Raw genomic sequence first — 57,671 nt, forward strand, 5'->3', positions numbered from 1 at the left:
TCATGAGCGCGTTGCCGAGCTGCACTGGTGCAATCTTTTCGATTAATGCGTTCAGTGCGGGAGCGGTGAGCTGGCGTGCCCAGCCCAGCTCAGCCGATTCGGTCGGTTGATACGCCAGATGCGCGCGCAAGCTGGTGCCATCATCTTCCGTTGCGGCCAGTTGTTGCAGCCAGGCAAGGTAATCCGCCTGACGTTTGCCGCGCTTTTTGCTGTTAAGCAGCAGCACGCGCGCGCCGCCCAGGGTTTGCTGGGCGTTGCTGTCGCGGATAATCAGCCGATCGTTCTCCGCCAGCCACAGCGGCTCATTCAGCACCACTTCCGCTATGTCATCGGCCAGCAGCGTGACGCGTCCGGTGACATGGCTGGCGGCGTGATGGAGATGAATCGGCTGCGAGGTGTTTTTCAATGGCTGTAGCAAGCGCAGCGCCACGGTTAATCGCGTGGAGCCTGGCGGTGGTTGTTGCGCCAGCAGCCAGTCACCGCGCGCAATCTGCGCTTTCTCGACGTCACCGACGATATTCAGCGCGATGCGTTCACCGGCCTGCGCCCGCGTCACCGATTGGTTCTGCGCATGCAGCGCGCGCACGCGCAGCGGCAGATTCAGGCTGCTAAGCCACAGCGTGTCACCGACGTTGACTTCCCCCGACAGCGCGGTGCCGGTCACCACTAAACCGGTGCCTTTTAATGTGAAGGCGCGATCGATAGCGAGGCGAAAACGATAGCGGTCGTCGAACACAGGTTCAGCCAGCGTGCTGAGATGCTGGCGCAACGCGTCGATGCCCTGTTGCGTGTGGCTGCTGGTGACAAACTGCGGCACCGCGAGCCAGCCAAGCTGTTGCGTGAGCTGCGCCACCTGCTGCTGCACTTCGGCGATGCGCGCCTGATCCACGCGATCCGCTTTGGTCAGCGCCACGCTCAGCGGCGGCTGTCCAGCCAGGCTGAGCAGTTGCAGGTGTTCACGGGTTTGCGGCATCACGCCATCGTCGCAGGCCACCACTAATAGCGCGTGATGAATGCCGCCGATGCCCGCCAGCATATTGGCAAGGAATTTTTCATGGCCCGGCACATCAATAAAGCCGAGCACGCGCCCATCCGGCTGCGGCCAATAGGCGTAGCCGAGATCGATGGTCATACCACGCCGTTTCTCTTCTGGCAGACGATCGGCATCAACGCCGGTTAACGCCTGCAAGAGCGCGGTTTTGCCGTGATCGACATGTCCAGCGGTGGCAATAATCATGGTACTAAGGCCTGAATCAGGGCGGCTTCATCATCGAGACAACGCAAATCGAGCCACAGTTTGCCTTCCTGAATACGACCAATCACCGGACGCGGCAGGCTGCGCCAGCGTTGTGACAAATTGGTGAGTTGGCTGCCGCGTCCCTCGCGTGGCGTAAAGGTGATGGCGAAGCTGGGGATGCGCTCAACCGGCAACGATCCGCTACCGATTTGTGATGAACAGGGCGCTATTGCCAGTGAAAACTGCTGGTTATAAGCGTGTTCCAGTGCTGGCATCAGGCGCTCGGCCTGCTGCAGAATATCGTGCGCAGAACGCGTCAGCAGACGCAGCGTGGGTAACGCTTCACGCAAGGTTTCCGGCTGGCGATAGAGCTGTAATGTGGCTTCCAGCGCAGCGAGCGTCATTTTGTCGACGCGCAGCGCACGTTTCAGCGGATGCGACTGCAGCTGGTCAATCAGCGCCTGTTTGCCGACGATAATCCCGGCCTGTGGACCGCCCAGCAGCTTATCGCCGGAAAAACTCACCAAACTTACACCGGCAGCAATCAGTTGCTGTGGCATTGGCTCTGCGGGCAGGCCAAATTCGGTCATATCTATGAGCGAACCGCTGCCAAGATCGGTGATCACCGGCAATTGATAGGCATCTCCCAGTTCAGCTAATTCCGCTTCTGTTACCGCATGAGTAAAGCCCTGAATTTGATAGTTGCTAGTATGCACCTTCATCAACAGGCCGCTATTTTCGCCGATCGCGGCGCGATAATCCTTCAGATGGGTGCGATTGGTGGTGCCCACTTCGACTAATTTGCAGCCTGCCTGGCGCATCACGTCAGGAATACGGAAGGCGCCGCCAATCTCAACGAGTTCGCCGCGCGAGACAATCACTTCACGGCCCGGCGCTAAGGCCGCCAGCATCAATAAAACCGCCGCCGCGTTGTTATTGACGATGCATGCCGCTTCCGCGCCGGTTAACTCGCGCAGTAACGCGCTGACTGCACGATCGCGATGGCCGCGAGTGGCGTCATCCAGCGCATATTCCAGCGTCACCGGCTGGCGCAAGCAGTTAACCACCGCGTCGATGGCGCGATCGCTGAGTTGCGCCCGGCCGAGATTGGTGTGCAGCACGGTGCCGGTGAGATTGAACACCGGACGCAGCGCACTTTGCTGCTGGTGCTGAGAGCGCCGCAATGCTTCGTCCGGCCAGCTGGCGTGCCAGGCGGGTAACGTTTGCTGCTGCTGAATGTGTTCACGCGCTTCCTGCTGCATAGCACGCAGTTGACGGGTGGCAAAGGCAGTACCGAGATCGGCAACCAGCGGCTGCAATGCGGGATCGCGCAGCAGGCTATCAATAGCAGGTAATTGACTATAAAGGTTTTTCATCAAGTGACTTAGCGAGTGGGCGGAACGGTGCGGGCAAAACTCTCCCGTTCAAACAGGGTTTGCGCCAGCTTCACCAGCGCCGGGCGATTCACGCACCAGTTTGGCAGCACGCGGCGGAAGTTGAGGTAGCCAATCATGCAGCCGGTGGCGATATCCGCCAGATTTAACGTACCGCTATTAAGCAGTTCGCCCTGCGCGGCGGCGGTTTCCAGCGCATCAAGGCCGCGCTGGATTTTGTCACGATTGCGTAGCAGCACCTCTTCCGATTGCTGATCGCCAGGACGCATTTGCTCGCGCACGATCATCACCGCTGCGTCATTGATGCCGTCGGCCAATTTTTCCAGCTGACGGATTTGTAAGGCACGCAGGGCATCAGTAGGCAGTAACGCTGGCGCATCGCCACGCAGTTCAATCACCTGCGCAATGATGGAGGAGTCGAACCAGGTGAGCTGATTGTCATCAATCAACGCCGGGACTTTACCCAGCGGATTGTATTGCGGCACGTGACTGTCATCGGTCCACGGTGACTGGTTGATGAATTCGAAGACCAGACCTTTTTCCAGCAAAATCACTGAAATTTTGCGCACAAAAGGGCTGGTGTAGCTGCCAATCAGTTTCATCGTTCGCCTCCGTGTTGAATGAATTCATGAGAAGGCCGCCATGAATGACGACCCTACAAACGGAACGTTTAATCGCCGGGAAACATAAACGGATTCAAACTGCTGCGTGCGAATCCTTCCTGCTCCATGCGGGCATCCAGCACCAGCGACGCCAAATCATCAGCGACCGGCTCCACGGCGGGATCCTTCTCCTGATACAGCATCTTCAGGTAGGTGCCGCAGTCGCCGCAGCTTTCTGCTTTCACCGCCGCTTTTTCACTGTCCAGCGACCAGTAATGCAGATCGCCTGTTTGTTCGCAGTTGGAGCATTTGCTGCGCACCACATACCATTCGCTTTCACACAGATTGCAGTGCAAGTAGCGCAAGCCCTGCTGGCCCACGCTCATGTGCACCACGCTGGTGACCGGTACGCTGGCGCACACCGGGCAGAACTGGCGATGCTCGCCATACTCCGCACGCGCTTTGCCGGGAATCAACGCCGCCATCTGCGCCCAGTAAATCGATAATGCCGCCCAGATAAACGGCGATTTGTCGCTGCTGACCTGCGCAAAATCGCCCTCCAGCAGCGCGTGCGCCAGACTTTCCAGTTCGCTGGTGGAGGCTTTCTCCAGATTCTCCAGCACCGCCAGCGCCTGGCCGCTCATTTCAGGCTTTAGCTCGGCAATCAGTGAATGCAGCAGACGTTGCCAGTGCGCATCGCGCGGATAGGTGTGAATATCGAGTGGCGGTTTGCCCTGTTCGGCGCTCTGCACCAGCCGCTGCTGCAGATCAAGCTGCAGCGGATGGTCATACAGCACGATCTCCTGCGCTTCGGCGATCACCGCGGCAAAGCGCAGGTAATCACCCAGCGGATTCTTCGCGGCCAAATCGCGCAAACGCGCCGCTCGGCGGCTATACAGATTTTTCAGCCGGGGGAAAAGTAACGGCGGAACCTGCTCCGCCGTGTGCTTTTCGCCTTTCTCCAGCTGGTCCTGCGGGATGATGCGAATACTCATCAGGGACGTTTTTCCTGTTGTGTTTGGCGTTGGCGCTGCTCGCGATACCAGCGTGGATGATGTTTCTTCGCCCACGCGGCCGGAACCCAGCCCTCAACCATGGCGGTAATGGTGCCTTTCACCCACAACGCAGCGTAGATGTGCACCATAATCACCATGATCAGCGCCACAGCTGAGACCGAATGCACCACTAGCGCGATGCGAATCAGCGGAATGGTAAAGGCCCCGGCAAAGTACGGGCGCCAGATAACAATTCCGCTCACCAGCAGCAAGACTAAGCTGATGATAGCAGCCCAGAACACACACTTCTGCCCGAAGTTGTATTTGCCGGTATCGCCGACCTCTTCGTTTTGTACGATTTTGTGAATGTTTTTCGCCCACACCAGGTCTTCACGATTAATCAGATTATGTTTCCAATAACGTAAGAACATGATGATAAAGGCGGCAAACATCACCACACCGACAAACGGATGCAGGATGCGCGCCAGCTGCGGCGTGCCAAGGACGTGCATCAGCCAGTTAAACGAAGGGAAGAAGAAACCCAGTCCGCTTAACGCGGCGAGGACAAAACAGAACGCCACAATCCAGTGATTGATGCGTTCCGGTGCGCTGTAGCGCACCAGACGATCGCGTTTTTTCATTATTCGCGCTCCTCTTTTTCGTGCAGGTTCTCGTCTTCATCCTCTTCCACGCGGTTTGGACCTACGCCGACGTAGTGGAACACCGAGGCAGCGAAAGTGGCGGCGAAGCCGATGGCCGCCAGCGGTTTCCAGATACCTTTCCAGAAAGTCACCGCTGGGCTGATGCTCGGGTTCTCCGGCAAACCGTGATAGAGCTGCGGTTTATCGGCATGGTGCAGCACGTACATCACGTGCGTGCCGCCCACGCCTGCTGGATCGTACAAGCCCGCATTGGCATAACCGCGCGTATTAAGTTCGGCCACGCGTTCACCCGCCAGCGCCTGCATATCGCTTTTACTGCCGAAGTGAATCGCACCGGTCGGGCAGGTTTTCACGCATGCCGGTTCCTGGCCCACATTGACGCGATCGACGCACAGCGTGCATTTATACACGCGGTTGTCGTCTTTATTCATACGTGGCACGTCGAATGGACAGCCCGCAATGCAGTAGCCGCAGCCAATGCACTGTTCCGACTGAAAATCGACGATGCCGTTGGCGTACTGAATGATCGCACCTTCAGATGGACAGGCTTTCAGGCAGCCGGGATCGGCGCAGTGCATGCAGCCATCCTTGCGGATCAGCCACTCTAACTTGCCGTTCTCCTCCACTTCTGAGAAGCGCATCACCGTCCAGGATTTGGCGGTTAAATCGGCGGGGTTGTCGTACACCCCAACGTTATGTCCCACCTCGTCGCGGATGTCATTCCACTCCGAACACGCCACCTGACAGGCCTTGCAGCCGATGCAGGTGGTCACGTCGATCAGTTTCGCCACTTCCTGCTGATGGTTACGCGCCTGCGGGGCAGGCGTGAGTCCATTGGTCGCGGAGCGGCGGATAATGTCTTGAGATTGATAAGCCATATTCGTTCTCCTTACACCTTCTCGACGTTGACCAGGAACGCCTTAAATTCTGGCGTTTGCGTGTTGGCATCACCGACAAATGGCGTCAGGGTGTTGGCGATAAAGCCTTTTTTCGCCACGCCCTGATAACCCCAGTGAATCGGAATGCCGATGGTATCGACGATTTTGCCGTCGACGTTCAGTGGACGGATGCGTTTGGTGACCACCGCTTTGGCTTTGATATAGCCGCGATTGGAGCTCACTTTCACCGTATCGCCCTGCGCGATGCCGAGCTTGTTGGCCAGCTTCTCGCCGATCTCAATAAACTGTTCCGGCTGCGCGATGGCGTTGAGCCGCGCGTGTTTGGTCCAGTAATGGAAATGCTCGGTGAGACGATAGGTGGTGCCGACATACGGGAACTGTTCCGCCTGGCCCATCGACGCCAAATCGTCCTTGAACACGCGCGCCGCTGGATTGGACACCACGTTCGGGTGCAGCGGGTTGGTGCCAATCGGCGTTTCAAACGGCTCGTAGTGCTCCGGGAACGGACCTTCGGCCATTTTGTCGAGCGCAAACAGGCGGCCGAGACCTTCCGGCTGCATGATGAACGGCCCGACATCGCTGCCTGGCGCGGCGGCACTGTAATCCGGCACATCCATGCCGCCCCATTTGCTGCCATCCCACTTCAGGATCTGGCGTTTCGCATCCCACGGATTGCCTTGCGGGTCCGCCGAGGCGCGGTTGTAGAGGATGCGGCGATTGAGCGGCCACGCCCAGCTCCAGTTCAGCGTATTGCCAAGTCCGGTTGGGTCAGTGTTGTCACGGCGCGCCATTTGGTTGCCATCCGGCGTCCAGCTACCGGCGAAAATCCAGCAACCGCTGCTGGTGCTGCCGTCATCTTTCAGATGGGCAAAGGTGCTGAGCTGTTGGCCCTTCTTCACCAGCAGCGTGCCTTTGTCATCGAACACGTCGGCCAGCGCTTTACCGTTGTTCTCCATCGCCACTTCTTCCGGCGCAGGATTGTCTGGCGTTTTGTAGTTCCAGCTCATGTTCAGCACCTGCTCTGGCAGCGCACCGCCTTCGCGCGCATACATTTCACGCAGACGCAGGTAGATCCCCGAGAGGATTTCGCCATCATTCAGCGCTTCGCCCGGCGCATCCTGGCCTTTCCAGTGCCACTGCAGCCAGCGGCCGGAGTTAACGATCGACCCGTTCTCTTCGGCGAAGCAGGTGGACGGCAGGCGGAACACTTCAGTTTGAATCTGCGACGGATCGACATCGTTGAACTCGTCGTGATTCTCCCAGAAGGTGGCGGTTTCGGTGTTGAGCGGGTCGATGGTGACCAGGAACTTCAGCTTCGATAGCGAAGCGATCACTTTGCGCTTGTTCGGGAACGACGCCACCGGATTAAAGCCCTGACACAGATAGCCGTTGACCTTGCCTTGCGACATCATCTCGAAGTACTGCAGCACGTCGTAACCTTTATCCCACTTCGGCAACCAGTCAAAGCCCCAGCTGTTTTCCGCCTGGGCTTTATCGCCGAAGAAGGCTTTCATCTGGCTGACAAAGAATTTCGGGTAGTTGCTCCAGTAGTTCACCTGATCCGGCAGCAGCGCTTTTGGCGTATTGGCAGCCAGATAGGTTTGCAGGTCGGCTTGTTTCTCCGACGGCAAGGTCATGTAACCCGGCAGGCTTTGCGACAGCAGGCCAAGATCGGTCAGTCCCTGAATGTTGGAGTGGCCGCGCAGCGCATTGATGCCGCCGCCAATCATGCCCATGTTGCCGAGCAGCAGCTGAATCATCGCCATGGTGCGGATGTTCTGCGCACCTACCGAGTGTTGCGTCCAGCCGAGCGCATACAGGAACGAGGTGGTGCGGTCGCGCGCGCTGGTTTCGCCAATCAGTTCGCAAACGTGCAGGAAGTCCGCTTTTGGCGTACCGCAGATACGTTCGACGATCTCCGGCGTATAGCGGCTGACATGCTGCTTGAGCAGGTTCCACACGCAGCGTGGATGGGTGAGCGTGGTATCGCGTTTAGCGAAGCCGTCATCGCCCAGCTCGTAGTTCCAGCTGGTTTTGTCGTATTTGCGATTCTCTTCGTCGTAGCCGCTGAACAAGCCATCTTCAAAATGATAATCCTCACGCACGATCAGGCTGGCATTGGTATACGCCTGCACATATTCATGCTGGATTTTGTCATTTTGCAGCAGCCACAGCAGTACGCCCGACAGGAAGGTGATGTCGGTGCCCGAGCGAATCGGGGTATAGAAATCAGCGACCGATGCCGTACGCGTAAAGCGCGGATCGATAACGATCAGTTTGGCTTTGTTGTGAATCTTGGCTTCCATTGCCCAGCGGAAACCGACAGGATGCGCTTCAGCCGCGTTCCCGCCCATCACAACGATCAGATTGGCATTACGGATGTCGACCCAGTGATTGGTCATCGCACCGCGACCAAATGTTGGAGCAAGACTTGCTACCGTTGGTCCGTGTCAAACGCGTGCCTGGTTGTCGACCGCTAACATGCCGAGCGATCGGGTAAATTTCTGGGTTAAATAGCCGGTTTCATTGCTGGATGCCGAAGCACACAACATACCGGTTGAGAGCCAACGGTTTACCGTCACGCCCGCGGCGTTCTGCGCGACAAAGTTTGCATCGCGGTCGGCTTTCATCAGTTTTGCGATGCGATCAAACGCATCGTCCCAGCTAATGCGCTGCCATTTATTTGAGCCTGGCGCGCGATATTCCGGGAATTGCAGACGGCTGTCGCTGTGGACAAAGTCGAGCAGGCCAGCACCTTTTGGGCACAATGCGCCGCGACTCACCGGATGGTCCGGATCCCCTTCAATATGGAAAATGGTCTCTTTGGCGTTTTTCGCGCCGTCACCAAGGCTGTACATTAACAAGCCACAGCCGACTGAACAGTAAGTGCAGGTATTACGGGTTTCGCGGGCACGCAGCAGTTTGTACTGTCGTGTTTCCGCCAATGCCACTTCCGGCGCAAAGCCGAGCAGTGCTGCCGTTGTCCCTGCCATACCGCCAGCACATACTTTGAAGAATTTTCTTCGGCTGACATTCATGGATTATCATCCCTCTATATTCTTGCGATGTATGGGGCAAGAATGACCCGACTAAACTTGTGACAATAGCGGCCAAATATTACCACAGCTTTAATGTGGTTGTTGCGCGAGACGAAAAAAGTGAAAGCTAATCAGCCAGAATGTAACGAGAGTGTGAATAAGATCTCAGGTGCGGTGCAATCGCAGGTGTGGCAACGCCGTACTATCGACGACGCGGAAAGTGACTGGCTGGCGCAGGAAGTGCCGATCGCGCTGGTGTATAACGGTATCTCACACGTGGTGATGATGGCGACGCCCAACGATCTCGAAGCGTTTGCGCTGGGGTTTTCTTTATCTGAAGGGATAATCGATAAGCCCAACGAGATTTTCGGCATGGATGTGGTGCCAGGTTGCGATGGCATTGAAGTGCAGATTGAGCTCTCCAGCCGCCGCTTTATGGCGCTGAAAGAGCAGCGCCGTGCGATGGCCGGTCGTACCGGCTGCGGCGTGTGTGGCGTGGAGCAACTCGATCAAATCGGCAAGCCGCTGCAGCCGCTGCCGTTCACGCAAACTTTTGATTTGGGCAATCTTGATAAGGGCCTGGCGCAGCTGCGCGACTATCAACCGATCGGCAACCTCACCGGCTGTACGCACGCGGCGGCGTGGATGTCGCCGCAGGGTGAGCTGCAGGGCGGCTACGAAGATGTTGGCCGCCACGTGGCGCTGGATAAACTGCTCGGCAATCGTAGCCAACAACCGTGGCAGCAGGGCGCGGTGCTGGTTTCCAGCCGCGCTAGCTATGAGATGGTGCAGAAATCCGCCATGTGCGGCGTGGAGATTCTTTTTGCGGTTTCGGCTGCGACCCAACTCGCCGTTGAGGTGGCTGAGCGTTGCAATTTAACCTTGGTTGGCTTCAGTAAACCGGGACGCGCCACGGTGTATAGCCATCCGCAGCGTCTGCGTTAAACCACCTGCACCTGCGGCAGTACCTGTTGCAGCGCTGCCAGCGCGCCGGGTTTTGCCGGGCCGCCGTCGCAAATCAGCAGATCGACCTCTGCAATCGGTGCGTACACCGAACGGCTAATCACACCGAGCTTGCTGTGATCCGCCAGTAAAAAGGTGCGGTTCGCCTGCTGCACCATGGCGCGGGCAATCGCTGCTTCGTGGGGATGAAAACTACTGGCACCGTTTTTGGCATCGATGCCGACCGGCGAAAGCAGCGCTATATCGGCGCGATAGCGATAAATCTCGCCGATGGTCATTTCTCCGCGCGTTTGCTGTGCGCCCGCCATCATCATGCCACCCAGTAAAATAATCTGATTATTCAACGATTCATGTTCATCCGCTGCGCTGAGCGCCAGTGCAGCCTGCAGGCTGTTGGTGATGATGGTTAAACCCGACATGCTACGCAGTGCTTCCGCCAGCATGGTGGTAGTGGTGCCGGCATCCAGGAACAGCGTTTGGCCCGGTTGCAGATGTTGCGCCGCGGCGGCGGCAATCGCGCGTTTCTCTTTCGCCTGCGCGTTGCGACGTACCTGCAGCGGTGGCTCAGGCTGGCTATCGACCGCCACCAAACCGCCATGCACACGGCGGGCAAATCCTTGCGCTTCCAGCTCAATCATGTCGCGCCGTGCGGTTTCTCGCGAAATACCGAGCTCTTTGATGATGCGTTCAGTACTGACCTGATGTTGCGTGGTCAGCAGCGCGCGAATGCGGTGTAAGCGAGTTTCCTGCAGCATGACTTTTCCCTGTGGCGTGTTCAACCTGGGCCTAAGCTTACCTGAGTGTCATTACGCCGTCATGTGTATTTGGTTGTATTTGTGTATTTGGTTGCATTTGTTATTAAAGCAGGCATGATAGGGCCAAACGGCGATTTCGCATGCACCCCTTTCACCTTCGCAACGGGAGTTACCATGGCTACACGTTCTACCATCATGGACACCAACAGTTTTCGTGCTGAGCACGCCGACGGTCTGGATGCGGCGACCCGCAAGCTAACCGATAAGCGCAGTAAAGTGTTGGGCGAGTCTTATCGCCTGTTTTATCGCAAGCCGGTGCATTTAGTGCGTGGCGAAGGGCAATATTTGTGGGATGCCGCGGGCGACAAATACCTTGATGTGTACAACAACGTGGCCAGCATTGGTCACTGCCATCCGGCGGTGATTGAGGCGGTGAATCAGCAGATGAAGATGCTGAATACCCATACGCGCTATCTGCACGAACGCATTCTCGATTACTCCGAAGAGCTGCTGGCCACCACGCCAGAGGCTATCGACCGCGCGATGTACATGTGCACCGGTTCGGAAGCCAACGATTTGGCGATCCGCGTGGCGCGCGCCTTCAGCGGCGGTACCGGCATTATCGTGTCGCAAGAGGCCTATCACGGCACCAGCGATCTCACGTCGGGCGTTTCGCCGGCGCTGGGCAGCGGACAGCCATTAGCTGCGACCACGCGCCTGGTGTCGCCGCCGGATGCTTATCGCGTTAATGCACCGGATCTCGGCGAATGGTTTGCCAATGAAATCCAGCAGCAGATCGACGATATGAAAGCGCACGGCATCAAGTTTGCCGGCTTCCTCGCAGATTCCATCTTCTCTTCCGATGGCGTGCTGCCGAACCCGCGCGGTTTCCTGCAGAAAGCCGTCGATGTGGTACATGCCAATGGCGGGATTTTCATCGCCGATGAAGTGCAGCCCGGTTTTGGTCGTACTGGCGATGCGTTCTGGGGCTTTGCGCGTCACGGCGTGGTGCCCGATGTGATCACCACCGGCAAACCAATGGGCAACGGCATTCCGGTGTCGGGCCTGCTGGCGAAAAGTGATGTGCTGGCCGCGTTTAGCGATGAAATTCCTTACTTCAACACCTTTGGCGGTAATCCAGTAGCGATGGCCGCAGCGCAGGCGGTGTTAACGGTGATTAAAGAAGAGGGCTTGCAGGAGCACAGCCGCGTAGTCGGGGCTAAGCTGCTGAGCGAATTGCAGAAACTGATGGATCGTCATGAATCAATTGGCGACGTGCGCGGCGCCGGGCTGTTTATTGGTTTCGAACTGGTGCAAGACCGCGCCAGCAAAACGCCGGATAAAGCGCTGGCGCTGGATTTGATTGAGAAACTGCGTGAGCACCGCGTGCTGACGTCAGTTGCAGGCCCTTACGGCAACGTGCTGAAGCTGCGTCCGCCATTGGCGTTCCAGGAAGCCGATATCGATTGGCTGGTGGGTGCGCTGGATAAGTCGCTGAGTGAGCTGGGGCGATAGCTGAGCATAGATTGCGCACATTTTTGTAGCGACGCGATTTATCGCGCAATAAATTGCGCCGCTACGTTATGTGCTTGTATTTAAGCAGCGGTTTCTGCGGCGAAAATGCTCTCCATCTTCTGCCATGCCTGCGCTACATCGTCATCCAGATTAAATAATCCAGACGTCCCCACGATAAACACATCTACGCCCGATGCCGCAATCTGCCTGAAGGTGCGCGCATTGCATGAACCATCAATTTCAGTCAGATAGTGGTAACCGTGCTCTGCACGCATCGCGATCAGCTGGCGAATTTTATTTAAGGTTTCTGGAATAAATTTCTGCCCGGCAAAACCGGGGTCAACCGACATCACCGTCACTTTATCCAGCAGATGGGCATATTCACGAATACTTTCCGCCGGCGTGGCCGGATTTAAAACTACGCCGCAGCGACGACCGGCTTCTTTAATCTGCGTTAGCAGGCGAAATATTTTATTGTTGGCGGTTTCTGGATGGAAACTGATAATGTCTGCGCCCGCCTCAATGCACATCGGAATAATATCTTCCGGATGATTCACCATTAAATGTACGTCAATCGGCACATCGGTAATTTTACGCAGGTTCTCAATGAAGAAGGGCGACAGGGTAATATTCTTGACGTAGCTGCCATCCATAATATCGACATGATAAAACGCAGCGGTGCTATTCATCGATTCAATCTGTTCGCGGAAGCGGGTGAGATCCATACACATTAATGACGGCGAAAATTTTGCTCTCATAACTTTTCCTCATTACAAAAACAGCGCCCGCAGGCGCTGTTGATGACATCAATGGAAGAACGAAATAATGTGGCCGAGCACGATACCGACAATGCCGAAGTCCGCATCACCGAAGGTGGTAGAGGCGAAGCCGAGGTCGCCCATCAGCGGCAGCAGAATCGCTGGCAGGAAGGAGATCAGCAGGCCTTGCACAAAGGCGCCGATCACCGCACCACGACGTCCGCCGGTAATGTTGCCGTAGACGCCAGCGGTAGCACCGCAGAAGAAGTGCGGCACCAGGCCGGGAACGATCACGCTCAGACCAAACAGCGGGCACAGGAACATGCTGATCAAACCGGCAGAGAAGCTCGACAGGAATCCGATGATCACCGCGTTCGGTGCGAACGGGAACACGGTTGGGCAATCCAGCGCCGGTTTGGCGTTGGGCACCAGCTTATCGGCGATGCCTTTAAAGGCCGGCACGATTTCCGCAATCACCATGCGTACACCGGCCAGGATAATGTAAACGCCCGCCGCAAAGGTAATTGACTGGATAATGGCGAACACAATGTAGTTCTGGCCGCCACTGATGCTTTCGGTAAACGCTTTACCCGCCACCAACACCAGCGCGATGAACAGAATCATCATGGTCAGCGAAATCGCTACCGAGGAGTCGCGCAGGAAGTTGAGGGTTTTCGGCACCTTCAGCTCTTCAATCGACGGGCTGCCTTTACCGACCACTTTACCCACCAGCGCGGAGAGCAGATAACCGGTGGAGCCGAAGTGGCCAAGCGCCAGATCGTCAGAGTTGGTGATTTTGCGGGTGAACGGCTGCAGAATCGCCGGGCACACCACCATCATGGTGCCGAGAATCAGTGAACCGATCACCACCAGCCAGAAGCCGTGCACGCCGCCTACCGACAGAATCACCGCCAGCATCGCCGACATATACAGCGTGTGGTGGCCGGTGAGGAAGATGTATTTCAGCGGCGTGATACGCGCCAGCAGAATATTCACCAGCATGCCGAACACCATGATCATCGCAGTTTCGGTGCCGTAGCTTTTCTGCGCCAGCGCCGCCATCGCATCGGTATTGGGCACGACACCCTGAATATTAAACGAGTGCTCAAACAGCTGGCTGAAGATGGTCAGCGTGGCCGCAATTAAATTGGCCCCGGCGATGAGAATAACAAAACCCATGATGGTTTTAAGCGTGCCGGAAATAACATCAGAGACCGGTTTCTTTTGCAGTAATAAACCAAACAGGGAAAAAAGGCCGACAAGTATAGCGGGTGTTCCAAGAACATCCTTAATTATAAATTGCAGCATAACTTACTCCATGGTGAGCATACCCTTGATACTTCCAGCTACAGATGCGTTGGCTGCATATTCTCACCTCAGTCACTTACTTAAGTAAGCTCCCGAGGATTTACAGCGTTGCCACTTTCTGCGACTCGAATGACTTTGGGTTTTAAATATTGTCAGCCAGAATTTCTTTGATTTTTGCGTTATCCAGCAAATTAGTCAGGCCAACCACTTTCGCACTGTGCCCGGATAATTGATCGGCAATATCTTTCGCGGCAATAATTAAATCAGCATGTTCAGATTTAGCTGAGGTTAAATCGGTGTGGCCAACTTCAGCTTCTTTACCTAATTCCGCCACAATCTTCTTCACATTCATTTCAACAATGAAGCTGCTACCTAAACCATTGCCACACACAATCAGGACTTTTTTCATCGTAGGGTTCTCTGGTGATTAACTTTGAATGACAGCTTCAATCGCTGGCAGGGTAGAAGCCGACAGCAGTTGCTGCAGGCGGGATTCGTCACTGAATACGTCCGCTAATGCGGTGATCATCTGAATATGATCGTCGCCAGATACCGCACACAGCATGATGACGACATAAACCGGGTCGTTTTCATCTGCCTGAAAACTCACGCCATTTTTAACGTGCAGCAGCGACAGGCCGTTTTTGCGCGCACCCTGTTCCGGGCGAGCATGCGGCATTGCCAGACCCGGTGCCAGCACGTAATAAGGACCAAGCTCTGCGTGCGAGGTGAAGATGGCATCGAGGTAAGCCGGGCCAATCGCCCCTTCGGCCAGCAAGGGCTCTGCCGATAAACGCACGGCTTCCTGCCAGTCACTGACTTGCTCGACTACACGAATATGTTGTGGGGTTAGCCATTGGGTGAGCATCAGAAATTCCTGTTTATTCATCGATGGAGTGCAATGTAGGTTATTTTATCGCCCGTTTTCTGTGATGATTGTCGCAAAAGTTAGCGCTAACACGGTTATTGTTAAAAAACGTGTTATCGCTAACATTTCCTTGCTGTGCGTTTGTCTTGGTTGCAAGCAACTGACATGCTCAACCATTCTGAAAAGATCTATGGGTAAGGGATGCCCGAATCTGTGGCTTTACACATGGCGCGTTAACAGATTTGGTTTTAAGCTGCGTCCTGGCAAAAAGCATAAGTAATAAATAATGCCGTTCATACTTCGAGACGCAGCCAACGCACCTGCAGTTTGAATGATGAAGGGCAGACATAGGAGCAGGAATGGCAGAGAAGCGACGGCGCAGTACCGGCAAAAGTACCCTGGCCGATGTTGCCCGTTTGGTGGGCGTCAGCACCATGACCGCGTCGCGCGCGCTGCGCATGCCGGAGAAGGTTTCGCCTGAAATTCGCGCCAAAATTGATGCTGCGGTTATTGAGTTGTCGTATGTGCCAAACGTGCAGGCCAGTAATCTGGCGTCGGCGACATCACGCCTGATCACCATGGTGGTGCCTTCATTTGCCACGCCGGGCAGTGCGATTGTGTCGGAGACGCTGCAAGAGGTACTGCGACCGCAGGGTTACAATATGATGCTGGCGGAAGCCAATCATTCGGCCGCCGAAGAGAGCCAGCTGATCGAAATGCTGCTTTCTTATAATCCGGCGGCGATGGTGCATTTCAATTTCGATAACGCGGCGGAAGCGCATCGTCTGCTGAGCAATTCCGGCCTGCCGGTGATGGATATTGGCGGCGTACATCAGGATTCGGCAGGCATTAGCATTGGAGTCGATTACGCCAAAGCCATCCGCCAGCTGGTGCAAAGCCTGGTAGAGCGCGGCTATCGTAATCCTGGTTTGCTGTGCACCCAAAGTAACAACACCATCTTCCGTCAGCTGCTGAATGGTTGGCACAGCGGCATGTTGGCAATGAATCAGGCGCCGCACCGCGTGGTGACGTCACCGAAGATGCCGACTTTTGCCGCAGGGCATAATCTGCTGGCGGAGATTCGCCTGACCTGGCCGGAACTGGATGTGCTGATTTGCACCAGCGATGAAGTGGCCTGCGGCGCGATCATGGCGTGCCATGCGGCGGGGATCGCCATTCCTAGCCAGTTGGCGATTGCCAGCATCGGTGGCGGCCCATTAGCCGCAGTGTGTTCACCGCCGCTGACCAGCATTGTGCTGCCGTATGAAGAGATGGGGCGCATGGCGGGCAAACGTCTGCTGGCTGCGCTCAGGGGTGATGAACCGCCGGCCATCAATGAGCTACCGGTGCAGCTCAAACTGCGCGCCAGCACCCACAAGGTGTAGCGCGATGTGCGCACCTTTTCCCAGATTCATCAAATCCTTATCAATTCTAAGGCATTGATAACCCTTTTACGGATCATGTTTTTAACTATAATGATCCGACTGCTTACGCGGCACACCCAGTGAGGTGGTGCTGCAAAACACTAAATGGAGAAGATGAACATGAGTTATTCACTGCCATCCCTGCCGTATGCATACGACGCACTGGAACCGCACTTCGACAAGCAGACGATGGAAATCCATCACACTAAACACCACCAGACCTACGTTAACAACGCTAACGCCGCGCTGGAAGGTACCGAATTCGCAAACCTGCCGGTAGAAGAGCTGATCACCAAACTGGATCAGCTGCCAGCAGACAAAAAAGGTCCACTGCGTAACAACGCAGGCGGCCACGCCAACCACAGCTTCTTCTGGAAAGGCCTGAAGCTGGGCACCTCGCTGCAGGGCGACCTGAAAGCGGCCATCGAAAAAGATTTCGGTAGCGTTGAAGCTTTCCAGGCTGAGTTTGAGAAAGCTGCCACCACTCGTTTCGGCTCTGGCTGGGCGTGGCTGGTGAAAAAAGGCGACAAACTGGCTGTGGTTTCAACCGCAAACCAGGACAGCCCGCTGATGGGTGAAGCTGTTGCAGGCGTTTCAGGCTTCCCGATTATCGGTCTGGACGTTTGGGAACACGCTTACTACCTGAAGTATCAGAACAAACGTCCTGATTACATCAAAGCTTTCTGGAACGTGGTGAACTGGGACGAAGCAGCAGCGCGTTTCGCTTCTGCTAAGTAAGCTCAGGCAAAAGTCCACAACCTGGCTAACCGGTGACTTGCTCACCGGTTTTTTTTCGCCTTTATAAACCCTGGCTAAACGACCAGAATATTTTTGGGCATGATGATTACGCAGCGAAAGCTATTAACTTTCCGTTGATAATTTGGGGCATATAGTAGCGCTAATTTGTCTCGCATAGCCTAAATAACCATGTCTACTATCACGACTTCTGTGACGAATAATGATTCGTCTGCGCCACTGTTTTTGCCATTAATAAGCGGAAAGTTCAGGCCAAATAAGTTATGGAATAGCGGGAGATTTCGCGCGAAATTTGCCTTAAGGTCGCTGGTATTTCCGGTTACTACCTTTAATTATCTGCAGCAGTTAGCGCAATTGTCTGCGCTGCCGCAGCTGTTAACCATTCAGGGTTTGCTGCCAGCAAAACCGCATCGCCCCTACCTGCGTGCAGGCTTCAGCGTGGCACAGCGCGCGCAGGCGATCATCGATCACTACACCTTGATGGACCGGCTGGATAGTGCGGCTTTGCGCCACTTATTGCAGAGTCCGGGCGATAATCTGCTGGCTATTTTGAGCGGCAAAAATGATGAGTCATTTGTCATTCACTGCTGTCCAGGCCGTTTTGACCGTGAAGGCGAAATTACTCTGGAATTGCATTATGAAGCGCAGTTAATTGCCTCACTTTCCTTTTCGATTATTCAGGAACAGCAGAAACGCACGTTATTAATTGGTGGATTGCAGGGGCCGCGTAAACATATTTCCAACGATGTGATTCGCGATGCCACGAAAGCCGCACACGGCATATTCCCGAAACGTCTGTTAATGGAAGCGGTATTTAATCTGGCGCAACTGTGTGGCGTGGAGGCGATAACCGCCGTTGGCGATACCACGCACGTATTCCGCAGCCTGCGCTATCGTCACAGCAAAAGTGACAAGTTCTTTGCCAGCTACAGCGAATTCTGGTTGTCGTTAGGGGGCATGGCGCGTGCTGATGAGCTGTTTGCGTTGCCGTTACGCGCGGAGCGTAAAGATTTGGAAGAGATTGCCAGCAAGAAGCGCGCCGAATATCGCCGTCGCTATGCCTTGCTGGACAGTCTGAATGAACAAGTTCATCAGGCGGCGGGCATCATACGCGACGTCTCACACGCCGCGTAACCCAGGATCAGAACGGCTGCTTCGCGTAGCCGGTCATCACTTTCAGTCCCATCTCACGTCCGAGCGCGGTCATTGGGTGCACCACAACCAGGCCGCGCACGCTTTTCTTGAATGCGCCCATGTTGGCCTGTTCTTTCTTGGTAATTTCGCGGCTAAAGCCCAGCTTCTGTAACTGTTGCGCTTCTTTGCTCAGCTTTTCGGTGCGCACACCGCGCAGGCGCTCAATTTCCAGCTCCAGCTTCTCTTTTTCACGCAGCAGTTCACCGAGCTTCTCGGCATCGCCAGACGCTAATAACGGCGCTTCTTTGCGGTTGAGTGCATCCAGCTGATCGCTGAGAAGTTTGATCTCGGCTTTTTCTTGTTCTTTCATTGGGGGAAAACTCGTTAAGGAAAACAGGCAAAGGATACACAAATCTACGCGGTTTTGCAGCGTAGCGCGTCCAACAAAACCCGCTTAGGCAATCGTAGGGTGCGCATTGATGCGCACCTGGCTACCAGGACGGAGAAACTACACCGCCGGTTTTTTAAACACCTGCTTGTGCGCAATGCGGGAAATCAGTTCGGTGAGTGACAGCACCATGGTTGAGCGCACCATCTGCAGATAACGCTGCTGCTGCATTGATCTGAGTTGTTCGTCATCGCGGTTGAAATCTGGCTGCGGCGGCCAGGCAACCACACAGTGCAGTTCGCCAAAAGGCCCGAGAATTTCATCGTCGGTAAAACGATAGTCGCTGACGTCATGATTCAGCTCCTCGCGTAGCGCCAGTAGCAGCTCACAATCTTCATACTCGTGCCGATTAATGACGCCAAGGCCGTAAATCAGCTTGAGGCGTACGGAGAGTTCGCCCAGCGGGCCATCACCAAGCAGCAGCGGTTCGACCGCGTATTTGACCGCGTAATCGTCCTTGCGAAACACTTGCAGCACCAGCAGGTTAACCGCTTCGGTCAGCAATTCAACGGCGGCGATCAGGAAGCTTCTCACCGAACGACCGGCGTTCAGGCGCTCAAGCACCCGGTTTTCAAAAGCCTGCTTCTCTTCCATTATTGCCTGCATCGTTCAGCTACCGCCAACGGGCACAAAAGCGTGCCCGAGTTAACCACTAAAGGGCGCGCATTATGCCATAGCGTTGTAAGCGCTCACCACTGAGGTGACCACTTCGCTATCGGCATCCAGACCGGAAATCTCGGCCAGTGTCGCCTGCGGACCTTTTTCTGCCAGTAAAGCAACCAGCTCCTGCGCTTGCGGATCGGCTTCGCTGCGATAGTGCATCGCGGCGGCAATGCCCTGTACCAGATTGTCGTGAGGCAACTGATATTCCAGCGTGCCCAGCGTAGGTTTGATCAGGCGATCGCCCGCACTCAGCTTACGCAGCGGCTGACGACCAACGCGCTCGACATCATCTTTCAGGTATGGGTTTTCGAAACGGCTAAGGATCTTCTGGATATAAGCCGCATGTTTATCGGCTTCAAAACCATAGCGCTTGATCAGCACCGCGCCGCTCTCCTGCATGGCGCCTTGCACGACAGCACGGACTTTCTCATCCAGAATCGCGTCACGAATGGTCGCGTGACCGGCGAGTTGGCCGAGATAAGCGGTGATCGCGTGGCCGGTGTTAAGGGTAAACAGCTTGCGCTCAACAAATGCCATCAGGTTGTCGGTCAGCTCCATACCTGGGATATTCGGCAATTCGCCTTTGAACTGGGTTTTATCGACAATCCACTCGCTGAACGTTTCAACGGTGACTTCCAGCGGATCGGTAGTGCCGGCTTCTGATGGCGGTACGATGCGGTCTACCGCAGAATCGACGAAACCAACGTGTGCTTCAACCCACGCGTGATACTGCTCAGGCAGCGCGTTAAGTACATGCTGCTTCAGTTGGCTGGTGCCGCGCACCATATTTTCACAGGCGATGATATTCAGTGGACGAACATTACCGCTGTCGCTGCGTTTGGCCAGGCCTTTAGCCACGCCACCCGCGATGCGCTCCAGAATTTGCGGGCCTACCGCGGTAGTCACGATATCCACCTCAGCGATCAGCGTAACGATGTCATCGCTGGTGCTGTTAACGGCACTTACGCCTGTTACGATTTCAACTTTCGCCTGCTCGCCAACTACATGAACCGGATACTCATGACGGGCGTTAAGGGCATCAAGTACCACCTGATTGACGTCAGCAAACACCAGCTCGATGCCGGCATCCGCCAGTAACTTACCGATAAAACCGCGACCAATGTTACCTGCTCCAAAATGTAACGCTTTCATAAATTTGACCCATATCAAATGACGAAAGGGCGGGCAAGTCCGCCCCGGAAGTGTGGGACGGGCTTACCCGCCCCAGGGAAGGTAAAACCTGTATTACGCTTTGACGGTGCTGCCGGAAAGCAGATCCAACACGTCCTGCACGCTGGTGGTGTTTGCCAACTTCTCAATCACGCTGTCATCGTCCAGTGCGTTGGTCAGGCTGGTAATCACCTGAATGTGCTCATTGTTACGAGCGGCGATACCGATCACCAGACGCGCTACATCTTCTGGCTCATCACCAAACTGCACGCCTGCCGGATACTGACAGAACACCACGCCGGTTTTCAGCACGCGGTCTTTCGCTTCCACGGTACCGTGCGGCACAGCGATCGATTCACCCAGGTAAGTTGGGGTCAGCTTCTCGCGTTCCAGCATCGCTTCAACATATTCCGGCTGGACGTAGCCGCCTTTCACCAACTGCTCACCGGCAAAGCGAATCGCCTGCTCTTTGTGCGTGGCGCTCAGGCCGAGGAACACGTTATCTGCGCCCAGTTTGAACAGGTGCGCGTTGCCTTCGTCGTAGCTGTCCGCCAGCGTGGTCTGCACGGTTTCACGATGTGCTTCGCTGCGATTGGCGGCAACCAGGCGTTCCGTGAGGTTGCTGTACAGCGCGCTATCGAGGAAGTTGTTCAGCGAAATATGCTGTGCCTGCGGTGCCTGGCGCATCGCACGTTCCGTCAGATCGCGGTGGGTAATCACCAAATCGACATCGCCCGGCAGCGAGTTGATCGCGCTGTTGGTGACGGAGATATTGCTCAGACCTGCGTCCTGCACTTTCTTACGCAGCACGCCAGCACCCATCGCGCTTGAACCCATACCGGCGTCACAGGCAACGATGATTTTACGCACGTGGTTCAGATCAACGCTCATTGCATCGCCAGCCACCGGTGAACCGGCAACGGCCTGACCTTTTGACTGCGCTTTCATATCTTTCATGCGCTGGGTTGCGGCTTCGATATCGTCATCTTCTTTTACTTTGCTGGTTTTCAGCAGAATTGAAGAGACCACGAAGGAGACCGCAAATGCCGCGATGATTGCCGCGATGTTAGCGAAGTAGGCACCTTTTGGCGTCATCGCCAGCACTGCCAGGATGGAACCTGGAGAAGCAGGCGAAACCAGACCGCCGTTCAGCAGCGTCAGGGTGAACACGCCAGTCATACCACCAAGAATGACCGCCAGCAGCAGACGCGGCGCCATCAGCACATATGGGAAGTAGATTTCGTGGATACCACCAAGGAAGTGGATGATCGCTGCACCGCCTGCAGATTGTTTGGCGCTACCGCGACCAAAAATCATATAGGCAACCAGCACGCCCATACCCGGACCTGGGTTAGCTTCAATCAGGAAGAAGATTGACTTGCCAGCCTCGCTCGCCTGCTGAATGCCCAGCGGTGAGAAGATACCGTGGTTGATGGCGTTATTGAGGAACAGGATTTTCGCCGGTTCAACAAAGATGGAGGTTAGCGGCAGCAGGTTGTTCTGCACCATCAGATTCACGCCAGCGGCGAGAATGTGTGACAAACCTTCAACCAGTGGACCGATCGCCAGGAACGCCAGCAGCGCCAACAGCATACCGATGATACCGGCCGAGAAGTTGTTGACCAGCATCTCGAAGCCGCTTTTGATCTTGCCGTCTACCACGCGGTCAAAGGATTTGATCGCCCAGCCGCCCAGCGGACCGGCAATCATTGAGCCGAGGAACATCGGCATATCAGCACCGACGATCACGCCCATGGTGGTGATTGCACCCACCACGCCACCGCGATCGCCGCCTACCAGACGTCCACCGGTGAAACCAATCAGCAGCGGCAGCAGGTAAGTGATCATTGGGCCGACGAGTTTCGCCAGCGTTTCGTTTGGAATCCATCCGGTTGGGATGAACAGCGCAGTGATGATACCCCAGGCGATAAACGCACCGATGTTAGGCATCACCATATTACTCAGAAAGCGACCAAAGCTCTGAACCTTGACCTTTACTGATGAGGACATAAACCCACCCCTTATTGAGACGCGCTGCAATAAGAGAGCGCGTTTGTTTTTGTTTGAACGTTACGGCGGGGGCCGTGGCATTACTGTATGCACGCGGACTCTAGCACTAGTTTATTACGCTGCGTAGAGCACCCACTAAGTGTGATGCAGATCACGCTAATTTGGGGGGTTAGGGGGGCAATAAGGTGACTCTGATCACAAAAAAGGGTTGTAAGAAAACAACGCTGATGAAATTTTAGACAAAACAAGCGGTTGAATGTGACTCAAATCACCTTTTAGGGTGAGCGCTTTGTTGTGTAAGTGTGATGAAGATCACAAACTATTTATGGTCAAAAATGCGCCAGATCACACAATGCTGCAGCAGAAAGCTCAGCTGTAAGGAAGTGACGAAATTCTGAAAAGAGGATGAACGGAAGAGGACGCTAAGAAGGGCGGTATAGTAGGGTCGCCTTGATGGCGACCACTAGCAAATGACTCAGTTGTATTACAAGCCGCCTTGCACCGCATTTTGCGCTTGCGTCAGCGCCTGCGCGTTACTGGAAAGATTGCTCATCAGCGTATTGTACTGTGTTGCCTGCTCCTGAGTGGGGAACTGCACGCCGTTGTCATTAAAGCTCACGCGTGCGCCTTGTGATTGCAGATAATCACCGGTTTGTACCGCGGCCTGGCTCAACGCCTGCAGTTGCGGCAGCAACGGAATCAGCGTACTGGCTGGCTGCGTGACCACTTTGGTAAAGGCAGCATCGTAGACTTTCTTCAGATCGTCCGGCTGCTTCAGGGTGGCTTTGCTGCTATCCGCTTGCATTTTGGCGCTCTGGATTTGCTGCGTCAGCACACTCAGATTGCCGCTGGCCTGACGCAAGCTGTCGCGGCGGGTCAGATAATCCTGCGGGACACGAATCGCCGCCAGCTCATCAACCACAGGACGCATGCCTTGCTCAATTGCCTGATTAGTCTGCTGCGAGAAGCCGTAAAGAATGGCGTAGTCGCTGGCATAGTTGCCGAACGTCTGCTTCTGGTTTTCACTCAGGCTAGGCAGATGTTCGCCGCTACGCATCACGGTGTTCTGAAGAAAATCGGTGAACGCTTTACGCTGATCGCCTTCTTTGTCGCCACAGGCCGTAAGTTGCATCACGACCAATGCGCTGACCATCAGCATGCCGGTACGCATCCAGATGCGGGATAATCCTGACGCCATAATTCAACTCCTGTGATAATGGCTCTCTCCCAGCCTATTCCAGGCCACTGCTCGAAATATTCGGGATAAAAATTTTTGCGAAAATGGTCCTAAAGAATAGTGCAATGGTCTGGCGTGTACAACGGGCGCACCGGGCAAATTAAAACACCAGCGCCTGCCCATCTTTGCGGCTTTCGGTTGCGGCGATGTAGAAACCCTGCGGATCGCGCACAATCGCCTGCGCACCGCCGAAGTTATAGCCGAGCAGCGGATCCTCAAGCGTAATCTGATGCCCCATCTCGCGCAGTTTCGCCAGCACATTCCGATCGATGCCCGGCTCAACCACCACCGCACGGCCTTGTTCAACGCGCCAGCGCGGCGCATCGATCGCTGCCTGCGGGTTTTGTTTGTGCTGCATGATGCGCAGCGCCAGCTGCAAATGACCTTGTGCCTGCATCGGGCCGCCCATCACGCCGAACGACATCAGCGGCTGGCCGACGCCGTCGAGGGCAAATGCCGGGATAATAGTGTGAAAGGGCCGCTTGCCGCCCGCCACCACGTTGGGGTGTTGCGGGTCGAGTGAGAATCCGCAGCCGCGGTTTTGCAGGCTGATACCCGTTTCGGGCACCACGACGCCAGAACCGAAGCCCATAAAATTGGATTGTATAAAGGAAACCATCATGCCGCTGGCATCGGCGGTGGAGAGATATACCGTGCCACTTTGCTGCGGTGCGCCAAAGGTAAAATCGCCGGCATTATCGGCATCGATTAACTGTGCACGTTGGTTAAGATAACTATCGCTCAACAACAGCTCTGCTGGGAATTCGAGGTGATCGTAATCGCTGACGTAGCGATCCAGATCGACCAGCGCTAGCTTCATCGCTTCAATCGAAAGATGCAGCCACGGCACCGAATCCGGCGTGTAGCGACCAATGTCCCACCGCTCCAGAATCCCCAGCGCAATCAAGGTGGCGATACCCTGGCCGTTCGGCGGTAGCTCCTGCACCGATCCGCCCGCAAACGGGCACGACAGCAGATCAACCCAATCAGCGCGATGGTTGTTGAGATCCGCCATACTGAGCGCGGCGCCATGCTGTTCGGCAAACGCCACCATCTTTTCGGCAAGCTCACCACGATAGAAGGCTTCGCCGCGCGTTTCGGCGATTTTTTGCAAGGTAGCGGCCTGCGCCGGGTTGCGGAACAGCTCACCGGCACGCGGCGGTCGGCCATTGGGCGCAAAGCACTCGACGAACCCCGGTTGCTGTTTCAGCTTGTTATAGCCGCGCTGCCATAGATGACCAATCAGCGGTGAAACCGGGAAACCATCACGTGCATACTCAATCGCCGGTTGTGCCAGCGTGGTGAGCGGCAGGGTGGCAAAGCGCTCGGCCAGCGTCACCCACGCTGATACCGCGCCCGGCACAGTGACCGCTTCCCAGCCGATTTCCGGCATCGCACTGTGCCCGGCAAAGCGATCCAGACTCCATGCGGCAGGCGAACGTCCTGAAGCATTCAATCCGTGCAGCTGCTTGCCATCCCAGACAATGGCGAAGGCATCACTGCCCAGCCCATTGCCCGTCGGCTCCAGTACCGTGAGCGCCATTGCGCTGGCAATCGCGGCATCTACCGCATTGCCACCTTGTTGCAACATGCGCATTCCCGCTTGCGCTGCCAGCGGCTGTGAAGTGGCAATGGCATTGCGTCCCATCATCGGGACGCGGTGCGAGGCATAGCTGACCGTGAAATCCAAATCGCTCATCACTGTTTCTCTCTTTGCGTCATGCTGGTGCGTGAATGCTGCTGCATTGGGCAGTATCCGCGTTGCTGAAGGGAAGAATTTAATATTAAGCCAGATATTTCATACTGATAACGAATTGGCACTTTTTTTGAATAGAGAATAGTCAACCCAGACGCGTCGTCAGAGTGATTCATCGCCTTTTACGTCAGGCTGGGCAGCAAGTGCAGGCGGGTCAATCGCTTAGGGTAATCGATCTTTTTATGGCATAAGTAAGAATAAAAAATAATCAGGAATCAGGCAGCAAAGTCGGGGATCTGACCCATACTTAGAAACCCGAACTATTGTTGCATTGCGCGGACATCTTTTGCAGTGCACAACAGGCTGTGTCCCGCATCGGTTTGATAATAACTATGCTAAACCGCTTCGGGATACAGCCTGATCGTCCGGTTTCAGCGCCTGGTGGCGCTTACCTCTCTACTTTCACGTGCTTCATAGTGAGTTTTTAAGGAGTTCTCTATGGAATTTAAAGATCCAATGGTCGAGTTGCTCAGCAGCCTTGAGCAGATTGTTTTGACACGTGATGCTCAGCCTTCCGTATCAGAAATTACACTCAATCAGGCTTCAGTTCCCGAGCCGCAGCGTTTACGCGAGATGACCGGCATGCAGGTGGATGAATTCGCCCGCGTGATGGGGGTGAGCGTCTCGTCAGTTAAAAGTTGGGAGGCGCAACGTACACGTCCTTCCGCTACGGCGCGCAAACTGATGAAGCTGTTGCAGGCCAACCCCTATTTAGGGCGTCAACTGCTGGAGTGATCCCTAATTGGGAGATCTCCAACCCGCCTCTATGGCGGGTTTTTTAATTTATGCCGCCATACTTCGCCGCCTGTTTCACGAACCAACTCTCGGGCACGCTGTGTGGTGGCTGCGCTAACTGCGCAAGCCCCTGTTTAATGGTTTGATCCGCCTGCTGCCACAAATGGCGATCGCCGTCGCGTAATAGCTGTATCTGAACCTGTTTTTCCACAAGGTAAACACGCGCAAAGTCGGCATCGTACTGCACGATGGCGCGGGTGTTATCGATGATGTCGGCCAGTTTGATGGTTTGCGCTTCGGGCGAGGCATCCGCGGTATGACGAAAGTGCGCCAGCTTACGCGCTGCACGATTTTTGGCTGCAGGCTGCGCGCTGTCGGTGAGCATATCAACCAACTCCGCCACGCGCGGGCCGAAATGACGCTCAATATCGTCTATTGTGCTGGGGGTATCTTCTACCGTGTCATGCAGCCAGGCGGCGGCAATCATCTCTTCATCATCGGTGACGCTGCGCACCAGTTCGGCCACGGCTGCCGGATGCACGATATAGGGCTCATCAGTGTATTTACGGCGCTGGCCGGCAGCGGCGTGCGCCTCAGTGGCATAACGGCGCGCTTGCTCTTCCAGTGAATCTCGCATATTTCACTCTCCCAGAGAAAAGTCGCTTGCAATTATCTAGCGCGCTATTTATATTGAAACTCATGAACAGTAATCAAGATGACAAAAAAGTGAAGCAGGCGCCACTGCAGTTAGATCAGCAGCTCTGTTTCGCACTGTATTCGGCGAACCTCGCGATGCACAAAGTCTATCGCCAGCTGCTGTCAAAGCTGGAGATTACCTATCCGCAATATCTGGTGATGCTGGTGTTGTGGAATCAGGACGATGTGACGGTCTCGGAGATTGGCGAGCAGCTGTTTCTTGATTCGGCGACGCTAACGCCGCTGCTGAAACGTCTGGAGAGCGCCGGTTTACTGCGCCGTCAGCGTTCACGGCAGGATGAGCGCCAGGTGGTGGTGACGCTGACTGATGAAGGTCGCGCCTTGCGTGATAAAGCGGAAACCATTCCCGAAGCCATTCAGTGCGCAACCGCCTGTGATGATCAGGCGATGGCGCAGCTGAAAGGGCAGTTGGACGAATTGCGCGACAGCTTGTATCACGCCAACTAATTACACCAACGGGAAGTCGCTGTCTCGGCATCCCTTAATGAAGTTCAGGTTTGCGCATAATAAGTAGTGCGCGATTATATAGCGAATAAATGAGGTTATTATGTCTTTAGAACAAGTTGTTTACACTGCAAAAGCTAAAGCTACCGGCGGTCGTGATGGTCGTGCGACTTCTTCTGACAACGTGCTGGATGTGAAACTGGGCGTGCCAAAAGAGATGGGCGGCGCTGGCGGCGAAGTCACCAACCCAGAGCAGCTGTTTGCGGCGGGTTACTCAGCCTGTTTCCTCGGCGCAATGAAGTTTGTGGCGGGCCGTGACAAAATTGCGATGCCAAAAGATGCGTGGATTGAAGGCGAAGTCGGTATTGGTCCAATCCCGAACGGTTTTGGTATCGAAGCCAAGCTGAATATCCACCTGCCAGCCATGGACGCTGCTGAAGCGCAAAAGCTGGTTGATGCTGCTCATATCGTTTGCCCATACTCAAACGCGACGCGCGGCAACATCGATGTCACGCTGAATATCATCAACTAATTGCGAGTGATGAGAATGCAAGGCTCCTGCGGGAGCCTTTTTTATATCTGAAGATCGGCGTTCCCGGTTCGATAAGCAAATTTCTCTGGTCTTACCATTGGTTAAATGTTCTACTGCTCGGCTTCGCGCCATCGCCATATCGCCAGTCGGAATCGTCCCGATCCTGTACGTTGCGTCACGCTTTTTCTGCGGTTTAGCGAACTCTGCTGTCTTTAAATAGTCACATTACGGTTGATACAACGACACCAGGTCGGGAATAGATATTTTCATGAATTATATTAAAAGTTTAACGCAGCAAAAGCTGTCATTGCTGCTTGCTTTATATCTCGGTATCTTGCTGAATTTACCGATATTTTATCGCCGTTTTGACGGTTTTTTAACGAAATCAAACCTCTCTAATTGGCTCTCTGCAGCGGCAGAAGTGATGGCCGCCGTGTTGCTGACCTTCTTCCTGATGCGCTTGCTATCACTGGGTGGCAAATGGGCTTATCGCATTCTTGCCAGCCTCATCGTGATCATTTCGGTGGCAGCCGCCTATTACATGGCGTTCTTCAACGTGGTGATTGGCTACGGCATTATCGCGTCAGTGATGACCACCGATGTTGATCTCTCGAAAGAAGTGATTGGCTTGCGCTTCGTGCTGTGGATGGTGCTGGTGAGCGCACTTCCGCTGCTGCTAATTTGGCGCAATAACCTGAGTCTGACACTGTTCGAACAGCTGAAAACGCCGGGTCAGCGTCTTAAACCGACGGTGATTTTGTTGCTGAGCGTGGCGTTGGTATGGCTGCCTATTCGCTATTTTGACAAGTTGCAGAAGGTTAACGAAGAGATCACCAATATCGATTTACCGAGCTACGGTGGTGTGGTCGCACACTCGTATCTGCCATCAAACTGGATCGCCGCGCTGGGACTGTTTGCCTGGACCAAAATGGATGAAGAGTGGGATGGCAAAGAGTTGCTTGATCCGGCGAAGCAGTTTACCTACGTCGCACCGCCGGGCATCGACGATACCTATATGGTGTTTGTGATTGGCGAAACCACGCGCTGGGATCACATGGGGATGCTGGGCTACGATCGCGATACCACGCCGAAGCTGTCAAAAGAAAAAAATCTGGTCGCCTTCCGCGGCGAGTCTTGTGATACCGCCACCAAGCTGTCGCTGCGCTGTATGTTCGTGCGCGAAGGCGGCACCATGGACAATCCAGGACGTACGCTGAAAGAACAGAATATTTTCGCCGTGCTGAAAGAGCTGGGCTTTACCTCCGAACTGTTCGCGATGCAGAGCGAAGTGTGGTTCTACGATAACGCCAACACCAACAACTTCTCATTCCGCGAGCAGATTGGCTCAGAGAAGCGCAATCAGGGCAAAGCGGTAGATGACATGCTGTTAGTGCCGGAACTGCAGGCATCATTGCAGCGTTTCCCTAAAGGTAAGCACGTGGTCATCCTGCACACCAAAGGGTCGCATTATCTCTATTCGCAGCGCTACCCGCGCGACTTCGCTCGCTACAAGCCGGAGTGTATGGGAGTTGATGAAACCTGCAGCAAAGCGCAGTTGATCAATGCTTATGACAACTCGGTTTTATACGTTGATACCATGCTGGATAGCGTGCTCGATCAGCTGCGTGATAAGAAGGCGATAGTGTTCTATGCCGCCGACCATGGTGAATCGATCAGTGAGAATATGCATCTGCACGGTACGCCGCGTGAGATGGCGCCACCGGAGCAATTCCGCGTGCCAATGATGGTGTGGGCTTCCGATAAGTATCTGGACGATCCCACCAACCGTAGCAACTTTGAGCGCTTACAAGCGCAACAGCGTGTCGGCAAAACGCATCGTCATGTTGAGTTGTTCGACACCATTTTGGGCTGCCTGGGTTATACCTCGCCAGATGGCGGGATCAAAGCTGCCAATAACTGGTGCCAGGCACCTGCGGGCACTCCAGCTAAAACGCTGTAATATCCTGCGGTCTCCATTAATGGCGACCGCTACGCCGAACCCATTGAGCAGCAGGGCTTTTAAGGTGCTGCTTGCTTTCCAGGCGATCAGATGGGTTTTCAGCAAAAGGGATTGACGCTTTTTTAGCGGCGCAGTAATATGCGCCCCCATCGGCGAGTAGCGCAGCTTGGTAGCGCAACTGGTTTGGGACCAGTGGGTCGGAGGTTCGAATCCTCTCTCGCCGACCATCTTTGAAGAAACCTGCTTTTATAAGCAGGTTTTTTTTCGTCTGTAATTTGGCGGATCACCACATTGGACCGCTGCGCTCTGTTTAAAAGCGCAACCACACGTGCAGGCGATGGGAAGGCGGCTCGGTTAGCAAAGCGTCCGCCGCAAGGATGCGGCGGACGAGGCGACAGGGACGTATTCACGCCGTCTTAGCGTTCGAGCCGCCTTTCCTGAGCACCGCAACGAGCAAACAGCAAAACCCGTAAATACACCCGTTCCGCCAGTTAAACCCGAAATAATCACCATTATGTCCACTTTCATCTCTGCACCCCACGCCAAATCGAACCCGCCCGCTTAATTCGTGACACATTCTTCTTATGACCGGTTTATGCATCATGCTGATTTCTTATGCCATTTTACTAGCACATTCCGCTGCCTGAACGTCATAACGCACGAAGAATCGTTCAGATATTCAACATTTACCAATAACTTTTGTATGTTTTTTAGCGGTGATAATCACTGTCATTTGGCTACATAGCCAGATAATCACGCGGCATTGAGTGCTTTATCACCTTTTTAAATTTTGGCTCAGCGCAATAAGGGTGTTTTTTATCGTTGCTTGCACTTACTCACACTCTGTGTAAATAACCCCACACTGTATTGACGTTTATTGCAACTGTTGACAAATTGATGCGTCAATAAAATGTAGAGACGGACCTGCCTGACAATGTCCCCGGCAAAAATAACCGCTCACATTTTGCTTACGCTTAATTGACCTGCCCGAACCGCATAAAAAAATCAGAGGTCGGGCGACGCACACAACATCACATCACAATGGAGCAAAACATGATCAACTCCCTGGCTAAATCCAGGATGCTGAAGGTCGGTCTCAGCCTGATTGCTATGACCGTTGCCGCTGGTGTCCAGGCGAAAACCCTCGTTTATTGTTCAGAAGGTTCGCCTGAAGGCTTCAACCCGCAGCTCTTCACATCGGGCACCACCTACGATGCTAGCTCCGTACCGATCTACAACCGTCTGGTTGAGTTCAAAACCGGTACCACCGAGTTGCAGCCAGGTCTGGCAGAAAAATGGGATGTCAGCGCGGACGGTAAAACCTATACCTTCCATCTGCGCCAGGGCGTGAAGTGGCAATCGACCAAAGACTTCAAGCCAACCCGCACCTTCAATGCCGATGACGTCGTGTTCTCCTTCGAGCGTCAGCTCGACAAAAACAACAAATATCACGGTGTTTCTGGCGGCAGCTACGAATACTTCGAAGGCATGGACATGCCTAAGCTGATCGCCAAAATCGAAAAAGTTGACGATTACACCGTACGCTTCACCCTGACCCGTCCAGAAGCGCCGTTCATCGCTGACCTCGGTATGGACTTCGCTTCAATTCTGTCAAAAGAGTACGCCGACAATATGCTGAAAGCGGGCACGCCAGAGAAGCTGGACCTCAATCCAGTGGGCACTGGTCCATTCGTGCTGCAGCAATATCAGAAAGATTCGCGCATTCTGTATAAAGCTAATCCAGACTTTTGGGGAACCAAGCCGAAGATTGATCGCTTAGTGTTCTCCATCACGCCAGATGCTTCTGTCCGTTACGCCAAACTGCAGAAGGGTGAGTGCCAGGTTATGCCGTACCCGAATCCGGCCGACATCGCCAGCATGAAGAAAGACGACAAAATTAATCTGATGGAGCAGCCTGGTCTGAACGTCGGTTACCTGTCGTTCAACACCGAGAAAAAACCGCTGGATAACGTGAAAGTGCGTCAGGCACTGACCATGGCGGTAAACAAACAAGCCATTATTGATGCCGTTTATCAGGGCGCTGGCCAGGCCGCGAAAAACCTGATCCCACCAACCATGTGGGGCTACAACGACGACATCAAAGATTACGCCTACGATCCTGAGAAAGCTAAAGCGCTGCTGAAAGAAGCGGGCATGCCAGATGGCTTCTCAATCGACCTGTGGGCCATGCCGGTACAACGTCCATACAACCCGAACGCACGCCGAATGGCAGAAATGGTTCAGGCTGACTGGGCGAAAATTGGCGTGAAAGCCAAAATCGTTACCTTCGAATGGGGCGAGTACCTGAAACGCGCGAAAGCCGGGGAACACCAGACCGTCATGATGGGCTGGACCGGTGATAATGGGGATCCGGATAACTTCTTCGCTACGCTGTTCAGCTGTGCAGCAGCGAAAGACGGTTCGAACTACTCACGTTGGTGCTACAAGCCGTTTGAAGATCTGATTCAGCCAGCACGTGCTGAAGCCGATCACAACAAACGTATTGAACTGTACAAACAGGCTCAGGTAGTGATGCATGACCAGGCTCCGGCGCTGATCATCGCGCACTCAACCGTATATGAGCCAGTGAGCAAGAAAGTATCTGGTTATGTGGTTGATCCATTAGGTAAACATCACTTCGAAAACGTCGATATCCAGGAATAACCTTTCGGATTATCGCGGTTAGGGCCAGCATTGCTGGCCCTCGGGCGGCACCTTCGCCGCCCGTATTCCGCTCTTTTTTTCCGGCTAATTCTACTAATGAAGCGCTTCTTGCGTCGCGTCCGCCTATGGCTGGCTGCGAGTGTTGAGCAATGTTGTCCCCGGCGGTAACGCTATGGGAAATGTCAGAGAACCAGGCTTATGCTGCAATTCATACTCCGACGTTTGGGCCTTGTCATCCCAACGTTCATCGGTATCACGTTATTGACCTTCGCGTTTGTCCACTTGATCCCCGGCGATCCGGTACTGATCATGGCCGGCGAACGCGGCATCTCCCCCGAACGTCACGCTCAGCTGATGGCGCAGTTTGGCCTCGATCAGCCGATGTGGAAGCAATATCTCACCTACATCAATGGTGTACTGCACGGCGACCTCGGCATCTCGCTGAAAAGCCGCATCCCGGTCTGGGACGAATTCGTTCCTCGTTTTAAAGCCACGCTGGAACTGGGCATCTGCGCCATGTTGTTCGCGGTTGCGGTGGGTATTCCTGTTGGTGTGCTGGCAGCGGTAAAACGCGGCTCAATCTTCGATCACACCGCCGTAGGCATCTCGCTCACCGGTTACTCGATGCCGATTTTCTGGTGGGGCATCATGCTGATCATGCTGGTCTCGGTGCAGTGGAACCTCACACCGGTCTCCGGACGCGTCAGCGACATCATCTTCCTTGACGACAGCCATCCGCTCACCGGCTTTATGCTGATTGATACGCTGCTGTGGGGTGAACCGGGCGATTTCAAAGATGCCGTGATGCACATGATTTTACCGGCCATCGTGCTTGGCACCATTCCGCTGGCGGTGATTGTGCGTATGACGCGCTCCTCCATGCTGGAAGTGCTGGGTGAAGACTACATCCGCACCGCGCGCGCCAAAGGTTTGACGCGCATGCGCGTGATTGTGGTGCATGCGCTGCGTAACGCCATGCTGCCGGTGGTCACCGTGATTGGCTTGCAGGTCGGTACGCTGCTGGCCGGTGCGATCCTGACCGAAACCATCTTCTCGTGGCCGGGACTCGGCCGCTGGCTGATCGAAGCGCTGCAACGCCGTGACTATCCGGTGGTTCAGGGCGGCGTATTGCTGGTGGCGATTCTGATCATCGTGGTCAACCTGCTGGTTGATCTGTTGTACGGCGTGGTCAATCCACGTATCCGTCATAAGAAATAAGGGGGAATCATGTCTGCTGTTGATCCCGCAAGCGTAACTGCTGCACCCAAGCCGATGACCCCGTTACAGGAATTCTGGCACTACTTCAAACGTAATAAAGGCGCGGTTATCGGCCTGGTTTACATCATTCTGATGCTGTTAATTGCTATTTTTGCCGATGTGCTGGCCCCGCACGCACCGGCTGAACAGTTCCGCGATGCCTTGCTGCATCCACCGGTCTGGCAGGAAGGCGGCAATTGGAGCTACATCCTCGGTACCGATGACGTGGGTCGCGATGTGCTGTCGCGTCTGATGTACGGTGCTCGCCTGTCGCTGCTGGTGGGCTGCATGGTCGTCGTGCTGTCGCTGATTCTCGGCGTGATATTCGGTTTGATGGCCGGCTATCTCGGCGGCGTGGTGGACGCGATTATTATGCGCGTGGTCGACATCATGCTGGCGCTGCCAAGCCTGCTGCTGGCATTGGTGTTAGTGGCGATCTTCGGTCCGTCGATCGTCAATGCTTCGCTGGCCATCACCTTCGTGGCGCTGCCGCACTACATCCGTCTGACACGTGCTGCGGTGCTGGTTGAAGTCAACCGCGACTACGTCACCGCGTCGAGCGTGGCGGGAGCTGGCACGCTGCGTCAGATGTTTATCAATATTCTGCCTAACTGCCTGGCACCGCTGATCGTGCAGGCATCATTAGGCTTTTCCAACGCCATCCTCGATATGGCGGCGTTGGGCTTTCTCGGTATGGGGGCGCAACCGCCAACGCCGGAGTGGGGCACCATGCTCTCCGACGTGTTGCAGTATGCGCAAAGTGCCTGGTGGGTGGTGACGTTCCCTGGCGTGACCATTTTGCTGACGGTTCTGGCATTCAACCTCATGGGCGATGGTTTGCGTGATGCACTCGACCCGAAACTCAAGCAGTAAAGAGGCACCGAGATGGCGTTATTAAATGTAGATAAGTTATCGGTGCATTTCGGCGACGAAAAGACACCGTTCCGTGCGGTTGACCGCATTAGTTATCAGGTCGAGCAGGGCCAGGTGGTTGGTATTGTCGGTGAATCGGGTTCCGGTAAATCGGTCAGCTCGCTGGCGATCATGGGCCTGATTGATTATCCCGGCCGCGTGATGGCCGAAAAACTGGAATTCAACGGGCGCGACCTGCAGAAAATCTCCGAAAAAGAGCGCCGCCAACTGGTTGGTGCTGAAGTGGCGATGATCTTCCAGGACCCGATGACCAGTCTCAATCCGTGCTACACCGTAGGTTTCCAGATTATGGAAGCGCTCAAGGTGCATCAGGGCGGCAGTAAACGTACCCGTCGTCAGCGCGCGGTTGATCTGCTCGATCAGGTGGGTATTCCCGATGCGGCATCGCGTCTGGATGTTTATCCGCATCAGCTGTCGGGCGGGATGAGCCAACGCGTGATGATCGCCATGGCGATTGCCTGCAAACCGAAGCTGCTGATTGCCGATGAGCCGACTACGGCGCTCGACGTCACCATTCAGGCGCAAATCATCGAACTGCTGCTGGAGTTGCAGAAGCAGGAGAACATGGCGTTGATCCTGATTACCCACGATCTGGCGCTGGTGGCCGAAGCGGCTCAGCACATCATCGTGATGTATGCCGGTCAGGTGGTGGAGAGCGGTAAAGCGGTGGATATCTTCAAAGCACCGCGTCATCCCTACACGCAAGCGCTGCTGCGCGCGCTGCCGGAGTTTGCCGCGGACAAAGCGCGTCTGGCGTCGCTGCCGGGCGTGGTGCCGGGTAAATACGATCGCCCAACCGGCTGCCTGTTAAATCCGCGCTGCCCGTACGTAACCGATCGCTGCCGCCGTGAAGAGCCGGAGCTGCGCGACATTCCGGGCCGTCAGGCCAAATGTCACTTCCCACTGGATGATGCCGGGAGACCGACTTATGAGTCTTGATAACAACCAGCAGGATTACCTGTTGCAGGCAATTGACCTGAAAAAACACTACCCGGTGAAGAAAGGTCTGTTCGGCCAGGAACGTCTGGTAAAAGCGCTGGATGGCGTGTCGTTCAACCTCGAACGCGGCAAAACGCTGGCGGTGGTGGGTGAATCCGGCTGCGGTAAATCGACGCTGGGCCGCTTGCTGACCATGATTGAAACGCCGACCGAAGGTCAGCTCTTCTGGCACGGTCAGGATCTGTTGAAGCACGATCCGCAGGCGCAGAAACTGCGCCGCCAGAAAATCCAGATCGTGTTCCAGAACCCGTACGGCTCGCTCAATCCGCGCAAGAAAATCAGCCAGATTCTTGAAGAGCCGCTGGTGATCAACACCTCGCTGACCAAAGCGGAACGCAAAGAAAAAACGCTGGAGATGATGGCGAAAGTTGGCCTGAAAACCGAGCATTACGATCGCTATCCGCACATGTTCTCCGGTGGACAGCGCCAGCGTATCGCTATCGCACGCGGCCTGATGCTCGATCCGGATGTGCTGATTGCCGATGAACCTGTTTCCGCCCTCGACGTGTCGGTGCGCGCGCAGGTGCTCAATCTGATGATGGATTTGCAGCAGGATTTAGGTCTGTCCTACGTCTTCATCTCGCATGACCTGTCGGTGGTGGAGCACATCGCTGATGAGGTGATGGTGATGTATCTCGGTCGCTGCGTGGAGAAGGGCAGCAAAGAGGCGATCTTCAGCAATCCGCGCCACCCTTACACTCAGGCGCTGCTGTCGGCGACACCGCGTCTCAATCCAGACGACCGTCGCGAGCGTATTAAGCTGACAGGCGAACTGCCGAGCCCGCTCAATCCGCCGCCGGGCTGTGCATTTAACGCGCGCTGCCGCCGTCGTTTTGGCACCTGTGTTCAGCTGCAGCCAAAGCTGAAGCAGTATGGCGATCAGCAAATTGCCTGCTTCGCGGTTGATCAGGATGAAAATCAGCCGGTGGGCACGCTATAAATTAACGCCAATGAGGGTTGAAGGCTCCCGCGGGAGCCTTTCTTTTTGGCAATGTAATACATCAGGGAAATTAACGGCTGATAACCGCATTATCAAGGTGCTTTAAAAAGCATAACCTGAATGAATCAGTAATCAATTGGTCCTGATTAGGATATAAAGCGTAAAGGCAAATTCTTATTTTGGTCAGGATTGCGTGAGCTTCATCACATTGGAATAAAATCCATAACTTGCAGCGCAGTAGAGTATTTTCAGTAGCTTAGGTTAAAATCCCGCGCGTCACTATTTCTGTTAATTGATACTAATTAATCCCCGTCAATAAACAATTGCACGCTTTTTGCATTCCCAGTTTTTCAATCAGAAAGATAGAATTCTTTTATTGAATGCGACGTTTTAATAATCAGATTTGTCTCACCGTCTCTTAATGTGTGTGATATATTCGCGGAAAATTCCCTCCCGTTTTTACAGGCTCTGATCATGAAGAATTACGACGATCTGCAGCGTTTTAAAGAGAAAACGCAGACGCTTGACATCGCTTTTAAGGACATGTCCGGCCAATCGCAGGAAGCCGATCAAAGCCAGTGGGCGTTACTCCGCCAATTGGCTACCGATCAAGAGCCAGAATTAGGCAGCGGTCAGCGCATTGATATGCCGCAACCTCAGCCCATTAGCGGTGATGAATTCAGTGCACCGCAAGCGCCTGTTCAGACGGCATCAATGGCCACCTCACGCGGATCGATTCTCGATAGTGTGAGCGCGTCTGCCGCGGTCCCAGCGGCGAGCAGTTCGTCCCTGTTCCCGCCCGCCCCAGCTAAATCCGCGCCAGCATCAATGCCGCTTGCGCCGAAAGCCACGCTGGTTGAGCGCCAGGCCGCCACCTCACTGTTCCCGCCGGCTAAACCTGCTGCAGCGCCTGCGGTTCAGCCGGCGGCTGCCGCCGAACCGGCACTGATTGCTCCCGCGCCTGTCGCGCCAGCACCGCTCGCGGTCGCACCCGCATCTACCTTTGCCGCACCGGTTGAACCGGCACGTCCGGCCGCGTCTGCACCGTCCCGTTTTGGTGCTCTGTTCCGCTCGCGTCCTGCTGAGCCTGCTAACCTTGCCAAAGAAACACCGTTAAAACCGCTACTGGAGAAGATTGCGCTATGCCGTTAGTTTGTGTGTGCTCGCCAAAAGGGGGAGTAGGAAAAACCACCATGGCGGCCAACCTTGCGTGGAGTCTGGCTCGCGCTGGCAGCAAGGTATTGGCAATCGATTTTGATGTTCAGAATGCCCTGCGCCTGCATTTCGGCGTGCCGCTCAATGATGGTCGCGGTTTTGTGGCGCGCTCTGCAGATCAAGCCGACTGGAGCCAATCCATTCTGACCACCGGCGGCAATATTTTCGTTATGCCGTATGGCGATGTCACCGAAGAGCAGCGCGAACGTTTTGAAGAGAACCTGGTAAAAGATCCGCACTTCCTGCAGCGCGGTCTGGACACGGTACTGAACTATCCGGGATTGGTCATCATTGCCGATTTTCCTCCGGGCCCGGGCCCTGCGCTTAAAGCCATGACCGCGCTTGCCGATATGCATGTAGTGGTGATGCTGGCAGATACCGCATCAGTCTCTCTACTGCCGCAAATAGAAAATGACCGCATGATTGGTCAGCCCCTAAATAATAAACGGGGTCATTATTTTGTGCTTAACCAGAGCGATAACCGCCGCAATATTAGCCGTGAAGTCACGGAATTTATGCAGCAGCGTTTAGGTGAGAATTTATTAGGCGTGGTACATCGTGATGAAAGCGTCGCGGAAGCCAATGCCTCGCAACAATCCGTCTATGATTTCAGCCCGGCTTCTGCAGCTGCGTTTGATATCGAATTAGTGGCGAAACGCGTGGCTAATATCCTGAATATCACCGTGGGTAACGGCGAAGTTCAGGCCCCCATTCGCAGCCACTATTAATAATGAGGCCGGATCCGGCCACATAATAACAACACAGCTTCTTCAGGGTGAATCATGAGTAAACTCGGGTTTTACCTGCTACTGCTGGTGCTTGCACCGGTAGCAGCGGTAATCGTCATCACGCCTATGGACAGCCAAAAGCAATATATCTTTGGCTTGATCAGCATCGGGATGATGTTTTTACTGGGCTTCAGCAAAAGCCGCAAAATAACCGTTGTGATGGTTATCCTTTCCGCGCTGATGTCGACCCGATATATCTGGTGGCGCACCACGGAGACGCTGCAGTTTAATTCAGAGATTGAAGCGATCCTGGGTATCGGCTTATATCTGGCCGAACTGTACGTCTGGCTGATCTTAATTCTTGGTTTCCTGCAAACTACCTGGCCATTAAAGCGCACCATCGAGCCACTGCCGGATGATATTAGCCTGTGGCCGACGGTAGACGTCTATGTACCGACCTACAACGAAAGTCTGGATGTGGTGCGTGATACCGTGCTGGCGGCGCAGTGTATTGATTATCCGCGCGACAAGCTGAAGGTCTATTTGCTGGATGATGGTAAGCGCAGCGAGTTTGCGGTGTTTGCGGCTGACGTTGGCGTGGGTTACATCACGCGTGACGACAACAGCCACGCCAAAGCCGGTAACCTCAACCACGCGATGAAGATCACCAAAGGTGAACTGATCTGCATCTTCGACTGCGACCACGTCGCCACGCGCACTTTCCTGCAGGCGACGGTGGGGCCCTTCCTGAACGATCCAAAGCTGGCGCTGCTGCAGACGCCGCATTACTTCTATTCGCCGGATCCGTTCGAACGTAACCTGCGCGCAGCGCGCAGCATCCCGAACGAAGGTTCGCTGTTCTACGGCCCGGTCCAGCAGGGTAACGATAACTGGAACGCCACCTTCTTCTGCGGCTCCTGTGCGGTGATCCGCCGTAGCGCGCTGGAAGAGATCGGTGGTTTTGCGGTAGAAACCGTCACCGAAGATGCGCACACCGCGCTGAAAATGCAGCGCCTCGGTTGGGGATCTGCCTTCCTGGCGATTCCGCTGGCGGCCGGTCTGGCAACCGAGCGTCTGGGTCTGCACGTGGTGCAGCGTAACCGCTGGGCACGCGGCATGACGCAGATCTTCCGCGTTGATAATCCGCTGTTTGGTCGGGGCTTAAAGTGGCAGCAGCGTCTGTGCTACCTCAACGCCATGCTGCACTTCCAGTTCGGCTTGCCGCGTGTGGCGTTCCTGACGGCACCGCTGGCGTACCTGCTGTTTAACCTGAATATCATCCACTCGTCGGCATCGCTGATTTTTGCCTACGTCTTGCCGCATCTGGTGATGTCGCTCTACGTCAACTCGCGCATGAACGGCAAGTTCCGCTACACCTTCTGGGGCGAAATCTACGAAACCGTGATGTGCTTCCACCTCGTTATCCCCACGCTGGTGACCATGCTGGCACCGAAGCGCGGGAAATTTAACGTAACGGATAAAGGCGGTTTGCTCGATCAAGGCTTCTTCGATTTCCACATCGTGCGTCCACACGTGATTGTCGCGCTGCTGCTGTCGATTGGCATCATCGCGGGCGTGGTGCGTGCGGTGGCGCATGACTACTTTGGCGTTGATCCTTACGTTATCGCGCTCAACGTCGGCTGGGCGGTGTTCAGCCTGATCATCCTGATGGCGGCAATTGCCGTGGCGCGTGAAACCAAACAGGTGCGTAAAACCATCCGTATCGAAGTACAGATTCCGGCGGTGATTCACTATGCCAGCGGCATCTCGTCACGCACGCAAACCAGCGATCTGTCGATGGGCGGTGCGCAGCTCGATGCGCCGGACAATCGTCATGAGCAGGATGAAATCGAAGAGATCGATCTGCTGTTGAAATCCGGCACCATCACCATTCCGGTAAGCAAAATCTCCGGTGATGACGAGAGCATCCGTCTGCGCTTTGGCGATATGCCGCTGTCGCGCCGCCGTGAACTGGTGCGTGTGGTGCTGGCGCGCGCCGATGCGTGGATCCAGCCCGAGTACAAGCAGGACAACCCGCTGGTTTCGCTTGGCACCATTATTCGTACTGTATTTGAGCTGTTCTGGCTGACCTGGAAAGATCGCCGTGAGAAGCGTAAGCGTGACAACCAGCCCGCCGCAAAAGAGGACAGCGCTGCATGAAGAATTTGACGCAAACGTTGCTGGCAAGCTCGCTGGCAACGGCGCTGCTGCTCGCGCCCGCGTGGGCTGAAACCCCGGCGGTCACTCAGGATAGCGGTGCGCTGTCTGAGGTTCCACCGCCGCAGGGCATGGAAAGTGCGGCCGATCAGCAGCTGCAACAGGCTGCAGGCGCGGCACCGTACGCGCCAGCGGAAACGGCACCGGTAACGGAAAACGACGCGCCCGCAGAGCCCGCGCCAGGCGAAACCGCACCCGCGCCCGAGATGGTGCTGCCAACGGTTGCGCCTACTGCACCTGCGGCCATTGCGGATAACGCAGCGGCAACGCTCAATCAGCCGATCAGTACCACCGTTTCCGTCGCGCAGATGGGCCAGCCGCGCGGCATTACGCTCACCGGCGGTCAGCTGCAATCCGGTATCGTCTTCACGCTGCCCAGCGATGAAGTGATCACCAACGCGCGCCTCAATCTGTCACTGCGCGTCTCGGCGGCACTGGCGGCGCGCAACACGTCGCTGCAGCTGATGCTGAACGGTCAGCCGCTCGGCACTCTGCCGCTCGGTTCGAGCGACAGCGACGTCAGCGACTACCAGCTGGATATTCCGGCAGCGATGGTGGTCTCCAGCAACAACCTCAGCTTCAAGATTAACGATGCCGACAAGCTGCTGTGCGAGAAAGAGAGCGCGCAGCAGTATCAGGTAGCGATTCTGCCCAAAACCACGCTGAGCCTCGAAGGCCAGCAACTGAATATTGGCACCAGCCTGCGCAACTTCCCGCGTCCGTTTATCGATGCGCAGCGCATGACGCCAGCCAGCGTCACCTTTGGCTTTGCAGCCAATGTCGCGCCGGACAGCATCAGCGCCGCTGCGCTGGTGGCATCGTGGATGGGCATTCAGTCGGACTATCGTGGGATTCGTTTCCCGGTGGTGCGCGGCGATCTGCCTGAGCACAACGGCATTCTGGTGGGACATCCGGGCGATAAGATCGGCACCGTGACCTTGCCCGCCACCAGCGGTCCGCTGCTGCAGGTGATCGATAATCCCAACAATCCGGTCTACAAACTGCTGCTGGTGGTGGGCGCCAATGACGATCAGCTGCGTCAGGCCGCCAACCGTTTAACCACACAGCCGCTGGCCACCGATGCCAGCAGCCTGAACGTACAACCGCAGCCGATTGGTATGCGTAAACCGTACGATGCTCCGCGCTGGATCAACACCACGCGTCCGGTGCGCCTGAGCGAACTGCTGCGTAAAGACCAGAGCCTGACCACCACCGGCATCTGGCACGATGCGCTGAGCGTCAACTTCCGCGCCGCGCCGGATCTGTTTATGTGGGATGGCGATACCATTCCAGTGGAGCTGCACTATCGCTTCCCGTCCGAAAGCTGGATTGATGAGAGCAACTCGTTCCTCAACGTGATGATCAACGGCACCTTCCTGCGCAACCTGACGGTGAACAAAGTGGGCCTGCTGGAAAGCGCCTGGCATCGCCTGGGTGGCGACGCGCGTCAGGAGCATTACACCCTGAAGCTCGAGCCGTACCTGATTTACGGTGACAACCAGCTGGCGCTCTACTTCAACATCAAGCCGAAAGCGGATGCACCGTGCGGCGTGCTGCTGAACAACAACATCAAGAGCCGCATTGAAGAGGATTCGTGGATCGATCTGAGCCACACGCGCCACTTCACCATGCTGCCAAACCTCTCTTACTTTGTTGGCGCCTCGTTCCCGTTCTCGCGTCTGGCGGACTTCTCGCAGACCACGCTGCTGCTGCCGCAACAGCCGAGCGATGCGGAGATCGCTACGCTGCTGGATATGGCATCACGTGCCGGTAACGCCACTGGCGTACCGCTGTTGCAGAATCAGGTGCTGTTTGGCCTGCCAAACGGCGGCACCAACATGACGCGCCTGCAGCGCAGCGATGTGTTAGCGGTGAGCACCACGCAGAACAACGACTTCAACCAGGCAATGCTGGTCAACACGCCGTATGAAACCAGCGGCAACACGCTGGGCGTGAAAGAGCCGAACACCTGGGACAAGCTGCGCGGCTGGCTTACCGGCGACTGGTATCGCCAGCAGCTGGATGCCGATCGTTACTTCTCGTCCAACGAAGCATGGCGCGGCTTTGTCAGCTATCGCTCGCCGTGGAACCGCGATCGCCTGGTGGTGATGACGGTGGCGACCAGCGATCAGCAACTGCTGCGCCTGCATGAAGACCTGAATTCGGCGCGCATCAACGCCGGAATTCGCGGCGATACCGCCATCATCACCGATGAGAACGGCATTCGCAGTTTCCGCGTGGGTCCGCAATTCCCGAGCGGTGAAATGCCGTGGTACATGATGGTGGTGTGGTATGCCAACCAGCACTCGGTGCTGATGGCGCTGGCGGCATTGCTGCTTTCAGCGCTGGTCGGCAGTGGGGCCTGGGTGATGCTGAAACGTCATGCGTGGCGTCGTCTCAACCCAAAAGTTGATAGCAAGTCCGGCAAGAAGTAAGGATAAAAATAATGAAAAAACATCTGTTAAGTGCCGGCATTCGTCATGCCCTGATTCTGGGTGGGGCGCTCACGCTCTCGCAGCCGCTGCTGGCGGCGGAGAGTAACAATCCTGCGTTACAGGCGCTGTTCGATCAGGCGGCTTACTGGCATCAGAAAGCGCATGACGATTTGGCGAAAGCCTCGCTGCAGAAAGTGCTGATGGTTGAGCCAAACAACACTCAGGCGCTCTATTTGCTGGCGCTCTATTCGCAGCAGAGCGGCGGTACAGCGGAAGCGGCGCAGTGGCGTGCGCGCCTGAGTGCGGCATCGCCAAACGATCCGCATCTCAGCGAGCTGGATAACGCACGTCAGCTGCAAACCATTCCGCAGGCGCAGCTGCAACTGGCGCGCCAGCAGGCGCGCAGCGGCAATATTGCGGCTTCGCTGCAAACCTGGCGTAACACCTTCAGCGGTAACGAGCCGCCGCCGAGCGTGGCGGCAGAATACTACCTGACGATGGCGGGCGATCGCTCGCTGCTGCCGCAGGCGGTGGAAGCGCTGCGGCAGTTCTCCGCCGATCATCCGCAGGATACCGGCGCCAAACTGGCGCTGGGTAAAGCGCTAACCTATCAGGAAGCGACCCGTCGTCAGGGTATTGATGTGCTCGGCAGCCTGGCGGATGGCAACAAAGAAGCCGACCGCTCGCTGCGTCAGGCGCTGCTGTGGCTTGGCCCGCAGGCTTCTGATGCCTCGCTGTACCAAACCTGGCAGCAGCGTCATCCGCAGGATAACGCGGTGCTGGATTACTACCGTAAAAATGTCGGCGGTGCGGAGAAAGGCGCGGGCTTTACCGCGCTGAACAGCGGCGACGTCAGCAATGCGCAAAACAACTTTGAGAAAGTGCTGCAAGCCAACCCGCAAGATGCGGATGCGCTGGCGGGTATGGGCTACGTCGCTCAGCGCGCCGGACGTTACGCCGAAGCGGCGGATTACCTGACGCGCGCCGCGCAGTTAGGCGGCGATCAAAGCGACACGCGCCAGAAACAGGCCGCCGATGCACGCTTCTACGCCCAGCTGGCGACCGCGCAGCAGGCGCTAAAAAATGGCGATAGCGCACAGGCGTTGGCGCTGAGCGAACCGCTGGCGCAGGCCGACGGCGAGAAAGGTGTGTCCGCCAAACTGTTCCGCGCGGATGTGCAGCGTCGCAGCAATCAGCTCGATCAGGCGGAGCAAACCTATCGCGCCATCCTGCAAAGTGATGCCAATAACCGTAATGCCAAAGAAGGCCTGTTCTACGTGCTGCGCCAGCAGAACCGTGGCGCAGAAGCCAATACGCTGCTGGGGTCGCTGCCGGATAGCGTACGTCAAAGCGTGGCACCGCGCGGCAGCAGCACCGATCCGATTCGTGCGCAGGCCAAACGTGAGCTGGCAGCAGGCAACAACAGCGCGGCTGTCGCCACCCTGACCAGCGGCATTCAGCGCTATCCCAACGATGGCTGGCTACGTCTCGATCTGGCACGCATCTATCGCGCGCAGGGCAATAGCATGATGGCGGCCAATATCATGCAGCCCACGCTGCGCACCGGTGCCAGCACCACCGAACTCTATGCGGGCGCGTTAAACGCCAGCGAAAGCGGTGCCTGGCAGCAGGCGAGTATGCTGCTGTCACGCATTCCCAACGGCAGCAAAAACAGCGATATGCGCGAGCTGGCGCAGCGCGTGAACTTCAACCTGCAGATGGCTACCGCCGATCAGTATCTGGCGCAGGGTTCGAATGCGGCGGCAGCCAACACCTTGCGTGCGCTGGCGTCAACGCCGCCGGCTAATCCGGTTGATGCCGGTAATCTGGCGCAGAAACTGGCGAAAGCGAGCGATCTCAACACGGCGGTTTCCGTGGTGCGCAGCAACATGCAGCGCGGCATCCAGGGCAACGCCGGTGATTACGCCGCGCAGGTTGCGGTGCTGAATCAGGCCGGTCTGAACACCGAAGCGCAGAGCTTCCTGAGCAGCCCGGAACTGCAGGCGCGCAGCACGCCAACCCAGCTGGCAGGTATTCGTAATGGCTATGTGATCAACGAAGTGGATCGTCTGCGCGAGCAGAAACAGTACGCCGCCGCTTACGACAAGCTGGTGGGCGCGCTGCAGCACGATCCGCAGAACCGCGATCTGATGTTCGCCATGGCGCGACTGTATCAGTCCGGCAAGATGAACAAAGAAGCCGGCGTGGTTTACGACTATCTGATGACGCAAGACACCGCAACGCAAGATGCGCGTACCGGCGCCATCAACGTGGCGCTGGCGCAGAACGACGTCAACAAAGCCAACACCTTGACCCGCGGCCTGAATAATGAGCAGTCACCCGATCGTCTGCTGTTGTTAGCGCGTGTAGCCGAAGCCAACGGCGAACACAGCCAAGCGATGAGCTATCTGCGTAGCGCACGCGGTCAGTTGATTGGTCTGCAAGGTGCCACCAATGGCAACGTGCCGAGCGTCGGCGGCCTGGCGCTGGCCGACAATCCGTTTATCAATCGCGGCACCTCGCCGGTTGGCCGCTCGCCATCCAGCTATGGCGCGGTAATGCCGTGGCAGTCGGCGCCCGACGCCACCAGCAGCGCGGAAGGCGTGACGCTGGCGAGCAATACGCCGGCTGTGCAGCAAAGCCAGACGCTGCGCCAAATCGACAACATGATGGACGATCTGCAAGAGAAAACCGGCACCTGGGTGCAGGGCCAGATGCAGGTGCGTGGACGTGACGGCGAATCCGGTCTGAGTAAACTGACCGAAGCCAAAGCGCCGCTCACCTTCTCCACCGTGCCGTTTGGCGAATCGCGTTTCGATTTCACCATGACGCCAATTTCCCTCACCGCAGGCAGCGCTGGCGGCGACGCATGGCGTCGTTTCGGCACCAACGCGCTGGAACAGGGCAAAGTGGTGGCGGCAGGTGGCGCGAAAATTGACGATGTGCCTAACGCCTCCACCGACTCGCAATCGGCGACCGGCGTGGAGCTGAACATGGCGCTGAAGGGTGACAGCTACAAAATCGACATCGGCAGCACGCCGCTCGGTCAGGACTTGAGTACGCTGGTGGGCGGCGTGCAGTGGTCGCCGAAGTTGACCGATTTCCTGACGCTGATCCTCACCGGTGAACGTCGCGCGATGACCGACAGCCTGCTTTCGTATGTCGGCGTGGAAGACAAAACCAGCGGTAAACGCTGGGGGCGCGTCACCAAAAACGGCGGTAACGCCTTGCTGAGCTATGACAACGGCGATGCCGGTTTCTATGTCGGCGGCGGGGCTTACAGCTATATCGGCGAAAACGTGGCGAGCAACAACAGCGTTCAGGCCACCGCCGGTGCTTATGTGCGTCCGTATCACCTCGACGATCGCGAGCTGAAAGTCGGCATGAGTTTGTCCTGGATGGATTACTCGAAAAACCTCAGCTACTTCAGTTACGGTCAGGGCGGCTACTTCAGCCCGCAGAACTATGCGTCGGTGTCGTTCCCCATCGAGTTCAGCCGCAAGTTTGACGATCTGAAAGTTAACGTTGGCGGTTCGGTGGGTTATCAATCCTATAGTCAGGATAAGAGCGCCTACTTCCCGAACAACCCGTCGCTGCAGTCTCAGTTGCAGAGTCTGGCCGATCAAGGTTACGTGAAGGATGCGTTCTATAGCGGCGACAGCAAAAACGGCATCGGCTATAACCTGCATGCCGGTGCGGATTATAAGATCAACAAAGATGTCACCGTCGGCGGTCAGTTGGGCTACGACACCTTTGGTGATTACAACGAAAGTACCGCCAATCTGTACTTCCGTTATCTGTTCGGAGATTACTAATGAGTGAGCAAGTGAGCGCGCGCGTCAGCCATCCGCATCAGCCGGGTTGGTTTGATCTGGTGAGCGCGATGATTGAAAGCATGCTGGACAACGCGGGCGAGGAGGCGGAAGGCTTCCTCAACGGCGTCGGCGCATCGCTGGCGACCCGCTATCCTTTACCTGAAGCGCGCACCGTGCAGGATCTGGAGCGCGAAATGAATCTACAGCTGGCGCGTTTTAACTGGGGTTTTGTGCAGTTACAGCCGCAGGAAAATGCCATTCTGATTCAACACCACGCGCTGCCGCAGGGTGACAGCAATGTCGGTGTTGAACGCTGGCAGCTGGCATTAAGCGCGGTACTGGCTGGCCTGTATGCGCAGTGGCTGCAAGCCCAGGGCGGCAGCGCGGCGGTGCCGCTGACGCTTGAGCAGAACGACGGCGGCACGCTGCACTATCGATATCAATAGGATGCTGTGATGAGAGTGATGCGCTTTTGGCGTCAATGGATGCTGTGTTTCATGGTGATGTTTTTTAGCGCCCAGGCGGCCGCAGATGGCTGGAGTACATACAAAAGCCGTTTTATGAGCAGCGACGGCCGTATCAGCGATACGGCAAACAACAACGTGAGCCATACCGAAGGTCAGGGCTACGGCATGTTGTTGGCGGTGGCGCATGACGATCGCGCGAGTTTCGATCTGCTGTGGCAGTGGACGCGCAGCCATCTGCGCAATCCGCAAAACGATCTGTTCTACTGGCGCTACACGCCAGGTGCCGCCGATCCGATCGCCGATAAAAATAACGCTTCCGATGGCGATGTGCTGATTGCCTGGGCTCTGCAACGTGCGGCGCAGAAGTGGGGCGGGGACTATCAGCAGGCATCGGACCGCATTCAGCGTGCGATAGTGAAGCTCAATGTGATCAGTTATGGCGGGCATAAAGTGATGCTGCCGGGCGCGCAGGGTTTCAATAAAACCAGTTATGTGGTGCTCAATCCCTCTTATTTCCTGTTCGCTGCATGGCGTGAGTTTGCCGAGCACAGCCATCTGCGCATCTGGAATGAGTTGATGGATGACGGCATGGATCTGTTAGGCGACATGCATTTTGGTAAAACCGGCTTGCCGCTTGATTGGGTGGCGCTGAATGCTGATGGTTCGGTGGCTCCTGCCATCGGTTATTCCAACCGCTTCAGCTATGACGCCATTCGTATTCCGCTGAATATCTGGTGGTACGATCCGCAAAGCCTACGTCTGGTGCCGTTCCAGCGCGTGTGGCAGGGCTCGGCGCGCATGACCACGCCGGCTTGGTATGATGTGCTGGGAAATACGCCCGCGCCATACAATATGGAAGGCGGTCTGATTGCGGTTCGTGATTTGACCCTGAACCAAACCCAGTATCTCAATGACAAGCTGGCAGCGGATCAAAACTACTTCTCCGCCAGCCTGCAGCTGCTAACCTGGATGGCGTATCAGGAGAAGCGGTAGGTCTCATTTTCGAGCTGGTCGCAATAAATGGCGTAATGCCGATCAGTTAAGCGCTGAGCGACTTTCGTTCGCCATTAGCTGAGGCAGTTTCAGCTATGCCGTGCGGCGACCGAGAAGAGGGCGTCTGGCCACGCCCTCTTCACTCCGGGCCCTGCGCCAGCCCATCCCGCCGCTTCGCGGTGCCTTCACTCCTTCACGATTCCTGACGGACCGGCGGCGATTCGCTCCTGCTCAGCGCCGCCTCTCGCCGCATCCCTGCGGCTCGCCCTGGAATCCCTCACTCGTTCAGCGGGTTGGGATGTCGCCTCAAAACCCGCGCTGCAGCATCAATGCTTATTTCTTAGTAACCATCGCGATAACGCCTGTAGGGTCGCCATTTATGGCGACTACCTAAATTAACCTATTTAAAATCCGCATACGGCGTGAGCGGCTGTGGGGGCATGTCCATATCGCCGTTCCAGCCAGACATTGAGTAGCGCATAAAAATCAAGCCGTGGCTGGGGGTGTAATCCTTCGCCTGCTGAATATCCATCGCCAATCCCACTGACCAATGCGGCGTTATGCGGCGCTCCACCAGCGCCTGCAAGGTATAACCGAAACCCGTGCCCGAACTGCTGTCTGAAGTGGGATTCGACGCCAGCGCAAAGCCGGGATTGAGCGGATAACGCGGCTGCCCATCAGTGTGCGACTGCGACCAGGAAACCGAGCCGCCGAGATCAAACGACCAGTTTTCCGTGCGCTGGCGATACGTCACCGGCACCGACAACGAGAAGTATTGCTGCGGGCTGTAATAGCCGCCTTGGCCGAAGGTGTAGTCGCTGAGATCTTTCTGGTAATGCCACAGCATGCTGTTCAGGCCAATAGTGGCGCGGCGATTATCTTCATTGACCAGTTTGTAGTAATAGCCCGCCATCAGGCGTTCACGGCTATTATCCGCGACGTTTTCGCCCGTCAATTGATGCGCGCTGAGATCGGCCCATACGCCATGGGCATCGCCCGTATCGTAGCTCAGGCCGAGCGAGCCGCCGGTCGCGACCACGCCGCCCCAGGTTTTGCCGCCGTGAGTCGCTGGGTCACGTGCGCCTGCATACGCCAGCAGCGAGCTGGAGATTGGTCGGCGTGAAGCGCTAAACGTGAGGCCAATGTCATCGACGTCGGTTTTCCAGCTGACGCCGCCGACCCAGTTGCTGGTCGCAAAGCCGAGCGGCGTAGTGCCGAGATCGGCCGACCAGCGCTGGTTATGCCAACCCACGCCCAGCGCGGTGCCTTCATCACGCTGGGTGAAATCGCGGCTGCATCCGCCGGCGTTGGCATCGTTACAGCTGCCGAACGGCTCACTGTGGCCGCCGTTTGCGCTGGAGAAGGTGCCCGCTGAAACCAGCACATGATCAACGCGCACAAAGCTACGGCCGTCGGCCAGCGGCGTCTCCGCCTGCAGCATCGTGGTGTGCGCGGTGAAATCGGAGGTACCACCGTTGCCTTTATTGCGCGAGTAATCCTGCTCCAGCATGAACGTGGTGTCCTGCTGGCGATAGAGATCGGCGGCGTCACTGCGGATGCTGCGTTTCAGCCACTCATCCTGCGGTTGATTGCGGGTTAGGGCGGTATAACCCTCATTATCCTGTGGCACGTCCGGGCTGATACCGCTTGCCGCCATCGCCAGCTGATAATCTTTTTGCGCTCGTTGCGGCTGCTGTTGCTGACGTTCCAGCCGCGCCGCATCGCGATAGGCCAGCGCTTTCTCCTGTGAGGGGGCCAGTTTCGCGGCGCGGATTTTCAGCTCATCGAACAGCTGTTGGGCACGCTGCGTATCGCCGCTGTTTTGCCAGGCGAGTGCCACACGCCGCCCGCTGTATACGCTTTGCTGCGCCACGCTTGCCGGCAAGGTTTGCAAGGCGCGATGCGCTGCCGTTGTCTGTTTCAGCGCGATCATGGCTTCGATGCGCCCCAGCGCTTCTTCGCCGCGCGCCAGCACCTTCTTCTGCTGCAGACGATCGGCCAGGTCGTGCATGTTGCTGTCCCATTGCCCAGCAGGCAGACGACGCAACATGGCCAGCGCCGCGTCATCGCGATCGCCAGAGGCCAGCCACAGCGCTGCGGCATACAGCGCCGCCGGTTGCTGTGGCTGCTGTTGCACCATCGCCTCCATCACCTGCGCGCCCTGGGCTTCGTCGCCGCCATTGCGCAGCGCGCCCGCCAGCCGATAAGCCAGCCAGATATCGTCGGGGGTTGCCTGCATCGCCTGGCGATATTTGTCTGCCGCCTGATGCCACTGGCCTTGTTGCGCCAGCGCATCGGCTTCGGCCATCAGCGCATCCGTACGCAGCTGTAGCAGCCGACTTTTCGCCGTGCTGTTGCTGCGATCAAGGCGCAGCGCCTGCTGCCAGAAGTTCTCTGCCTGAGCAGTGTTTTTGCGCGCCTGCGCCACATCGCCAAGGCCAATCAACGCCCAGCTATCGCGATTATCCAACGCTTGCGCGCGGCGATAATACTGCTCAGCTGTCGCCATCTCGCCCTTTTTCAGCGCTGCATCGCCGCTGTCGATCGCCAGCCAGTAGCGGTTGGTTTGCAGCAGCGACTGCCATTTGCCGATCTGCGTGCTGGCCTGGCCAGCCTGAATCGCCTTCTCCAGCCAGCCAATTGCCGCCGCGCGATGATTGGCCCGCGCCTGCGCCTGGCCCATCGCGCCCATCAGTTCGGCATCGTGCGGATTGGCTTGCAGCGCCGCACTGAGGGCGGCAATCGCGCCCGCGCCGCCACCGGCATCGACCAGCGCCAGTCCGCGCATGCGTTGGCGATAAGCCGGATCGGCGAGCATTTTTTGCTGGCGTGCCAGCTCTTGCGCACCGCGCTGCTGGGCATCACCTTCGGTGAAGGTTTGCAGATATTGCTGCAGGCTGGCGACGCTGCGTTCGCTCACCGGCTGATTCTGGATTTGCTGCAGCCACAGCTCGGAGGCGGCATCGCGCCCGCCGTTGCGGTTGGCAAGACGGCGCAGCTGGGTAAAGGCTGCGCCCGGCTGATTATTGTCAAATGCCATGCGCGCCAGCTGCAGCTCCACGCCGATGTTACCGGGATAGCGCTGCTCTAGCGCCTGCAGCTGTTGGTACGCTTGCGGCTGCTGGCCGGGTAGACGCGCCACCAGCCGCCAATACTCCAGCTCGGTATTCACATCCGGGAACACGCCGTGGAAGAGCGCATCCCAGGCAGCTTTGGCTTCCACGACGTGTCCGGCGGTGGCGAGCAGGCGCGCCTGCTGCAGCTGCTGGCGGCCGTCTGCGGTGATCAGCCGTAAGCCCGCTTCTGATTCATGCGTGGCGGCGGCATTCGGTGCCACACGCTGCAGTTGCGCCAATAAGGTTTGCGCTTTGGCCTGATCGCCCTGGCGCAGCGCCATACGGATTTGCGCCGCCAGCACCTGCGGATTGTCGGGATCGATTTTCTCCAGCCGATAGAGCGATTGCTGTACCAAATCGAGTTTGTTGGTCGATTCGCCGGTGCGGATCTGCATCAGCAACCACTCAACCGGCGCCACCTGCGGGCCAGCTGGAGTCGCACCCGCGCCTGCCAGTAGACCCAGCGCGCTGGCGATCAGCACGCCAGGCCGCAGTTTATTCATCGTCATCCAGCTCGGCCAGACGGCGACGGCTCACCATGCGCATCAAGCGCCAGGCCATCAGCGCAAACAGCACCACGACGACGACCGCGCAAAGCGCCAGCCACACCGGATGGGTGGCGAGCAGATTCCATAAGCGCTCCCACCACGGCAGGTGACCAACGTAATACGTGTCGCCGACGCGCAGGCTGTTCACGCCCGATTCACGGATCACCGTGGCGGAACCGAACACCGCCGCGCGTTTGCCGCTGTCGAGCAGCGCGTTATTCAGCAGCTCCCAGCCGCGTGGGCTGTCGGCCAGCAGCGCGACCACGCTGCGTTGATCGTTAAACGGCGACTGGAAGCCGACAATCGCGCCCATCGGTCCGCGTGAGCTGATGGTGGTTTGGCTTTCCACGGTGCGATCGCTGTCCGATATTGGCAGGCTTGGTGTCGTCATGGCGCGCGCGGGCATGTTGATCCAGCTGCGCGCCGCGTCGGCCAACAGGTTGATCTTGCCGTCGTCCTGCAGATCCGGCGGAATGTCGCCGATCATCAACACATCGGCATCGCTCTGTTGGGCTTTACGCCAGTCATCGCTCATCTGCACGCGCAGTGCGGGATAGCCGGTTTGCGCGCCGATGCTGCCCAGCGCATTCAGCAGGGTGCTGACTTCATTGTTGCTCGGCTTAGGCTGAACCAGCACCAGCGTTTGCGCCAGATCAGCGTAGCGGCTGTAAGGGAAACCGGCGTTGGCGAACGCCGCCAGCGAGGGCATTTCGATGTAGTGACGATAGCCGGAAAAATCGATGCTGGAGGTATCGTCGATCACCACATGATGTCCCACCGTAGTGACGGTTTCGCAGCGGCCATCGGCGGTGCCGCCAATAAAGGTGTTGGCGTAATCAAAGTTGAAGCGCAGCTGATTCACCACCCCGAGGCGCAGCGCCGGTATGGTTAACTGGCGATTGCTGTCCTGCAAACCCTGCATCAGCGGAATACGCATCAGCTGCTGACCGGCGCTATCTTTCGCCATCAGCGGATAGTCCTGCATGAACTGATTGTTGAGATGCACCGCCAGCCGCGAACCATCCTGCTGAATTGGTGAGGTGTAGCGGTAGTGCAGATCCATATCGATACCGCGTGCGCGCACCAGGAACAGATCCGGCGGCAGATTCAGCGTCAGGCTGATGGGGTTAGGCTGTAAGCCGTCGCCCTGTAGCTGGTTTTGATATTGCGTCAGCTCGGCAAAGGTGGTGCGGCGATCGGTGCGCACCCAGTTAGGCGCGTCATAGGCCTGACGCGGCGCCAGCAGCTTCACGCTGTCAATGGTCGCGGTCTCACCGCGCAGCAACAGCTGGCCTTGGGCAATACCTTCCACCGCCGTTAACAGATCGTTGTCGTCACGCCCAAGAATCAGCAGCATCTTCTCGTACGGATTGTCCGGCTGATTCACCATCGCTACCGTTGGTTTCTCTACCGGCGGCAAATCTTTCAGGAAGTCGGGACGATGATCATTGGTGGCAAACACCACTGCGTGCTGCTGATTCGGCAACTGGTTATACAGCACCGGAAATGACTGACCGCGCCACGCGGCTTTGCTGCCAAACCATGAAGCCAGAATAGCGGCGGCGCGCTGCTGCACTAGAGTTGGCTGGGCGTTGAAAATCATCGGCAGCTGCAATGGGCGGCTGTCGCGCGTATCAAAAAACGGCTCCGGGAAATGCGACAGATCGTTCTTCAGCGGCAGCTTCTGCAGCGTCAGATCGAGTTTGCTGGCTTTGCCAATATCCAGCCAAATAGTGCTGTTGGCCGGATTCTCACACACGTTGGCGTAATGACCGACCAGCTCCAGACGCACGCGGTTAAAATCGCTGATGAAACGCGGATCGATGGAGATTTGCGTTTGATTCTCTTTGCCAAGCTGATCGGCGGTCACGGTGACCAACCCGACCAGCTCATCATTGAGATAGACCTTGAGCTGCGACAGCGTGGGGATTAGCGCGGGCGAGGGACGATAGCTGAGATTGAGCAGCGCGCGCGTCACCACTTCATCGCTGCGCACGCCGAACTCAATCTGGCTGCTGGGTTCGGTGCCGCGTAGCGTCATGCTGCCTGGTGGCGGCGCGACCTGATTAAACATCAGTTGGCTATCGCGCAGCGGCGCGTTGGCATCGACCAGCGCATTCACCTCCGACAGCGGCGGTGACACAGCACTGCCTGCGGCAAACGGTGCAGCAGACTGCGGCGCGGCCTGCGCCAGTGAGACGCAGCCCAGCAGCAGGGCGGTAAACCAACTCAGTTTTCTCATCATGGTCTTATCATCAACTTAAGTGAAATCGGTATTGAGCGACGCAGGCTGGCGCTCAATACGCTGCGGCAGCAGCGTCGCCAGCCAGCTCACCAGCGCGGTGAGCCCACGGAATAAACGGCGCAGCGGCGCGGGTCCATACTCGGCCAGACGCAGGTAGCCTTTAAAACCCAGCAGCATAATGTCGGCCAGACTTTGCACCGGTTTATCTTCCGGGAAGCCGTCCTGCCACAGCGCCCAGGTATCCGCACGCGCAAAGGTGCACTGAATGAATTCGATGTGTTGGCGCGTGGTGAGCTGATGCAGGCGAATGCCGGCGCGACGGCCAAACACGCGCTGCACCTGGCACGGGAAGCTGAACTCCTGCTGGCCCCGACGCAGCAGCAACCACACCGGTTCATCCTCTTTCAGCGCATCGGCTTCTCGCAGCTCAACGCCTACGCCGCCGTCGGAGTAGTCGCGCAGCGTGCACGGCACCATGTGCCCATCCTGACGCGCAATCGCCGCGGGCATGGCGATCTCGACGCGATGCGCTTCGCGGATTTGACGCGCTTCCACCGAAACCGCCACCGCGCCACCGAGGATAATCATGTTGTACAGCACCCATACCAGGCTGACCCAAATGGTGAGCATCTCGTTGGCCGGACCGTAGGCCATACGCCAGAAGGCCATGGCGATACCGGCGATATTCAGCAGCACCAGCATCATGTACGGCTTGGTGATCACCCAATCGAGATGCCGTTCGGCAACCAAACCGCCTTTAGCGGTAACGTTGAACTTGCCTTTATGCGGATTGAACAGCGCCACCGTGGTGGGCCGCGCGATGTACCACGCCAGCACGGTTTCATACACTTCACTCCAGAACGAGTGGCGCCAGCGCCCCTGAATGCGTGAGTTAGTTAAGCTGGTGTGCAGCATATGCGGCAGAACGTAGATGGCAATCGCCAGCGCCGGCGCATAGATGATGTAGGCGTGGCACAGCAGAAACGCCAGCGGCGCCAGCAGGAAGATCAGGCGCGGAATACCGGCGAGAAAGTGCAGCATGGCGTTGGCGTAACACAGGCGCTGCACCAGCTTTAAGCCTTTGCCGAACAGCGGATTATCGAGGCGGAAAATCTGCACCATGCCGCGCGCCCAGCGGATACGCTGGCCAATGTGCGCGGATAAACTCTCGGTCGCCAGGCCCGCCGCCTGTGGAATGCGAATATAGGCCGAGGTGTAACCCTGGCGATGCAGGCGCAGCGAGGTGTGCGCATCTTCGGTGACGGTTTCGACCGCAATCCCGCCAATCTGATCCAGCGCGCTACGGCGCAGCACTGCGCAAGAGCCGCAGAAAAATGCCGCATCCCAGGTATCGTTGCCATCCTGCACTAAACCATAAAACAGCGACCCTTCATTCGGCGTCTGGCGGAAGCGGCCAAGGTTACGCTCGAACGGATCGGGCGAGAAGAAGTGGTGCGGCGTTTGCAGCATCGCCAGCCGATGATCTTTCAGGAACCAGCCCATGGTCAGCTGCAGGAACGAGCGGGTCGGCACATGGTCGCAGTCAAAAATAGCGACGTAATCGCTGCGACACACCGTTTTCAGCGCATGGTTGATATTGCCAGCTTTGGCGTGTTCGTGGCTGGCGCGCACCACGTAATGGATGCCAACGCTGGCGGCAAACTCGCGGAACTCTTCGCGCGTGCCATCGTCCAGCAGATAGATGTTGAGCTTGTCCTGCGGCCAGTCGATGCCCATCGCCGCATAGATGGTCGGCTTCACCACGCTGAGCGGCTCGTTGTAGGTTGGCACCAGGATATCGACGCTCGGCCAGGCAGTAATTTCTGGCGGCATCGAGACCGGCTGGCGATTGAGCGGCCACAGCGTCTGGAAATAACCCAGCACCAACACCGTCCACGAATAGGTTTCTGCGCCAATCAGCAGCAGGCCAAACGTCAGGCTGAGCGGATCGTCCCAGTTGAGGGTTTCGGTATAGCGCCACCACAGATAGCGGCAGGAGATGGTGAGCGACAAGACGATCAGCATGATGGTGGGCAAACGCCCCGGCACGCGCCGCACCAGCATTGCTAATCCCCACAGCAGCAGCACGAAGACAAACTGTGTAGTGATGCCGAAAGGCTGTGAGATACAGAGCAGCGCCAGCAGGCTGGCAACCACTGCGGCCACGATAAACAGCAGCTGACGTAGCCGTGGCGGCAGCGCCTGAATGCGTTGTTCACTGCGCTGGGCGAGACGCGTTTGCTCCAGCCGGACGGGCAGCGCGCCGAGCCACTGATACAACGGCTGACGCCAGCGCAACAGCGGCTCAGCGCTGAAACCCTTACGGGTGCGGTGTTCGCGTGGCCGCACCAGCATCAGCCACAGGCTCTGCATCGCATAGCGCAGCACATCCAGCGGACGCGGGCGCAGCGGCGAAATGTGCGGATAGTAACGCTGACGATGTTGCAGGATATGCTGCCAGCCGGGTGCTTCCAGCCGCAGCAGCGACCAGCCGAGCACGCACCACAGCAGATGCAGCGCGATGGTGCAGCGGCCCGCGCCATGCTGACGCGCCACGGTGGCGCGGCGCTGTAACGCCTGCCACGCGGGTGGCATCAGCAGCCAGCGCAACGGATTCACGCTGCGCCTCCAGCCACATTCAGCAACAGCCAGTTGGCTAGCGTATTGATCTCTTCACTCGCCAGCGCATGCGGCCGGTATTCGCCCACCGGCTGTTTCATCATCAGCGCTTCCGCCAGCGCTTCATCACGGTGAATCACTTGCGGAATCAGGTTCTTCAGCGAACTGATCCACAGCTGATGCAGATCCTGCTGCAGTTGGCTGTTAGCGTTGAACTGGTTAATAAGGAACAGCGTATGCGGGGAGATGCGCGCGTGATGCAGGCGCAGCTGACAGTTGGCGTCCAGCGTCAGTACCTGCAGCAGACGATCGGCGGCGGCGATAAACGATCGCTGCCACGGCAACAGATCCGCCGGGATATCGAGCACTATCCATTGATAATGTGTTTTCAGGGCCGGCAGTGCCTGCAGCAGCGGCGCGGCAAAATCGCCATCGGCCACGCTGAGCTGTGCACTTTGTGGCGGCGTCAGTGCGCCAAACGGCAGAAAATCCAGCCCGCT

44 protein-coding genes and 1 tRNA gene (2 of these 45 only partly in view) are annotated in these 57,671 nt (G+C 56.6%); 22 read left to right on the top strand and 23 right to left on the bottom strand.

The features are described 5' to 3' along the window. From selB to fdnG, 7 genes are all read right to left on the bottom strand, one after another. Positions 1–1,237 carry the 5' portion of a selenocysteine-specific translation elongation factor gene (selB, locus tag WFL93_RS16235; protein ID WP_336778572.1) on the bottom strand. 617 nt of this gene lie to the left of the window's left edge, so 1,237 of the gene's 1,854 nt are visible here — the first part of the coding sequence; the start codon lies at positions 1,235–1,237; its stop codon lies beyond the left edge, outside the window. Further along, positions 1,234–2,613, bottom strand: coding sequence for an L-seryl-tRNA(Sec) selenium transferase (gene selA / locus WFL93_RS16240; protein ID WP_336778573.1), 1,380 nt, complete (start codon positions 2,611–2,613; stop codon positions 1,234–1,236). Before selA ends, selB begins: the two co-directional genes overlap by 4 nt. Positions 2,614–2,621: 8 nt before the next feature. Beyond that, positions 2,622–3,233, bottom strand: a complete 612-nt coding sequence (locus WFL93_RS16245) for a glutathione S-transferase (protein ID WP_007893420.1) — start codon at positions 3,231–3,233, stop codon at positions 2,622–2,624. A 68-nt stretch (positions 3,234–3,301) separates the two neighbouring features. Next, on the bottom strand, positions 3,302–4,228 hold the full coding sequence (gene fdhE / locus WFL93_RS16250; protein WP_007893419.1) for a formate dehydrogenase accessory protein FdhE: 927 nt from the start codon (positions 4,226–4,228) through the stop codon (positions 3,302–3,304). Beyond that, positions 4,228–4,869: a formate dehydrogenase cytochrome b556 subunit gene (gene fdoI, locus WFL93_RS16255; protein ID WP_336778574.1), complete on the bottom strand. Its 642-nt coding sequence runs from the start codon at positions 4,867–4,869 to the stop codon at positions 4,228–4,230. Before fdoI ends, fdhE begins: the two co-directional genes overlap by 1 nt. Then, positions 4,869–5,768: a formate dehydrogenase subunit beta gene (gene fdxH, locus WFL93_RS16260; protein ID WP_007893414.1), complete on the bottom strand. Its 900-nt coding sequence runs from the start codon at positions 5,766–5,768 to the stop codon at positions 4,869–4,871. The genes fdoI and fdxH overlap by 1 nt, the downstream gene beginning before the upstream one ends. An 11-nt stretch (positions 5,769–5,779) precedes the next feature. Next, complete coding sequence (gene fdnG, locus WFL93_RS16265; RefSeq protein ID WP_152929137.1) at positions 5,780–8,827, bottom strand: formate dehydrogenase-N subunit alpha; 3,048 nt, start codon at positions 8,825–8,827, stop codon at positions 5,780–5,782. Between the two features lie 120 nt (positions 8,828–8,947). On the opposite strand from fdnG, the gene fdhD reads away from it, so the two are divergent. Further along, entirely contained in the window at positions 8,948–9,772 is an 825-nt protein-coding gene (gene fdhD, locus WFL93_RS16270) for a formate dehydrogenase accessory sulfurtransferase FdhD (RefSeq protein WP_422616039.1), read from the top strand. Here fdhD and WFL93_RS16275 read toward each other — a convergent pair. Beyond that, on the bottom strand, positions 9,769–10,545 hold the full coding sequence (locus WFL93_RS16275) for a DeoR/GlpR family DNA-binding transcription regulator (protein WP_336778575.1): 777 nt from the start codon (positions 10,543–10,545) through the stop codon (positions 9,769–9,771). The two genes, fdhD and WFL93_RS16275, sit on opposite strands and share 4 nt — an antisense overlap. Positions 10,546–10,719: 174 nt before the next feature. Here WFL93_RS16275 and WFL93_RS16280 point away from each other — a divergent pair, with 174 nt between their 5' ends. After that, positions 10,720–12,060, top strand: coding sequence for an aspartate aminotransferase family protein (locus WFL93_RS16280; RefSeq protein WP_180822786.1), 1,341 nt, complete (start codon positions 10,720–10,722; stop codon positions 12,058–12,060). Positions 12,061–12,140: 80 nt separating this feature from the next. Here WFL93_RS16280 and alsE read toward each other — a convergent pair whose 3' ends face one another. From alsE to WFL93_RS16300, 4 genes are all read right to left on the bottom strand, one after another. Next, complete coding sequence (gene alsE / locus WFL93_RS16285) at positions 12,141–12,818, bottom strand: D-allulose 6-phosphate 3-epimerase (protein WP_336778576.1); 678 nt, start codon at positions 12,816–12,818, stop codon at positions 12,141–12,143. 48 nt (positions 12,819–12,866) lie between these two features. Then, positions 12,867–14,126 carry a PTS ascorbate transporter subunit IIC gene (locus WFL93_RS16290; RefSeq protein ID WP_007893395.1) on the bottom strand — a complete coding sequence of 420 codons (1,260 nt, stop codon included), beginning with the start codon at positions 14,124–14,126 and terminating at the stop codon, positions 12,867–12,869. A gap of 142 nt (positions 14,127–14,268) precedes the next feature. Continuing rightward, a complete protein-coding gene (locus WFL93_RS16295) occupies positions 14,269–14,535 on the bottom strand; it encodes a PTS sugar transporter subunit IIB (RefSeq protein WP_007893392.1) in 267 nt (88 codons plus the stop codon). An 18-nt stretch (positions 14,536–14,553) separates the two neighbouring features. Continuing rightward, positions 14,554–14,994, bottom strand: a complete 441-nt coding sequence (locus tag WFL93_RS16300) for a PTS sugar transporter subunit IIA (protein WP_007893389.1) — start codon at positions 14,992–14,994, stop codon at positions 14,554–14,556. Between the two features lie 359 nt (positions 14,995–15,353). On the opposite strand from WFL93_RS16300, the gene WFL93_RS16305 reads away from it, so the two are divergent. The 3 genes from WFL93_RS16305 to WFL93_RS16315 all read left to right on the top strand — a co-directional run bounded on the left by WFL93_RS16305 (position 15,354) and on the right by WFL93_RS16315 (position 18,308). Next, positions 15,354–16,379, top strand: coding sequence for a LacI family DNA-binding transcriptional regulator (locus tag WFL93_RS16305; RefSeq protein ID WP_336778577.1), 1,026 nt, complete (start codon positions 15,354–15,356; stop codon positions 16,377–16,379). A gap of 159 nt (positions 16,380–16,538) precedes the next feature. Next, positions 16,539–17,156 carry a superoxide dismutase [Mn] gene (gene sodA, locus WFL93_RS16310; RefSeq protein WP_007893384.1) on the top strand — a complete coding sequence of 206 codons (618 nt, stop codon included), beginning with the start codon at positions 16,539–16,541 and terminating at the stop codon, positions 17,154–17,156. Positions 17,157–17,345: 189 nt separating this feature from the next. Beyond that, on the top strand, positions 17,346–18,308 hold the full coding sequence (locus WFL93_RS16315) for a VirK/YbjX family protein (protein WP_049852349.1): 963 nt from the start codon (positions 17,346–17,348) through the stop codon (positions 18,306–18,308). 7 nt (positions 18,309–18,315) lie between these two features. Here WFL93_RS16315 and WFL93_RS16320 read toward each other — a convergent pair whose 3' ends face one another. The 6 genes from WFL93_RS16320 to WFL93_RS16345 form a co-directional block, all read right to left on the bottom strand. Continuing rightward, entirely contained in the window at positions 18,316–18,678 is a 363-nt protein-coding gene (locus WFL93_RS16320) for a YibL family ribosome-associated protein (RefSeq protein ID WP_007893377.1), read from the bottom strand. Positions 18,679–18,816: 138 nt separating this feature from the next. Then, complete coding sequence (gene mtlR / locus WFL93_RS16325; RefSeq protein ID WP_180822790.1) at positions 18,817–19,362, bottom strand: mannitol operon repressor MtlR; 546 nt, start codon at positions 19,360–19,362, stop codon at positions 18,817–18,819. 60 nt (positions 19,363–19,422) lie between these two features. Beyond that, a complete protein-coding gene (mtlD, locus tag WFL93_RS16330; RefSeq protein WP_180822791.1) occupies positions 19,423–20,571 on the bottom strand; it encodes a mannitol-1-phosphate 5-dehydrogenase in 1,149 nt (382 codons plus the stop codon). A 93-nt stretch (positions 20,572–20,664) separates the two neighbouring features. After that, positions 20,665–22,599, bottom strand: a complete 1,935-nt coding sequence (locus WFL93_RS16335) for a PTS mannitol transporter subunit IICBA (RefSeq protein ID WP_007893370.1) — start codon at positions 22,597–22,599, stop codon at positions 20,665–20,667. Between the two features lie 484 nt (positions 22,600–23,083). Next, a complete protein-coding gene (locus tag WFL93_RS16340) occupies positions 23,084–23,797 on the bottom strand; it encodes a DUF3053 domain-containing protein (protein ID WP_007893367.1) in 714 nt (237 codons plus the stop codon). A 139-nt stretch (positions 23,798–23,936) separates the two neighbouring features. Continuing rightward, positions 23,937–25,535: a gamma-glutamyltransferase family protein gene (locus tag WFL93_RS16345; protein WP_336778578.1), complete on the bottom strand. Its 1,599-nt coding sequence runs from the start codon at positions 25,533–25,535 to the stop codon at positions 23,937–23,939. A 495-nt stretch (positions 25,536–26,030) separates the two neighbouring features. Here WFL93_RS16345 and WFL93_RS16350 point away from each other — a divergent pair, with 495 nt between their 5' ends. Continuing rightward, positions 26,031–26,327 (top strand): HTH-type transcriptional regulator, encoded by a 297-nt coding sequence (locus WFL93_RS16350; protein ID WP_007893362.1) that lies wholly within the window; start codon positions 26,031–26,033, stop codon positions 26,325–26,327. A 43-nt stretch (positions 26,328–26,370) separates the two neighbouring features. Here the strand turns inward: WFL93_RS16350 and WFL93_RS16355 are convergent, their stop codons facing one another. Then, the gene (locus tag WFL93_RS16355) at positions 26,371–26,964 is read right to left on the bottom strand and encodes an HD domain-containing protein (protein WP_336778579.1); all 594 of its coding nucleotides are present in this window, start codon (positions 26,962–26,964) and stop codon (positions 26,371–26,373) included. Positions 26,965–27,026: 62 nt separating this feature from the next. Between WFL93_RS16355 and WFL93_RS16360 the strand changes: the two genes are divergently transcribed. The 16 genes from WFL93_RS16360 to WFL93_RS16435 all read left to right on the top strand — a co-directional run bounded on the left by WFL93_RS16360 (position 27,027) and on the right by WFL93_RS16435 (position 48,643). Then, entirely contained in the window at positions 27,027–27,491 is a 465-nt protein-coding gene (locus WFL93_RS16360) for a MarR family winged helix-turn-helix transcriptional regulator (protein ID WP_007890808.1), read from the top strand. 100 nt (positions 27,492–27,591) lie between these two features. After that, a complete protein-coding gene (locus WFL93_RS16365; RefSeq protein WP_007890809.1) occupies positions 27,592–28,020 on the top strand; it encodes an organic hydroperoxide resistance protein in 429 nt (142 codons plus the stop codon). A 268-nt stretch (positions 28,021–28,288) separates the two neighbouring features. Further along, positions 28,289–29,980, top strand: a complete 1,692-nt coding sequence (eptB, locus tag WFL93_RS16370; RefSeq protein ID WP_049852295.1) for a kdo(2)-lipid A phosphoethanolamine 7''-transferase — start codon at positions 28,289–28,291, stop codon at positions 29,978–29,980. A 150-nt stretch (positions 29,981–30,130) separates the two neighbouring features. Next, positions 30,131–30,207: transfer RNA gene (locus WFL93_RS16375), tRNA-Pro, on the top strand. An 826-nt stretch (positions 30,208–31,033) separates the two neighbouring features. Then, the gene (dppA, locus tag WFL93_RS16380; protein ID WP_007890813.1) at positions 31,034–32,644 is read left to right on the top strand and encodes a dipeptide ABC transporter periplasmic-binding protein DppA; all 1,611 of its coding nucleotides are present in this window, start codon (positions 31,034–31,036) and stop codon (positions 32,642–32,644) included. Positions 32,645–32,842: 198 nt separating this feature from the next. Beyond that, positions 32,843–33,862 carry a dipeptide ABC transporter permease DppB gene (gene dppB / locus WFL93_RS16385; protein ID WP_007890814.1) on the top strand — a complete coding sequence of 340 codons (1,020 nt, stop codon included), beginning with the start codon at positions 32,843–32,845 and terminating at the stop codon, positions 33,860–33,862. Between the two features lie 9 nt (positions 33,863–33,871). Beyond that, entirely contained in the window at positions 33,872–34,774 is a 903-nt protein-coding gene (dppC, locus tag WFL93_RS16390) for a dipeptide ABC transporter permease DppC (RefSeq protein WP_336778580.1), read from the top strand. A 12-nt stretch (positions 34,775–34,786) separates the two neighbouring features. Then, entirely contained in the window at positions 34,787–35,773 is a 987-nt protein-coding gene (dppD, locus tag WFL93_RS16395; protein ID WP_049852293.1) for a dipeptide ABC transporter ATP-binding protein, read from the top strand. Further along, on the top strand, positions 35,763–36,773 hold the full coding sequence (dppF, locus tag WFL93_RS16400) for a dipeptide ABC transporter ATP-binding subunit DppF (RefSeq protein ID WP_007890819.1): 1,011 nt from the start codon (positions 35,763–35,765) through the stop codon (positions 36,771–36,773). Before dppD ends, dppF begins: the two co-directional genes overlap by 11 nt. A gap of 474 nt (positions 36,774–37,247) precedes the next feature. Beyond that, on the top strand, positions 37,248–37,925 hold the full coding sequence (bcsO, locus tag WFL93_RS16405; RefSeq protein WP_336778581.1) for a cellulose biosynthesis protein BcsO: 678 nt from the start codon (positions 37,248–37,250) through the stop codon (positions 37,923–37,925). Further along, complete coding sequence (bcsQ, locus tag WFL93_RS16410; protein ID WP_007890821.1) at positions 37,916–38,716, top strand: cellulose biosynthesis protein BcsQ; 801 nt, start codon at positions 37,916–37,918, stop codon at positions 38,714–38,716. Before bcsO ends, bcsQ (WFL93_RS16410) begins: the two co-directional genes overlap by 10 nt. A 54-nt stretch (positions 38,717–38,770) precedes the next feature. Next, positions 38,771–40,876 (top strand): UDP-forming cellulose synthase catalytic subunit, encoded by a 2,106-nt coding sequence (bcsA, locus tag WFL93_RS16415; RefSeq protein WP_007890822.1) that lies wholly within the window; start codon positions 38,771–38,773, stop codon positions 40,874–40,876. Continuing rightward, entirely contained in the window at positions 40,873–43,368 is a 2,496-nt protein-coding gene (gene bcsB, locus WFL93_RS16420; protein WP_336778582.1) for a cellulose biosynthesis cyclic di-GMP-binding regulatory protein BcsB, read from the top strand. The genes bcsA (WFL93_RS16415) and bcsB (WFL93_RS16420) overlap by 4 nt, the downstream gene beginning before the upstream one ends. Before the next feature lie 11 nt (positions 43,369–43,379). Beyond that, entirely contained in the window at positions 43,380–47,183 is a 3,804-nt protein-coding gene (locus WFL93_RS16425; RefSeq protein ID WP_336778583.1) for a cellulose biosynthesis protein BcsC, read from the top strand. After that, complete coding sequence (gene bcsD / locus WFL93_RS16430) at positions 47,183–47,629, top strand: cellulose biosynthesis protein BcsD (protein WP_049852289.1); 447 nt, start codon at positions 47,183–47,185, stop codon at positions 47,627–47,629. The genes WFL93_RS16425 and bcsD overlap by 1 nt, the downstream gene beginning before the upstream one ends. Before the next feature lie 9 nt (positions 47,630–47,638). Continuing rightward, positions 47,639–48,643, top strand: coding sequence for a glycosyl hydrolase family 8 (locus tag WFL93_RS16435; protein WP_336778584.1), 1,005 nt, complete (start codon positions 47,639–47,641; stop codon positions 48,641–48,643). Positions 48,644–49,043: 400 nt separating this feature from the next. On the opposite strand, the gene WFL93_RS16440 is transcribed toward WFL93_RS16435, so the two are convergent. The 4 genes in view from WFL93_RS16440 to bcsQ (WFL93_RS16455) are tightly spaced (at most 15 nt apart) and all read right to left on the bottom strand, a layout consistent with a single transcriptional unit that may run on beyond the window. After that, entirely contained in the window at positions 49,044–52,262 is a 3,219-nt protein-coding gene (locus WFL93_RS16440; protein WP_336778585.1) for a cellulose synthase subunit BcsC-related outer membrane protein, read from the bottom strand. Then, the gene (gene bcsB / locus WFL93_RS16445) at positions 52,255–54,552 is read right to left on the bottom strand and encodes a cellulose biosynthesis cyclic di-GMP-binding regulatory protein BcsB (protein WP_336778586.1); all 2,298 of its coding nucleotides are present in this window, start codon (positions 54,550–54,552) and stop codon (positions 52,255–52,257) included. Before bcsB (WFL93_RS16445) ends, WFL93_RS16440 begins: the two co-directional genes overlap by 8 nt. Before the next feature lie 15 nt (positions 54,553–54,567). After that, positions 54,568–57,171: a UDP-forming cellulose synthase catalytic subunit gene (gene bcsA, locus WFL93_RS16450; RefSeq protein WP_336778587.1), complete on the bottom strand. Its 2,604-nt coding sequence runs from the start codon at positions 57,169–57,171 to the stop codon at positions 54,568–54,570. Next, positions 57,168–57,671: the 3' portion of a cellulose biosynthesis protein BcsQ gene (gene bcsQ / locus WFL93_RS16455; protein WP_336778588.1), read on the bottom strand. Its footprint extends 228 nt past the window's final position; 504 of the gene's 732 nt are visible here — the last part of the coding sequence; its start codon lies beyond the right edge, outside the window — the gene reads right to left on this strand; it ends in the stop codon at positions 57,168–57,170. The genes bcsA (WFL93_RS16450) and bcsQ (WFL93_RS16455) overlap by 4 nt, the downstream gene beginning before the upstream one ends.

Source organism: Pantoea sp. USHLN256, assembly GCF_037149875.1.
GTDB lineage: Bacteria > Pseudomonadota > Gammaproteobacteria > Enterobacterales > Enterobacteriaceae > Pantoea > Pantoea nemavictus.

Excerpts from the sequence above, each read along its gene's own strand:
- dppD (WP_049852293.1), top strand. The coding sequence starts at position 34,787 with ATGGCGTTATTAAATGTAGATAAGTTATCGGTGCATTTCGGCGACGAA.
- WFL93_RS16365 (WP_007890809.1), top strand. The coding sequence starts at position 27,592 with ATGTCTTTAGAACAAGTTGTTTACACTGCAAAAGCTAAAGCTACCGGC.
- WFL93_RS16345 (WP_336778578.1), bottom strand. The coding sequence starts at position 25,535 with ATGAGCGATTTGGATTTCACGGTCAGCTATGCCTCGCACCGCGTCCCG.
- WFL93_RS16305 (WP_336778577.1), top strand. The coding sequence starts at position 15,354 with ATGGCAGAGAAGCGACGGCGCAGTACCGGCAAAAGTACCCTGGCCGAT.
- mtlD (WP_180822791.1), bottom strand. The coding sequence starts at position 20,571 with ATGAAAGCGTTACATTTTGGAGCAGGTAACATTGGTCGCGGTTTTATC.
- WFL93_RS16350 (WP_007893362.1), top strand. The coding sequence starts at position 26,031 with ATGGAATTTAAAGATCCAATGGTCGAGTTGCTCAGCAGCCTTGAGCAG.
- eptB (WP_049852295.1), top strand. The coding sequence starts at position 28,289 with ATGAATTATATTAAAAGTTTAACGCAGCAAAAGCTGTCATTGCTGCTT.
- fdoI (WP_336778574.1), bottom strand. The coding sequence starts at position 4,869 with ATGAAAAAACGCGATCGTCTGGTGCGCTACAGCGCACCGGAACGCATC.
- dppF (WP_007890819.1), top strand. The coding sequence starts at position 35,763 with ATGAGTCTTGATAACAACCAGCAGGATTACCTGTTGCAGGCAATTGAC.
- WFL93_RS16280 (WP_180822786.1), top strand. The coding sequence starts at position 10,720 with ATGGCTACACGTTCTACCATCATGGACACCAACAGTTTTCGTGCTGAG.
- mtlR (WP_180822790.1), bottom strand. The coding sequence starts at position 19,362 with ATGCAGGCAATAATGGAAGAGAAGCAGGCTTTTGAAAACCGGGTGCTT.
- WFL93_RS16360 (WP_007890808.1), top strand. The coding sequence starts at position 27,027 with ATGAACAGTAATCAAGATGACAAAAAAGTGAAGCAGGCGCCACTGCAG.
- bcsA (WP_007890822.1), top strand. The coding sequence starts at position 38,771 with ATGAGTAAACTCGGGTTTTACCTGCTACTGCTGGTGCTTGCACCGGTA.
- WFL93_RS16425 (WP_336778583.1), top strand. The coding sequence starts at position 43,380 with ATGAAAAAACATCTGTTAAGTGCCGGCATTCGTCATGCCCTGATTCTG.
- bcsB (WP_336778582.1), top strand. The coding sequence starts at position 40,873 with ATGAAGAATTTGACGCAAACGTTGCTGGCAAGCTCGCTGGCAACGGCG.
- WFL93_RS16320 (WP_007893377.1), bottom strand. The coding sequence starts at position 18,678 with ATGAAAGAACAAGAAAAAGCCGAGATCAAACTTCTCAGCGATCAGCTG.
- bcsO (WP_336778581.1), top strand. The coding sequence starts at position 37,248 with ATGAAGAATTACGACGATCTGCAGCGTTTTAAAGAGAAAACGCAGACG.
- alsE (WP_336778576.1), bottom strand. The coding sequence starts at position 12,818 with ATGAGAGCAAAATTTTCGCCGTCATTAATGTGTATGGATCTCACCCGC.
- WFL93_RS16335 (WP_007893370.1), bottom strand. The coding sequence starts at position 22,599 with ATGTCCTCATCAGTAAAGGTCAAGGTTCAGAGCTTTGGTCGCTTTCTG.
- dppC (WP_336778580.1), top strand. The coding sequence starts at position 33,872 with ATGTCTGCTGTTGATCCCGCAAGCGTAACTGCTGCACCCAAGCCGATG.
- bcsD (WP_049852289.1), top strand. The coding sequence starts at position 47,183 with ATGAGTGAGCAAGTGAGCGCGCGCGTCAGCCATCCGCATCAGCCGGGT.
- bcsB (WP_336778586.1), bottom strand. The coding sequence starts at position 54,552 with ATGATGAGAAAACTGAGTTGGTTTACCGCCCTGCTGCTGGGCTGCGTC.
- fdxH (WP_007893414.1), bottom strand. The coding sequence starts at position 5,768 with ATGGCTTATCAATCTCAAGACATTATCCGCCGCTCCGCGACCAATGGA.
- WFL93_RS16315 (WP_049852349.1), top strand. The coding sequence starts at position 17,346 with ATGTCTACTATCACGACTTCTGTGACGAATAATGATTCGTCTGCGCCA.
- WFL93_RS16295 (WP_007893392.1), bottom strand. The coding sequence starts at position 14,535 with ATGAAAAAAGTCCTGATTGTGTGTGGCAATGGTTTAGGTAGCAGCTTC.
- fdhE (WP_007893419.1), bottom strand. The coding sequence starts at position 4,228 with ATGAGTATTCGCATCATCCCGCAGGACCAGCTGGAGAAAGGCGAAAAG.
- WFL93_RS16435 (WP_336778584.1), top strand. The coding sequence starts at position 47,639 with ATGAGAGTGATGCGCTTTTGGCGTCAATGGATGCTGTGTTTCATGGTG.
- WFL93_RS16300 (WP_007893389.1), bottom strand. The coding sequence starts at position 14,994 with ATGCTCACCCAATGGCTAACCCCACAACATATTCGTGTAGTCGAGCAA.
- WFL93_RS16355 (WP_336778579.1), bottom strand. The coding sequence starts at position 26,964 with ATGCGAGATTCACTGGAAGAGCAAGCGCGCCGTTATGCCACTGAGGCG.
- WFL93_RS16275 (WP_336778575.1), bottom strand. The coding sequence starts at position 10,545 with ATGCTGCAGGAAACTCGCTTACACCGCATTCGCGCGCTGCTGACCACG.
- WFL93_RS16245 (WP_007893420.1), bottom strand. The coding sequence starts at position 3,233 with ATGAAACTGATTGGCAGCTACACCAGCCCTTTTGTGCGCAAAATTTCA.
- WFL93_RS16340 (WP_007893367.1), bottom strand. The coding sequence starts at position 23,797 with ATGGCGTCAGGATTATCCCGCATCTGGATGCGTACCGGCATGCTGATG.
- WFL93_RS16290 (WP_007893395.1), bottom strand. The coding sequence starts at position 14,126 with ATGCTGCAATTTATAATTAAGGATGTTCTTGGAACACCCGCTATACTT.
- dppB (WP_007890814.1), top strand. The coding sequence starts at position 32,843 with ATGCTGCAATTCATACTCCGACGTTTGGGCCTTGTCATCCCAACGTTC.
- selA (WP_336778573.1), bottom strand. The coding sequence starts at position 2,613 with ATGAAAAACCTTTATAGTCAATTACCTGCTATTGATAGCCTGCTGCGC.
- sodA (WP_007893384.1), top strand. The coding sequence starts at position 16,539 with ATGAGTTATTCACTGCCATCCCTGCCGTATGCATACGACGCACTGGAA.
- bcsQ (WP_007890821.1), top strand. The coding sequence starts at position 37,916 with ATGCCGTTAGTTTGTGTGTGCTCGCCAAAAGGGGGAGTAGGAAAAACC.
- dppA (WP_007890813.1), top strand. The coding sequence starts at position 31,034 with ATGATCAACTCCCTGGCTAAATCCAGGATGCTGAAGGTCGGTCTCAGC.
- WFL93_RS16440 (WP_336778585.1), bottom strand. The coding sequence starts at position 52,262 with ATGAATAAACTGCGGCCTGGCGTGCTGATCGCCAGCGCGCTGGGTCTA.